Origin of the sequence: Protofrankia sp. Cas4, assembly GCF_963555915.1 — a bacterium.
GTDB lineage: Bacteria > Actinomycetota > Actinomycetes > Frankiales > Frankiaceae > Protofrankia.
The window spans coordinates 1-57,671 of record NZ_CAUVXL010000053.1 but is presented as its reverse complement, the minus strand read 5'-3'; the positions used below and the strand labels follow the sequence as shown (position 1 = coordinate 57,671).

The following is a 57,671-nucleotide window of genomic DNA, read 5'->3' as shown; positions in this document are numbered from 1 at the left end:
CTCGCCCAGAGGGCCAAAGGTGGCGCGATCATAGTTCTTTCGCGCCACCGGAGGCCCCGTCCCCCGGAGCAATACTGGCACGTCCAGCGCCAGGACCGCACGGGCATTGCTAACGGTCGCAAGAATCTTCCGCCGGTTGCGGACTATGCCCGCGTCCGCCATCAGCCGCTCGACATCAGCCGAATCGAATGACGCGACGACCGTCGGATCGAATCCCGCGAACGCGCGCCGGAAAGCCTCCCGCTTGCGCAGAATCGTCAGCCAGGAAAGACCGGACTGGAATGCTTCGAGGCTGAGGCGTTCAAACAGGCCGACGGTGTCGTGGACCGGACGCCCCCATTCCTCGTCGTGATAGGCGATGTACTCGGGCGCGGACAGTGCCCAGGGACAGCGCGGACGGCCGTCCGGCCCGGCCGCGACGCCGGTGCGCGCACGCTGCGGGCGCCCGGTGGCTGGAGCCGGGACGACGGGCACGGCATCGGCATCGGCATCCGCCGACCGGCTACCCACCGGAACGCAACCGTGCGAAACCAGGCTTGATCACATCGTTGATGATGGCGAGACGCTGATCGAACGGAATGAAGGCCGATTTCATGGCGTTCACGGTCAGCCACGAAATGTCCGACCAGCCGTAGCCGAAGGTGTCGACCAGAGTGGCGAACTCACTCGACAGCGTCACACCGCTCATCAACCGGTTGTCGGTGTTGACCGTCACCCGGAAGTGGAGCCTGCGCAGCAGACCGATGGGATGCTCGGCGATGCTGACGCACGCCCCCGTGTCCACGTTGGACGTGGGGCACATCTCCAGCGGCACCCGGACGTCACGGACGTAGTTGGCGAGCCGCCCGAGAATCACATCACCGTCCGGGTCGATGGCGATGTCATCCATGATCCGAACTCCGTGACCGAGACGGTCAGCGTTGCACCACTGCAGCGCCTCCCAGATCGACGGTAGCCCGAACGCCTCGCCGGCGTGGATCGTGTAGTGCCCGTTCGCCCGCTGCATGTACTGGAACGCATCCAGGTGGCGGGTGGGCGGGAAGCCGGCCTCGGCACCGGCGATGTCGAAACCGACGACACCCCTGTCCCGCCACCGGACGGCGGCCTCGGCGATCTCCAACGACCGGGCCGCGTGACGCATGGCGGTCACCAGGGCACGGATCTTCAGCCCGGTCCCGGCCGAACCGGCGCGGAAGCCGTCCAGAACCGCCTCGATCACCGCGTCGAGTGCGAGCCCGCCTTCGACGTGCAGCTCTGGAGCGAACCGGACCTCGGCGTAGACGACGCCGTCCGCAGCAAGATCTTCGGCGCATTCTCGGGCCACCCGAGCGAGCGCGTCCGCGGTCTGCATGACCCCGACGGTGTGGCTGAACGTCTCCAGATAACGCACCAGTGACCCGCTGTGGGCGCCACCGCGGAACCAGGTCGCAAGTTTGTCCACAGCCACGGTGGGTAGGGCGTCGTAGCCGACCTCGTCGGCGAGTTCGACGACGGTCGCGGGACGAAGGCCGCCATCGAGATGGTCGTGCAGCAGCACCTTGGGCGCCCGACGGATGGCGTCCAACGACGGTGACGGGGCGGGCGCGCTCATCGTCCGACCGTACGGGAGCCGCGGGTCGGTGCCCACAGCAGACTTCCCCGCGCCGCGGGGAATTATTGCGATCATGCACGGTAGGACACACGGTGCTCTTCCACGATCCGGTTCTGATCCGTTACCGTTCGAAACATGTGTTTTCCATCAAGCAAAGACGAAAACCGTCCATCACTGGATGAAACGGGCTCGGGCTCGGGCTCGGGCTCGGGCTCGGGCTCGGCGGTGAGCCTCCGCGACTTCGTCGACTACGTTGCCGAGTACCTTGATCGCGCCCGCTCCGGCGAGGCATTTCTGATCATCAGCGACGGGCAGGCGGTGGCCCGTCTGCTCCCGCCCGAGGATCTCGACCCGGTGGTCGCCGGTCGGCCAGGCGGTTGGCGCCACCCCGACCATCACCTTGCGCCACCAATTTCCCCGCGCGAGGTCACCACGACGGGAAACCTGAGAAAATCCATCCACAGACAGACCCCGGCGGCATACCGTCACGGTGTGAGCGAGCCTGGTGCCGCGCCGTTCTGTGACGACGAATACCCGGAAGCCGAGCAGGAAGCCGACCGGCAGGCGATCGACGCTGCCTGGGCCGAGCCCGGCGAAAACATTCCCTTCGAGGTCGTCCTTGCCGAGTTCGGTGACACCGACCTGCTCGCGTCCTGAATTACCCCGCTCACCGTCACCGCTGACCACCCTCGGTCCTACAGGTGGATGCGGTCACGGATCAGCGGTTCGACGACCGGGGGTGTGTCGCCGATCTCGACGGCGTTCGTGAGCGCTTCCAGTGCGGCCGGCAGTCGGGCGGGATCGTGGGTGTGGAGCTCCAGCAGCGGTGACCTGGCGCTGACCCTGTCCCCCACAGCCGCCAGCCACCGGACACCGGCGGTCGCCGACACCGGGTCCTCCTTGCGGGAACGGCCCGCCCCGAGCCGCCAGGCGGCAACCCCGACGGCCCTCGCCTCCAAGGTGCGCAGGAAACCGCCGGCGGGCGCGTACACGGTCTCGACATGCTCAGCGCTTGGCAGAGCGGCATCAGGGTCACCACCCTGCGCAGTGACCATCCGGCGCCACGTGTCGTACGCCGTCCCCGCCGCGAGGACGTCCGCGGGGTCCGCGCCGCCGTCCAGACCGACCAGCGCCAACATCCGCCGGGCCAACGCCACCGTGACCTCCACCAGGTCGACCGGTCCGCCGCCACACAGGGTCTCCACGGCCTCGGCAACCTCAAGGGCATGGCCGGCGGTCCGTCCAAGGGGGGTGTCCATGCCCGTGAGCAGCGCCTCGGTCGCCACGCCTTCGGCATTCCCCAGCTCGACCATGGTCTCGGCGAGCAGCCGCGCGTCCGCAGGTGAGGTCAGGAACGCCCCGGAGCCGACCTTGACGTCCAGCAACAGCGCGGACGTCCCCTCAGCGATCTTCTTGCTCATGATGGATGACGCGATCAGCGGAATCGATTCCACTGTCCCAGTCACGTCCCGAAGCGCATACAGCTTGCGGTCGGCGGGCGCGAGCCCGGCGCCGGCAGCGGCCATGAACCCGCCGACATCCCGCAGCACCGCACGCATCCGGTCGGGCGGGAGGGCCGCCTGCCAGCCGGGGATGGACTCCATCTTGTCCAGGGTCCCGCCGGTGTGGCCCAGCCCACGCCCGGCCAGTTGGGGCACTGCGGCGCCGCATGCCGCGACAAGGGGAACCACGACCAACGAGACCTTGTCACCGACCCCACCGGTGGAGTGTTTGTCCACGGTCGGACGACCCACCCCGGACAGGTCGAGGCGTTCACCGCTGGCAACCATCGCCGCGGTCCAGCGGGTCAGTTCCGCCGGCTCCATGCCCCGCCACACCACGGCCATCAGGAAAGCTGCCATCTGCTCGTCGGCCACAGCTCCGTCGGTGTAGGCGCGGACCAGCCAGTCCACGGCGTCGTCGGACAGCCGACCGCCGTCCCGCTTCGTCCTGATCAGGTCGATGACGTGGAAGGTCATGGACGGCCACCGCCGTTCGCCGGTCCGCCGATCGCGGCGGGTTCGGCACCGGGATCGGCGGGCGGTGGCAGCGCGGTGGACCCGAACGCCACTGGAAGAAGATCGCCGAGCAGACGCGGACCATCGGCCAGCGCTACCTGAAGATCCGGACCGCCGTGTTCGTGCAGCAGCTGGCGACACCGACCGCAGGGTGCGAGCGGGGTACCGGCAGCGTCCACGCAGGCGAACGCGACGAGCCGTCCGCCGCCGGACGCATACAAGGCGCCGAGCAGGTTGCATTCAGCACAGAGCGTGAGCCCGAAGGAGGCGTTCTCGACGTTGCAGCCAACAACCAGGCGGCCGTCGTCCACCACGGCTGCGGCGCCCACCCGGAGGCGGGAGTACGGAGCGTATGCACGGGCCGCAATGTCCCTCGCCATCCGCCGAAGGTGCTCCCAGTCGACAGCGCCCGCCGCCGGTGTCTCTTCGCCACCACTCGGCCTGCTCACCCGGAGACCTCCCTGTGCCCGTCCCTGTACCCGTCACATGCACCCCGCGCCCGCGATGCGGAGCTCAGCATCCCCCAGACGGGCATTGCGCAGGAAGCGGCATCAGCCGCCAGCACCAGCCGCCAGCACGGCATTGACCGGCAGAGGGCCGGACGCTGCCCGGTAGAGGCACCGCGTGTCGGGATGCTGACTCCGTGGGACATGCCACTGCCAGCCGATGTGACGATGATTACGAGTGCCCGGCAAGAGGGGCGTGGCGTCGCGGACACCGGTACCGACGGCAAGCAGGTACCGGCACGACCCAGGGACGGGCAGGACTCAGGGACGGGCAGGACAACTGTCGACACCTTCGTCCCGGGCACCGGCTCAGGCCGATGGTTGGACGACGGGCACCACTGTGATTTCCTGTTGGTAGCCAGTGGAGGATGCAATGGAGCAGCGGTCCGCCGACCTGGCCGCACCCGCACCCGCACTCGCACCCACGACCGGGGACAACGTCGAGCCGTCGACCGTCGGTCAGACCGTGCCTGCCACGCCGACACCTGCCACGCCGAGACGGCTGAGGCGGTTACGGCCGCAGGCGCTGATAGGATCAAGCTACCTGCTGCTGGCCTTTGCGCTCACCATCAGGGTCTGGTCCGAGCCCGCCCGGAACATCATCGCCGGTAATCCGAACGACACCGGCCTGTACTGTTGGTGGCTTGCCCACACCGCGCATGCGGTAACCAGCCTGTCGAACCCGTTCATCACACACCTGGCAAACGCGCCAGCAGGAATAAACGCCCTCTGGAACACATCCGTCCTGGTTCCAGGCCTGATACTGACCCCGCTGACCGTCGTCGCCGGCCCGGTGGCATCCTACAACGTGCTGGTCGTCCTGGCATTCTTGCTCTCGGCGTCGGGCGCCTACCTCTTTGCGCGCACGCTCGGCGTGCGGACGGCCCCAGCCTATGTCGGCGGCGCTGTGTACGGTTTTTCGCCGGCACTGGTGGCGGCCGGTACGGGGCATCTGAGCCTGGTTCTCGCACCGGCCATCCCGCTGTTACTCTGCCTGGTCACCGATATCGTCCGGCAGACTGGCCGGCCGCTACGAAAAGGCCTCCTGCTGGGCACGGGCGCCGGTCTCCAGCTGTTGACCGGTGAAGAGGTCCTGTTCATCACCGCGGTGACGGCCACGCTGGGACTTGCCCTGCTGATGGCGAGCCGGCCGGAATACGTCCGCCGCGCCGGCGGGTCCGCCCGCGCACTGCTGATCGCTTTCCTGTCCTGTCTCGCGCTGACCGGCATCCCCCTGGGAATTCAGTTCTTCGGATCTCCACGGAGCCACGGCAGCCCGTTTCTCACCAATTTCTTCAAAAGCGACCTGACGGGATTCTACGTTCCTTCCGCGCGGCAGTTACTGGCGTCGGCGGCACAGACCGAGCGGGCGGCCGCCTATCAGGGCGGCGCACCGGAGTACATGGCCTACCTCGGCTGGCCCCTTCTGATCATCTGTGTATCCGCGACCGTGATCGGCTTTCGTGACCTCAGGTTACGCATAGCCGGGCTCACCGGCGCGGCTCTGGCGGTCCTGACCCTGGGCAGCACGCTGCTCGTCAGGGGTATCGAGACGGGCCTGCCACTGCCATGGCACCTGGTTGCCCGCATTCCTGTCTTCGACGCGGCGCTACCCGACAGGTTTGCTCTCGGCACAGCATTGATGGCGGGACTCGTCCTCGCCATCGTTCTGGATCGGTTACCTTCTCAGCTCGACCTCGGCGGTCCGCTCACGGCAACCGTGGCCGTCGCTGTCGCCGCGGTATGCGTCCTGCCGCTGGTCCCGCGGCCATACTCCGTCGAACGATCACCTGATGTTCCGTCGTTCTTCACCACCAACGCCATTGAGATTCTCCCAGCGAATTCGAATGTACTGGTCCTGCCGTACCCGAGCGGGGTCCAGACCGCGCCACTTTTCTGGCAGGCAGCAGCCCGCTTCCATTTTTCGATGCCCGGCGGGTATTTCATCGGCCCGGCCGAAGACGGGCAGGCATTCATGGGTGGCCGAACGCCGACGGCGACGGCACGGTTCTTGACCGATGTCGGGAAGGGCATGTCCTTCGAACCCCTGACCCCGGCCCGGATCGCGCAGGCACGGGACGATTTCGCCCGCCTGCGGATACGTGCCGTCATACTCGGCCCAACCCCGCACGCGGCCGAGCTGCGCGACACGGTGACGTTTCTGGTGGGGAGCCAACCGACATTCACCGGCGGCGTGTACGTCTGGCTGCCAGCGTGACCCGAAAGCCGGATCGCGAGCACCGTGATCACGGCCATCGGACCGGTCGGTCCCGGTACGGCGGGCGGGACACACGGCCCAGGGCGCTGTCCGGTGCTGTCCCAACGCCCGACAGCGCCCGACAGCGCCCGACACAGCGCCCGACAACGCCCGACGGTTCGGCCGGAGCCGGGCATCCTCCCATCCGGTGGTGTGTGATGAAGTGGACCAACCGTCGACCACGCGGGCTTGGCGACCACAGGCACCGACACCGTGACCCACCGGGACGGTGGTACCCGCAAAGGTCGGCTACATCCGCGACGATGGGAACGAGGAGGTGAAACGGACGGATGCCGCTCTACCCTGACGCGACGCCCGAGGCTGAACAGCCCGAGGCTGGACGCAATTCACGCCCGCGCCGCCTCATCGGGGGTCGTTACCGGCTCGGTGACGAGCTCGGCCGCGGCGGCTTCGGCGTGGTCTATGCGGCCACCGACGAGCTGCTACAGCGCGAGGTCGCGGTCAAGGAGATCCGCCTTCCGCCGTCGATCTCCGCGGACGAACAGGCGGTCCTGCGCACGCGAGTCCTTCGCGAGGCGCGCTCAGCCGGCCGGCTACACCATCCGGGCCTCGTGTCGGTCTTCGACGTGCTCGATTCCGACGACCGCCCGTGGATCGTCATGGAACTGGTGGACGGTCCGTCGCTGGCGGACATCATCCGCAGCTCCGGGCCGCTGCCCCGCGAGCGGGTCGCCCGGATCGGCATCAGCCTCGGCTACGCCCTGGAAGCCGCGCACCGCAGCGGCATCGTGCACCGTGACGTGAAGCCCGCCAACGTACTGATCAGTGCCGACGGACGCGCGCGGCTGACCGACTTCGGCATCGCGCTGTCGGCCGGGGATCCGACGCTGACCCGGACCGGTGTTCTTCTCGGCTCGCCGTCCTACATCGCCCCGGAGCGGGCGCGCGGCGGAGCGGGCGGTCCAGGTAGCGATATCTGGGCACTCGGCGCGACCCTGTTCACCGCGGTGGAAGGAGGGCCGCCGTACGAGTCCGACAGCGCCATTGCAACGCTCACCGCGATCGTCGACGGACGGCGCCAGCCGTTCCGGCTCGCCGGCGCCCTCGCACCGATCATCGATGACCTCATGGCGGCGATGCCGTCGGCCCGCCCAGCCCTGCCGCGGGCGAGACAGCGGCTGCGGGAGGTCGCTGAGCGCGAGTCCGTGCGGCGTCCGGCCGGCATCGGCGCCCTCGACCCGGACCGGGAGGATGCCGGGCAGGCGGCCGCTCATCCCAGCCCGGCGTCGGCCACGGCACCGACCGCCGCACCAGCCGCCGCACCAGCCGCCGCACGAGCCGCCGCACCGGCCACGATCACCTCAATCCCGATCGAGGCCGGGACGGCTGTGGCTACCCCAACAACCGGTACAGCCGGTACAGCCGCGGCGAACACGGTCCTGCCGGCCGCACCCGGGTCGCTGCCAGGGGCGGCTTCCCGGTCGGGCACCAACCAGCGCCGGCGGCTGGTGGCCGTCATCGGCACGGCACTCGTCCTGGGCGTGGCCGGGGCTTCGGCGGCGGTACTGGGCTCGGGCGTGGACGGGTCGACCGGCAACCGCGCCGAGTCGGCTGCCGCGTCCAGCGGCACGGCAGGCCCATCCGGCACGGCAGGCCGATCCGGCAGCACCGGCCCATCCGCTACGACACGCCCATCGGGTACGGCGAGGACCTCGGCCCCGGGCGGCGCGGATGCGGCGTCACCCACTGGCACGGCGGCAGCCGATGATCCAGGCCTGCCACCGACGGACCAGACCCCGGTGGCACCGCCCGCGGGCTGGCAGTCGTATCGTGGCTCCTCCGGCTGGTCCATCGCCTACCCACAGGGGTGGGAACAGCACCCTGCCGGCGGCACCGAGCGAATCGATTTCCGCAATCCGGATACCGGGTCCTACCTGCGCATCGACACCTCAATGCAGGCGAATCCATCCGCGTTGGTGGACTGGCAGGCGCACGAACCCGGCCTGCGCGCGCAAGTACCGAACTACGAGCGGCTGCGGATTGCGCCGAGTGACGGTGGGGACGGCTCGATCCAGGCGGACTGGGAGTTTGTCTACACATCCGGAGGGAAGAAGGTGCGCGTCCTCAATCGCGGAGTTGTTCGTAACGGCCACGGCTACGCGTTGTACTGGTCGACAGCCGACGCCACCTGGTCAGCCGACCTGGCGTTGATGTGGCGGCTTTTCTCGACGTTCCGGCCAGGCCCGTGAACGGCGACCAACGGACCGCGCTGGGCAAGGGCGGCCGAAACAGCCAGCAACGCGTCTGCGAGACTTGAGACGATGGCCAGATCGACACGCCCGCCGGACGACTCCTCGCGTCACGGCACACCCCGATATGTATCTCAGCGCTACCGCCTGGATACTCCAATCGGTCGCGGTGGCGCTGGTGTCGTGTGGTGCGGCGAGGATGAGCTGCTCCAACGGCCAGTAGCGATCAAGGAGATCCTTGTTCCGCTCGCCGGCACCCAGGTCGAGCGCGATGCGATCCGAGCGCGGGTACTGCGTGAAGCCCGGGCGCTGGCCCGTCTACACAGCCCGGCGATTGTCTCCGTCTATGACGTGGCCGAAGAGGCCGAACGCCATTGGATCGTCATGGAGCTGGTGAACGCCGACAGTCTCGGAGAGGCCATCCGCACGCACGGTCCACTGCCGCCGGCACAGGTCGCGGCAATCGGGCTCACCCTCGTGGACGCGCTCGCCGCCGCGCACTCCGCAGGCGTGCTGCACCGCGACATCAAACCCGGCAACGTGCTACTCGGCCGGGACGGACATGTCCGCCTGACCGACTTCGGGATTGCGGCTACCGAGGGCGACTCTACCCTCACCGGCACGGGCGCGCTCGTCGGTTCGCCCGCCTACATCGCCCCCGAACGGGTGCGTGGTTCCTCCGGTAGTCCCGCGAGCGACATGTGGGGCCTGGGAGCCACGCTGTACGCGGCGGTGGAGGGGCAGCCCCCGTTCGAAGGACCGGAAACCTACGCGGTTCTCACTGCCGTGGTGGAGGGACGCAGGCGTCCGTTCGTGCTCGCCGGCCCGCTGCGCGACCTGCTCAGCGACCTGCTCGACCGACCCGCGCCCGAGCGTCCGGAGGCACCGGAGATCCGTCAGCGGCTGGCGCCGATCGCCCAGGGCGCCGCGGCCGTACCCGCCTCCGTCATCAACGGCCGGTCGAGACCAGGGATCAACACGCCGGACCACGGTGGCCACGCGCCGGTCGAGCCCGGTTCGGCCGGTCTTGAGGACGTCGGCGGCGATCTGCTGCCCACCGGGGACTCCGACGCCGACGCCGTGGCCCTGAGCCCGACCACGGCCGGCGGAACGACCGGCGGCCCATCCGCTGCCAACGCCGCTGGCAATCTGGCGGCCTACGCCGATGGCGATCTGGCAACCGATGGCGATGGCGATGACGACGGTCCGACCGACATCGGCGGCGTGGTCGGTACGAACGGAATCGCCGAGGTTGCGGTCGGTTCCGCTGTGCGCGAGAAGCCGCGGACCGCGCTGACCGTCGGGCTGCGCAAGGACTCCTCGCCGGCCGGCGCGGCGGGAGTCACGGGTACCACCGCTCTGACGAGTCGGCGGGGCACCGCCGGCCCGCCGGGCTCCGCCGGACTCGGCGTCGACAGACGTCCCGTGCCGGACGACGGTCTGGAACCCGTCTCGGGCGACATCGCGATCGGCCCGTCCGGAGTACTCCTTGATCGCTTCTCCCCGAATGGCAGGCCGGCGTCGAACATCAGCCACGGTGGTGAAGCTCCGGTCCGACGCGGTGTGATTATTGCCGTCGCCGCCGCGTCCGTGGCGGTTGGCGCGGCGATAGCGCTCGGCGGGATCCTCAGCCCCGGCACCGACTCCGGCCAACCACAGGAGCCCAGCGGGAACGGCACCCTGGCTGCGACCACCACGGCGGACGATCAGTACAACCTCAATCCTCGGGTACTCCCGACCGGCGTTGCACCGTCGCTCAGGTTTTCTTCTGGCCGCAGAGCGTCACCGACAACCTCCAGTAGCCCGACCGCGGCGCTACCGGTCGCCACCGAGGCGGTGACCCCCAGCCCGACCCCCACCAACGTCGCCCCGACCCCCACGACGCCGGTCGTCTCGCCCACCCCGACGGCACCCCCGACCATGTCGTCCACAGCTCCGGCGCCCACGACAGCAGCTCCGCCGCCGCCGCCTCCTCCTGCGTGACGCCCTGAAGGCCGCACGATCGGCGGGTTCGGCAGCCGTTATCGGGGAAGCACAATGAAGGCGATCACTTTCTGTGACATACCTCACCTAAGTGTCACGGGAGCTAGCATGCCCCCCCATGGGGTCGGCACTAACATCGAGTCCACACAAACCATCATCCACATGATGTCTCAAGGCGCCTTGGGGCCGCCCGAACCTGCCACGTCGGCTTCGCTCCGCCTGCCGACGCGAGAGGCTCGGGCCAGCTAAGTTACCGCGAGTCACCGGACGGAACGATCAGGACCAGCCTGTCGGAAGGCAGGTCCGGAGGAGCTTTCAGTGCCGAAGGCACCAGCGGGAACGCTCTACCGCGGCCGTGAGGGGATGTGGTCCTGGGTTGCCCACAGGATCACAGGCGTACTGATCTTTTTCTTCCTGTTCGCCCACGTCCTGGACACCGCACTCGTGCGGGTGTCACCGTCGTCCTATGACACTGTGATCGCGACCTACAAGAACCCGATCGTGAACCTGATGGAGGTAGGGCTGGTAGCCGCGGTCGTCTTCCACGCACTGAACGGGATCCGGATCACACTGATCGACTTCTGGGAGTCCGGTCCACGTTTCCAGCGTCAGATGCTCTACACGGAGATCGTCGTGTGGCTGATCCTCGTCGTCCCCGGCACGTTCTTCATGCTCAAGCACACGTTTGAGACCCTGTTCGGGAGCGCGTCCTGATGGCGACAACAATCGACGGCGCCACCGGCCCGGCCCTCGAGGCACCGCGCAGCCCGCGGCGCCGGCCGGGCAGCCCGAAGGCGCGGACGAACTTCGAGCTCTACGCGTGGCTGTTCATGCGGGTCTCCGGGATTCTGCTGCTCTTCCTGGTGCTCGGCCATCTGTTCATCATGAACATCCTCGATGGCGGTGTGCAGCGCATCGGCTTCGGTTTCGTCGCGGGCCGCTGGGCCTCGCCGTTCTGGCGGACCTGGGATCTGCTCATGCTCGTCCTCGCTGAACTGCATGGAACCAATGGCCTGCGAACAGTGATCAATGACTATGCCGATCGGCCGCAGTCCCGGTTCTGGCTCAAGATGTTGCTCTACGTGTCGGCAACCCTGGTCATCACGCTGGGATCGCTGGTCATCTTCACATTCGACCCGAACATCTCCTGATGGCGCCTGGGAAGGCGGAGGTCCAAGCGGTGCAGGTTCACAAGTACGACACGGTCATCGTGGGCGCCGGCGGCGCGGGGATGCGCGCGGCGCTCGAAGCCGGCAAGCGTTGTCGCACCGCGGTGCTGACCAAGCTGTATCCCACGCGCTCCCACACCGGCGCGGCCCAGGGCGGCATGTGCGCAGCTCTGGCCAACGTCGAGGAGGACAACTGGGAGTGGCACACCTTCGACACGATCAAGGGCGGTGACTACCTGGTCGACCAGGACGCCGCCGAGATCATGTGCAAGGAGGCCATCGACGCGGTCCTCGACCTGGAGAAGATGGGCCTGCCCTTCAACCGCACGCCCGAAGGCCGGATCGACCAGCGTCGCTTCGGTGGCCACACCCGTGACCACGGCAAGGCGCCCGTCCGACGCTCGTGCTATGCAGCCGACCGTACCGGTCACATGATCCTGCAGACGCTCTACCAGCAGTGCGTCAAGAACAACATCGAATTCTTCAACGAGTTCTACGTGCTGGACCTGCTGCTCACCGAGGGCGTCGTGGCCGGGGTGGTCGCCTACGAGCTGGCCAGCGGCGAGGTACACATCTTCCGAGCGAAGTCGGTGGTGTTCGCCAGCGGTGGGTTCGGCAAGGTGTTCAAGGTCACCTCGAACGCGCACACCCTGACCGGCGACGGGATGGGCATCATCTTCCGGCGCGGGCTGCCGCTGGAGGACATGGAGTTCTACCAGTTCCACCCGACGGGCATCTGGAAGATGGGCATTCTGCTCACGGAGGGTGCTCGCGGTGAAGGCGGCATCCTGCGAAACAAGGACGGCGAGCGCTTCATGGAGCGCTACGCGCCGACCATCAAGGACCTCGCACCCCGCGACATGGTGGCCCGGGCCATCTACACCGAGATCCGCGCCGGCCGCGGCTGCGGCGTGAACGGTGACCATGTCTATCTCGACCTGACCCACCTGCCACCCGAGCAGCTCGACGCCAAGCTCCCGGACATCACCGAGTTCGCCCGCACCTACCTGGGCATCGAGCCCTACACCGACCCGATTCCGATCCAGCCGACCGCCCACTACGCCATGGGCGGTGTCCCGACGACCATCGACGCCGAGGTGCTGGCGAACAACACCGACATCGTCGAGGGCCTGTATGCAGCCGGTGAGGTCGCATGCGTGTCCGTGCACGGTGCGAACCGGCTCGGGACGAACTCACTGCTGGATATCAACGTCTTCGGCCGCCGAGCGGGCATCGCCGCCGCCGAGCACGCAACCGCGACGCACAGTCACGCCGAGCTTCCCGAGGACCCGGCGGTCTTTGTCGACGGGCTCCTGACCAGGCTTCGCGACGGCGCGGGTACGCAGAACGTGGCGGCCATCCGCAGCGAGCTGCAGGAGACGATGGACGTCAACGCGTCGGTGTACCGGACCGAGGCGACGCTCAAGCAGGCGGTCACCGACATTGCCGGGCTGAAGGCCCGCTACCAGCAGGTCGGCGTCACCGACCGGGGCCGGCGCTACAACACCGAGCTGTTGGAGGCGGTCGAGCTGGGCTTCCTGCTCGACCTCGCCGAGTGCCTGGTCGTGAGCGCACTGGCCCGCAACGAGTCACGCGGCGGGCACTCGCGGGAGGACTATCCGAACCGGGACGACGTCAACTTCCTGCGCCACACGATGGCCTACCGCTCCGGGCCGCTCGCCGCCGGCTCGCCGGAGGCCGAGATCCGGCTGGACTACAAGCCCGTCGCCATGACCCGCTACGAACCGATGGAACGCAAGTACTGACAGGACACGTACTGACAACGCACGTACTGAAACAGAGATCGGATCCCGCTGGCCTGCCAGGCCGGGGCAGGGCTTTGATGTTCGGGTCATCCAGAGCGCGGCCTATGATGTGGTGGCCTGCACTGTGGGTCTGATGTGAGAAAGGTCCGGCGTGACTGTCACCGACGATCTATCAACCACCGCACCGGCCGATCCGGGGCCGACCACAACGGCCGGGCGGACTGTCACGCTGAAAATCCGGCGCTTCAACCCGGAGGTGAGTGCCGAGCCGCAGTGGAAGAGCTACACCGTTCCCTTCGACCCCAGCGACCGGCTGCTGGACGCCCTGCACTACGTCAAGTGGAACCTCGACGGATCGCTGTCGTTCCGGCGTTCCTGTGCCCACGGTGTGTGCGGTTCCGACGCCATGCGGATCAACGGTGCGAACCGGCTCGCCTGCAAGGTGCTGGTCAAGGACCTCGGCGCGGAGATCTCGATCGAACCGATCAAGGGACTTCCGGTCGAGAAGGACCTCATCGTCGACATGGAACCGTTCTTCGACGCTTTTCGGGCGGTCAAGCCATATCTCATACCCGAGGGCCACGAGCCGACCCGCGAGCGGTTGCAGTCCGCGGCGGACCGGGAACGCTTCGACGACACCACGAAGTGCATCATGTGCGCGGCCTGCACGACTTCGTGTCCGGTGTTCTGGAATGACGGGGAATACTTCGGTCCGGCCGCGATGGTGGCCGCGCACCGTTTCATCTTCGACAGCCGGGACGCAGGTGCCGACGAACGGCTGGAAATCCTCAACGAGCGGGAAGGAGTCTGGCGCTGCCGGACGACCTTCAACTGCTCGAACGCATGCCCTCGTGGAATTCAGGTGACCAAGGCAATTCAGGAGGTCAAGCGCGCGCTCATCTTCCGACGCTTCTGATCCGGCTGCGTCGGCCGGTGCGCACGATCGGGGGGACGGCGAATGGCTCGAATCGTTGGGCGCAACGCGCAGGTGACCACCGCCACCATCGTTGCGCTGGCGGCGAGCCTGCTACTGAACGCGGCGGCATGTTCGTCCCACTCCGCCGAACCCCCGCCGACTGTGATTGCTTCGACCAGCATTCCGAGCGCGACGCGGACCAGCGCGGTACCCACTCCGCTGGAATCCGCCTACACTACGACAATCGCGCGGAAGACGGCGAGAATTCACTTCACCTACGGGGCGACGCTCGTTTCCGTGTCCGGTCGCAAGCAGACAATCTCCACCACCGGCACGGGCACGGTCGACTTCGCCCACAGCACGAGCCAGACCGTGCGCGACGTCGAGGGCGGCGGCCGTAGCGAGGTGCGGATCATCGGCCCTGACTTCTACCAGCGCAGCGTCGCGGCCGGCGGCGCGCCGAGCTCGAGCCGGTGGACCCGGGTCGTCCCGGGTGGCGGAACCGGGGGTTCCGCCACCTCGCAGCCCTCGGCCAGCTCACCGCCCGCCGTGCAGCCCGGGGTCGGCGACGACGCGGCGCTGCGACTCGGCTTTCTCAGCGGTGCCGCGACTCCGGTGACCACCGTGGGCGAGGAATCCATCGACGGTGTCCAGACGATCCACTACAAGCTGCCGGTAAATCTGGAGACAGCCTCCCAGCGCGGAAACATCAGCACGGCCACCGTCGACTACTACAAGGGCATTCTCGGGACGGTGCTCCAGCCGACCGAGGCCTGGATCGACGCGGACGGGCTCATCCGCCAGCTCCGCATCACCGTCACCAGCGCACCGTCCGACGGCCCAGCCCCGCACACAGAGATCATCCGTACGGTGACCTACTCGGACTTCGGACTCCCCCTGAACATCACCGCTCCACCACCCAACGAGATCGCCCCAGACTGAGCTGAGCTGCCCGACCGGCAAACGCCCGAGCGGCGGGGTCCCGTACCGGATGCCCGTCAGTGCTCCGCAGACTGCGACCTCCGGGCGCGCGATCTGACGATCGTCGCGCGCCCTTTGGCCCGCTAGCCGGTCTCGACGGCGAGCGCGAACGGCAGTACTCCCACGGCCCCGGCGTGGCGCAGTGCCCTGGCGACGACGGTCATGGTCCAGCCGGTGACGATCAGGTCGTCCACCAGGAGAACCGGGCCGGGCAGCTTCCCCACGGCCACCCCGAGATCCTCAGGCACCGCGAACGCCTCCCAGAGACTGGCCAATCGGTGCGCACTGTTGTTCATCCGATACGCAGAGCGGTCATCGACAACCCGCTCGACCTGGCCGAGCAGGGGCAACCGCCCGATTGCGGCAATCTGCTCCCCCAGACTCGCGACAAGCTGTGGGCGACTGCGGGAGGCAACCGTGACCACCGCGGCCGGGCGTTGCCGCCACCCCCAGCCAGCCAGCACCCGCACCGCCGCGGCCACCAGATCGCCGCTCACCGGTGCATCCGGCGCGCCCTGCGCCACGAGCGGGCGCAGCCGGTTGCCCCAGCCGACACCGCCCAGGCGGGCGAGCGCCCGTCCCTGCTGCGCACCGGCCGCCTCCGGTATCCGGCCGGCGACGCCGATGCCCAGCGTGCGCATGCCCGTCGGCCACATCCGGCGTGGTTCGACCGCGGTGCCCGGGCGGTCCAGCTGCTCCTTCGCACTCACCCGGGCGGCTTCGGAGACCACGCCGGGCCACCGGCGGCCGGTGCAGGTGTCGCAGCGTCCGCACGGTGCCGCGGTGGGATCGTCCAGCTCACGACGAAGAAACTCCAGCCGGCAGCCGGTGGTGGCGATGTAGTCGAGCATCGCCTGCTGCTCGCGCGCACGGCTGGCGCCGACCCTGGCGAAACGTTCGGTGTCGTAGGCCCAGGGTGCCCCGGTGGCCTCCCAGCCACCGCGGACCCGCCGGACCGCACCGTCGACGTCGAGCACCTTCAGCATGGCCTCGAGCCGCCCATGCCCGACGTCCACGCGTGCCAGCAACGCCTGGGTGGACATCGAGGATGTCGCCCCCGCGAGTGTGCTCAGCACCCCCTCGACCACGCTCTGCGCGGGGAAGGAGGCGTCCGCGAAATACGCCCAGATGTCGCTGTCCTCCTGGGCCGGTAGCAATACGACCTCGGCCCGCTCAACCGCGCGGCCGGCCCGACCGATCTGCTGGTAGTAGGCGATCGGAGACGGCGGCGCTCCGACGTGGACGACGAACCCCAGATCGGGTTTGTCGAAACCCATGCCCAGCGCACTGGTCGCGACCAGGGCCTTCACCCGGTTGGCCAGCAGGTCCTCCTCGGCCGCGATCCGCTCGGCGGGTTCGGTGCCACCGTGGTAGGTCGCGACGGCGAAACCGGCAGTGGTGAGGAACGCGGTGAGCTCCTCGGCCGCGGGCTTGGTCAGCGTGTAGATGATCCCGGAGCCGGGCAGGCCCGGCAGCTGGTCGGCCAGCCAACCGAACCGCTGCTCGGCGCCTGGCAACGCCACCACCGCCAGGCGCAGGCTCTCCCGGTCGAGCGTCCCGCGCAGGACGAGCGTCTCGCCGCGCCAGCCCGGATTCATCCCCAGGTGCCCGTCGGAGCCTCCGGCCGCGCGAAGAGAATCATGATCGCGCGGCCGGAGGCCTGTCAGCTGTTCAGCGACATCGTCGGTGACCCTCGCGTTGGCGGTCGCCGTCGTCGCGAGAACCGGCACATCCGGGCGCAGCCCTGCCAGAAGCGTGCGCAACCGGCGGTAGTCCGGCCGGAAGTCGTGCCCCCAGTCGGAGATGCAGTGCGCCTCGTCCACGACGACCAGGCCGGTCGTGGCCGCGAGTTCGGGCAGGTAGGCGTCACGGAAGGTCGGGTTGTTCAACCGTTCGGGACCAACCAGGAGCACGTCGAGTTCGCCGGCGCGCAGCTGCGCGTAGACCGCGTCCCACTCCGTCACGTTGCCCGAATGGATCTCGCCGGCCCGAATGCCGGCCCGCGCCGCCGCGGCCACCTGGTTCCGGATGAGCGCGAGCAGCGGCGAGACGATCACGGTCGGGCCGGCACCGACCGATCGCAGCAGGGCTGTTGCGATGAAGTACACGGCGGACTTGCCCCAGCCGGTCCGCTGGACCAGCAGGACCCGGCGGCGCTCGGCGACCAGCGCACGGATTGCCTGCCACTGGTCCTCCCGCAGGCGCGCGGTCGGACCGGCGAGCGTGTGCAGCAGCGCCTCGGCCCGTGCCCGCAGGTCACCGTCGGCGTCAGCGGTCTGACCGGGGTCTGTCTGACCGGGATCTGTCTGACCGGGATCGGCTGGTGGGCGCTGTTCCACTGGCATACAACCTTCGTACCGCACGCCACCGACAAACCCGCCAGCCGCCGGGTCGCCCCGGGTCAACCCGCATCCTCGCCACCGCCCGCCGCATCCGGCACGACGCTGCGCGGCCCATCAGCGCCGGCTGGATCCGGTCCGCCTTCTGCCGCCGGATCCGGTCCGTCCCGGGTCTCATCCGTGCCAGGAGTAGGGATGACTCGTCCGAATGCGGGGCGTACCAGCCGAGGCTTGGCGATAGCCGGCTCCCCGAAGTCCGCCCGGCGAATCCGGCAGTACGCCGTCCGGGAATCGCCGGCCGCGCGGCCGATACCGAAGGCAGCCGCCGCGGACAGGTACGCGAACGCGTCGGCCCGGTCCATGCCGAGTCGGGTGGACAGAAAGAGCAGGGCCGAGCGCGTTGCCCGGCGCACGGCATCCGCGAGATCGGCGTGTGCCCCCATCGAAATCCAATGGGTGTCGGTCTCGACGAAAGGTTCGCGCAGCGCTCCGAGAGCGGACCGAGCGACGGATTCCTTTACCACGGTCAGCCGGAAGGTCGCGCGCAGCGGCCCTTCAAGCGCAACCATGGCGATCTTTCCTTCACCCGACGAATAATGCGGGTCACCAACGGCAAACAGCGCGCCGGGGACCCCCACCGGAAGAAACAACCGGGCACCGACACTCAGGTCCCCGCAGTCGAGAGCTCCGCCATGTGTTCCGACCGAGGTCGAACGAACCGGACCGGCACCGTCGATCGCCACCGACATGATGCCCATGAACGGCGACAGCGGAAAACGCACCTTCCGGTTCCCGGTTCCACCCAGCGCCCCGAAAAGCCTGCCCCGGCGCCGTTCGACGGTACAGAAGCTGCTCGTCGTCCGGAAAGCCGTCCAGTTACGGGCATTCGCGTCGGGACCGGGAGGGTCGCCTTCGGGGAACTCCCCGGCGAGCAACCCCGCGCCGTGCCGGGTCGACACAACGCCATACCTGGCTCGAGGATGCAGCGAAACCACATCCACCCGCAGCACGTCACCGCGCTCAGCACCGTGGACGAACACCGGGCCGGTCACCACGTGTGGACCGTCCACGCCGAACCGGTGCGGGATACCAGAAGAAGCGATCATGCGGGCGTCGTCGAGAACCTCGGAAGTCGCGACACCGAAGCCGGCGAAGAAGGCGTCCGGGTCGCGCCCCTGGTCGTCGAGGATCCCCTCCTGGCTGACCGTGTCGACCGTCACCGTGGCGCCCGACTCCACGCTCAGCACGGGCCGGGTCTCGGCAGTAGGCAGGTGCCCCCACCGGACCGTTTCCGGGGTGGACGGCAGGTAGTGCTTTCCGTCCACTTTTCCCTTGCCGGGCTGCAGCGCCACTACTGCGCTACCACCGAGGCATCCGGGGCCGCCGGCGGCGCCCGGGACGACAAATCCGGTCAAGGCCGCCAGCCGTCTCGGACACCGGGCCAGGACGGCTCCCCGGCAAGGAGCCCCGACCTGCGAACTGGTCATGACGCGGCACGGGCGTCAGATTCGCAGTGAAACATGACACATCTGTTTCTGCCGTGTTGCAGTCCCACTCATTCCCACTCGACCGACCTCGTCCACCACGGTCATGCGTCAGACACGGGTGAGGAGGAGGGAGCCGACCGCGTCCACCTCGGCGGTCCAGCCGGCACGCACCAGGCAGGTCGCCTCGGCGAACTCGACGATCGCCGGCCCTGCGACGCCGTCGCCCGGCCCCAACCCCGCGCGGGGCACGACAGCCACGTCCTGCCAGGAACCATCCAGGTACACAGAGCGCCGGCCGCGCACCGCCGCGGGATCGGCGGCCGGGGCGGCCAGCCGGGGGCGCCGACCCGGCACTGTCATGACCATCCGCACGGCCACCACCTCGACATCCCGGCCGGGGGCCACATGCCCGTACCTGCGCATGTGCTCGGCTTCGAAGGCCGCCCGCACCCGGCTGACGGAAACACCATCACCGGCTCCCGGCAGCCCGCGCCCGCGCCCGGACGCGGACGCGGACGCGGACGCGGCCACGATCGTCAGCTCGTGCGACTGGCCGGTATACCGGCAGTCGACCAGTAGTTCGACCGTGAGCGCGGGCAGGTCCGCGGGCGGGGCATCTCCGGCTGCGGTCCTGGCCAGCTCGGCGAAGGCCGCGGCCAGGTCGACGTCGGCGAGCAGGCCACGCACGGCGCGCAGGTAGTCCCGGCGGACGTCGCCGAGGGCAAGGCCCAGCGCGGACAGCACGCCGGCGGCCAACGGCACCAGCACCCGGTGCATCCCCAGCTCCTCGGCCAGCGCGCACGCATGCATCCCACCCGCACCGCCGAAGGCCACCAGGGTCAGGTCCCGCGGGTCAAGCCCACGTTCCACCGAGACCACCCGCAGCGCCCGGACCATCTCCGCGTCGGCAACGGCGACCACACCGGCCGCCGCGGCCACCGCGGCCACCGCGGCCAGGTCTCCCCCGCTCGTCCCCGATGCGCTCGTCCTCAATTCCATACCGAGGGCTGCCAACGCGTTGTGGGCGGACGCGCGCGACAGGCTGACCTCGCCACCGAGACTCGCGCCGTCGGCCAGAGCGCCGAGTACCAGGTCCGCGTCGGTCACCGTCGGCTCGGTCCCCCCGCGGCCGTAGCATGCCGGGCCGGGGTCGGCGCCGGCCGAGCGGGGCCCGACCCGCAGCGCCCCGCCGGAGTCCACCCATGCCACCGACCCACCGCCGGCGCTCACCGAGTGCACGTCCACCGTGGGCAACGTGATCGGTATGCCGGCCAGCATCGACTCGGCGGTGATCTGCACCCGTCCCCCCAGCACCGGCGCGACATCGGTGGATGTTCCGCCCATGTCGAAGGTGAGCAGATCGGCCACGCCCGACAGCCCCGCGACGTAGGCGGCACCGACCACTCCGCCGGCCGGCCCCGACAGCACGCATGCCGCGGCGTGAGCGGCTGCGGTCCCGAGATCCACCACCCCGCCGGAGGACTGCATGACCAGGGGCACCGGCAGCCCCGCGGCCACGCACCGGCGGGCGAGCGCCCGCAGGTAAGCCGACAGCGTCGGCGTCAGGTAGGCGTCGGCGACGGTGGTGGCGAACCGCTCGTACTCCCGGAACTGCGGCAGCACCTCGTGTGAGGCCACCACGGTGACCCCGGGCAGGCTGCTGCGCAGCACGTCGGCGACCTGGCGTTCGTGCTCGGGATGGACGAAGGAGAACAGCAGGCACACGGCCACGGCCTGAAGATCGTCAACAGTCGCGAGTGCCGCGGCGACCTCCCGCGGACTGTCCTCATCCAGCGCAATGATCACACCGGCCGGCCCGGTGCGCTCCACGACGGTGTAGCGGAGTTCGCGCGGCACCAGTGCCGGCGGGCGATCGCGGGTGAGGTCGTAAAGCGCCGGCCGGTTCTGCCGACCGATCTCGATGATGTCGGCGAACCCGTGGGTGGTCACCAGAGCGGTACGCGCCCCCCTCCGCTCCAGCAACGCGTTGGTGGCAACCGTGGTGCCGTGGGCGAAGCGCTCGACCGTTGCGGGCTCGAAAGCCCCGTGCCCGGGGTGCCCGGGCCCTGCGCTCCCGGAGCCGGTAGCGAAACCGGCACCACGGACGGCGGCCAAGACGCCGACCGACGGGTCGGCGGGCACCGACGGCACCTTTGCGAAAACCAGCTGCCCGTTGTCGTCAACCGCGACCAGGTCGGTGAAAGTGCCACCCACGTCAACCCCGAGCCACACCGCCACGCGTGGATCCTCGCATGTCCCAGATCCCGTCGCGGATCCCGTCGCGAATGCCCGGATCGGGACGGTCCCTGTCAGATACTGGCACACTTCCCATGCCCGTGGCCTGTCTCACGGGTCACAGCGTTCGGACAGATCAGATGAAGCCGACGAGTAGCCTGAGCACACAGCAACGGAAGGGCCCGCACAGCGGGCCATAACAAAGGGTAGATAGAGGGGAACGCCCCCGTGACAGCACCGACGGTACCCGAGTCCGGACCCGACTTCGGCCCCAACGAGTGGCTGGTATTCGAGATCTACCAGCAGTATCTCGCGGACCCTGAGAGTGTTTCGCCGGAGTGGCGCGAGTTCCTCTCCGACTATCAACCGGGCGAGGTGAACGGGCAGCCGAGTACGACCGGGCCCGTCCCCCCTGTTGTCACAGCTGGTTCGGTGCCGCAGCCGAGCCAGGTGGACGCGGCGCCCACCGGCGCACCGAGTGCCGCGGCGCCCAGCGCGCCTGCGCCTGCACCGGCCCGGACATCGGCGCCGACATCCAGGTACGTCGCACCAACCCCGACCAACGGCGTCCCGACCTCGCCACTGCGTGGTGCCGCCGCCCGGGTCGTCGCCAACATGGAGACGTCCCTGCACGTCCCGACGGCGACCTCCGTACGCGCGGTCCCGGCCAAGCTGATCGCGGATAACCGGATCGTCATCAACCGGCACCTGGCCCGTTCCCGTGGCGGCAAGGTCTCGTTCACCCATCTGATCGGGTATGCGATGGTCAAGGCCCTTGAGACGGCGCCGGCCATGAACTACTCGTATGGCGAGATCGACGGCAAGCCGACGCTGGTCGCACCGGAGTACGTCAACCTCGGTCTCGCCATCGACCTGGTCAAGGGGTCGTCCCGGCAGCTGGTGGTGGCCGCGGTCAAGCAGGCCCAGGCCATGGACTTCAGCCAGTTCTGGCTCACCTACGAAGATCTTGTACGGCGGGCCCGGACGAACAAGCTCACCGCCGACGACTTCGCCGATGTGACGATCACTCTGACCAACCCCGGGGGCATCGGCACCGTGCATTCGGTTCCGCGCCTCATGCAGGGCCAGGGGACGATCATCGGTGTCGGTGCCATGGAATACCCGGCCGAATTCCAGGGCGCCTCCACCGAGACGCTGGCGAAGCTGGCGGTCTCAAAGATCATCACGCTGACCAGCACCTACGACCACCGGATCATCCAGGGTGCGCAGTCCGGCGAGTACCTGCGTCGCATGCACCAGCTGTTGCTCGGCGAGGATGACTTCTACGAGGGAATCTTCCGCTCGCTGCGCATCCCGTACGAGCCGGTGCGGTGGGTCACCGACATCACCTCGTCCCACGAAGGTGACCTCGACCACGGCACCCGGGTCCTCGAACTGATCCACGCCTACCGGGTGCGCGGACACCTCATGGCCGACACGAACCCCCTCGAGTTCGCCATCCGCAGCCATCCCGACCTCGACATCATCAGCCACGGCCTGACCCTGTGGGACCTCGACCGCGAGTTCCCCGTCGACGGCTTTGCCAGCCACCGTAGGATGACGCTACGCGATATTCTCGGTGTCCTGCGGGACTCCTACTGTCGTCGGGTCGGCATCGAGTACATGCACATCCAGGAGCCCGACGAACGGGGCTGGATCCAGCAGCGGGTCGAGCGGGCCGCTGAGCGGCCAGACCCGGCCGAGCAGCTGCACGTCCTTGAGCGGCTCGGTGCGGCCGAGGCGTTCGAGTCGTTCCTGCAGACCAAGTACGTGGGGCAGCGGCGGTTCTCCCTCGAAGGCTCCGAATCGGCGATCCCGTTGCTCGACGAGGTACTCCAGCGGGCCGCCGAGGCGGAAATGGATGAGGTCACCTTCGGGATGGCCCACCGCGGCCGCCTGAACGTGCTGGCGAACATCGTCGGCAAGTCCTATCGACAGATCTTCGCCGAGTTCGAGGGCTACGTCGACCCGCAGACCGCACACGGTTCGGGCGATGTGAAGTACCACCTCGGCGCGGAGGGCCTCTACACCAGCCCGGACGGCCGTCAGGTGCGGATTTCGCTCGTGTCCAACCCGTCCCACCTGGAGGCGGTCGACCCGGTGCTCGAAGGTGTCACCCGGGCCAAGCAGGACATGCTCAACAAGGGTCCCGAGGGGTTCACCGTCCTGCCCGTGCTCGTCCACGGGGATGCAGCCTTCGCCGGCCAGGGTGTGGTCGCCGAAACGTTGAACCTTTCGCAGCTGCGCGGTTACCGCACCGGCGGGACTGTGCACGTCGTCATCAACAACCAGGTCGGGTTCACGACCTCGCCGATCGCCAGCCGCTCGTCGGTGTATGCGACCGACGTCGCCCGGATGGTGCAGGCCCCGATCTTCCACGTGAACGGGGACGACCCCGAGGCGTGTGTCCGGGTGGCCCGGTTGGCCTTCGAGTACCGGCAGGCGTTCCACAAGGACGTCGTCATCGACATGGTGTGCTACCGGCGGCGCGGGCACAACGAGATGGACGAGCCGTCGTTCACCCAGCCGCTGATGTACGACACGATCGCCACGAAGCGGTCGGTCCGCAAGCTCTACACCGAAGCGCTGATCGGCCGTGGTGACATCACGCTGGCCGAGGCCGAGCAGGCCATGAAGAACTACTCGGCGCAGCTGGAGAAGGCGTTCGCGGAGACCCGTGACACCACCCAGCGCCCGGCTCGCGGACCCCGGCTGGTGACGACACCGGCGGAGGCCGCAGCGGCCGCCGCCGTGTCCACCGCCGTGTCCCTGGACACCATCAAGATGATCATCGACACGCAGACCGCCCTGCCGGCCGGATTCACCGTCCACCCCCGGCTGCGCCCGCAGCTCGAACGCCGAGCCCAGATGATCGCGAACGGAACGATCGACTGGGCGTGCGCGGAGACCATCGCGTTCGGTTCAATCCTGCTCGACGGTCGGCCCATCCGCCTTGCCGGGCAGGACAGCCGGCGCGGCACCTTCGGCCAGCGGCACGCCGTTCTGGTCGACCGGCACACCGGTGAGGACTACTCCCCGCTGAAGTCGCTGGAGGCCGAGGACGGCGCCGGCACCTTCTACGTCCACGACTCGCTGCTGAGCGAGTTCGCGGCGATGGGTTTCGAGTACGGCTACTCGGTGGCCCGCCCAGAAGCGCTCGTGCTGTGGGAGGCACAGTTCGGCGACTTCGCGAACGGGGCGCAGTCGATCATCGATGAGTTCATCGCGGCGGGTGAAGCCAAGTGGGGCCAGCGCAACTCGGTCGGCCTCCTGCTCCCGCACGGCTATGAGGGTCAGGGCCCGGACCACTCCTCCGCCCGGATCGAGCGGTTCCTGTCGCTGTGCGCCGAGAACAACATGGTGGTCTCCGCCCCGTCGAGCCCGGCCAGTTACTTCCATCTGCTGCGTCGTCAGGCGCTCTCGCCGGTGCGGCGTCCGATGGTGGTGTTCACCCCCAAGTCGATGCTGCGACTGAAGGCCGCGACCTCGACGGTCGAGGAGCTGACGTCCGGGTCATGGCGGCCGGTGATCGACGATGCCGGGATCAGCGACCGGGCTGGCGTCCGGAAGGTACTGCTTTCAGGCGGGAAGGTCTACTACGACCTCCTGGCCGAGCAGACCGGCAAGAAAGTCCTCGACACCGCGCTCGTCCGGATCGAACAGCTCTACCCGACGCCGGTCACGGAGCTCGGTGACGTCCTGAAAAGCTACCCGAACCTGGCCGACGTGGTCTGGGTCCAGGAGGAGCCGGCCAACCAGGGTGCCTATCCGCACATGGCCATCCACCTGCCCGACGCCCTGCCAGCGGGGCTACGGTTGCGTCGGGTGTCACGCAAGGCGTCGGCCGCGCCCGCGTCCGGGTCCTCCTCGGTGCACGAGAAGGAGCAGAAGGCGCTGGTCGAGGCGGCGTTCACCGCATAGCGCTCCGGAGACTGCGGCCTCCGGGCGCGCGATCTGACGATCATCACATGCCCTTTGGCCCTCTGAGAGCGCCTGAAAGAGGGGCCGGGAAGCGGAGCGGACGGTGTACTTCACCGACAGGGGTATCGAGGAGCTGTCGACGCGTCGCGGTGGGGAGACCGTGACGCTCGACTGGCTCGCCGACGAGTTGCGCGCGTTCGTCGATCTGCATCCTCAATACGAGGATGCAGTCGAGGAACTGGCCACCTACCTGGCCCGGCTCGACGACCCGGACGGCTGAGACGGGCACGGCTGAGACGGGCACGGCTGAGACCGGCCGGAATCGGCGGCTGACGGCCACCTCAGATCGGCCTCGGACGGTGAGCATCAGACGGTGAGGACGAGTTTGCCGAAGACCTCGCCGCCGGCCAACTGCGCGAACGACGCGCGCGCATCCGCCAACGGCCGGACATCGGCGATGAGCGGCCGTAGGCCGACGCGATCGGCCAGGGTCGCGAGGTCGGCCAGCTCGTCGCGGGTGCCCATGGTCGAACCGATCACCGACAGTTGCAGGAAGAAGATCCGGTTCAACTCGGCCGGCGGGTTCGCGCCACTCGTCGCGCCGGCGCACACGATCCGGCCGCCTGGACGCAGCGCCCGCACCGAGTGCGCCCAGGTCGCCGCGCCAACAGTCTCGATGACCGCATCCACCTTGACCGGTAGCCGTGCCCCGGATTCGAACGCCCCGTCCGCACCGATCTTGATGGCCCGCTCACGTTTGGATGCCTCTCGCGAGGTGACGAAAACGGTATGGCCGGCAGCCTTCGCGATCATGATCGCGGCGGTGGACACACCACCACCCGCACCCTGCACCAGCACGGTGCCACCACCGGCGGGCGGCAGTCCGGCCCGGTTGACGACCATCCGGTAGGCGGTCAGCCAGGCCGTCGGCAGGCAGGCGGCCTCCTCGAAGGACAGCGACGCGGGCTTGGGCACGAGGTTGCGCCGCGGTACGGTCACCACCTCGGCAAGGGTTCCCTGATGCAGCTCCGAGAGCAGCGAACGTCGCGGGTCAAGCGTCTCGTCGCCGCCACCCGCGGCCGGGTCACCGACGACCGCGTGGACGATGACATCCTCGCCGTCCGCGCTCACGCCGGCCGCATCACACCCCAGGATCATCGGCAGCCGGTCCGCCGGTAGCCCAACCCCGTGCAGGCTGAAAAGATCATGATGGTTGAGCGCTGCCGCCCGGACGGCCACCGTCGTCCAGCCGTCGGGGACGGAGGGTTCTGGCCGCTGCGTGACAGCCAGACCAGACAGCGGATCGTCAGGGCTCTGCGAGACGGCGGAAACAGCGAGCATCGGTACACAGTAGAGCCGCTGCGGATGCAATGCGGCCCAGTGGATGCGCCCGCGGATGCGAAGGCGACTGCCACCGATCGGCACAGCGAGACACAGCGACACCAGCCCAAAACCCACCCGACAGACAATCGATATGATCACAATAAACGGGTGGGTAAGCTCACGAGCAGCGCGGCGCCCATCGCGTGGCCGTCCAAACTGTGCTCCACTCTTCGATGTGGTGTCACACAAACAGGTACCGGCGACCAGTATGGGCTCGTCCCGATGGTTCCGCCGCAGACAGCGCACGCCCGTTCTGGTAGCCGACCCTGCACCATCTGCACACGCCGGCAACGACACGATCGTCATCGTCTCGGCGACGGACTTCGTCTCCTGTAGCTACAAAGGATGCGGGACGCTCCGGCCCTTGGTGGACGCCTCCGAGAACCGCCCGTGCGCCGGCTGCGGACGTGTCTGAACCCGGGACGCCCGCCTGAGCTGGGATGCCGGCCTGGGCCCGGGGAACCTGGGCAGTGTGCCCAGGTTCCCCGGGGTCGGCATCCCCCGCAGGGAGCCGCCGTTACCGACGGGCGACACCTTCGGGTTACCGACGGGCGACACCTTCGGGTTACCGACGGGCGACACCGTCGACGCGGGCCTGCTGCGCCACGGCGGCGGCAACCGCCGGCGCCACCCGGTCGTCGAACACACTCGGGATGATGTGCCGCTCGGTCAACTCATCCGCGATCACCGAGGCGAGAGCGTTGGCCGCCGCCAACTTCATCGGCTCGGTGATCCGGCTCGCGCGAACATCCATTGCTCCACGGAACACGCCCGGGAAGGCCAACACGTTGTTGATCTGGTTCGGGTAGTCGCTTCGACCGGTCGCCACGACCCGGGCGTAGCGGTGCGCAACCTCCGGGTCGACTTCGGGATCGGGATTCGCCATGGCGAAGACGATCGACTCCGGCGCCATCGACGCCACCGCATCCTCGGGCACCTTGCCCGAAGACAGACCGATGAAGACGTCGGCTCCGGCGAGCGCATCGTTGATCGAACCCGACAGGCCGGCCCGGTTGGTCTCGGCCGCGACCATCGCCTTGATCGGAGTGAGGTCGGAACGCCCGGTGTGCAGCATGCCACGACTGTCACCGACCGCAATGTCCCCGATACCGGCCGCCAGTAGGATGCGGGTCACGGCCACACCCGCGGCACCCGCGCCGGACACGACCACACGCAGGTCGCCCAGACGTCGGCCGGTCAGGCGAGCGGCGTTCTCAAGGGCGGCCAGCGTCACGATGGCCGTCCCGTGCTGGTCGTCGTGGAACACCGGGATGTCCAGCCGGCTCTGCAACAGCTGCTCGATGGCAAAGCACCGCGGCGCGGAGATGTCCTCCAGGTTGATGCCGCCGAAACCGGGCGCCAACCGGACGACGGTCTCCACGATCTCCTCAACCTCGGTGCAGTCGAGGCAGATCGGCACCGCGTCCACGCCGGCAAAGTGTTTGAACAGCGCGGCCTTGCCCTCCATGACCGGTAGCGCCGCGGCCGGGCCGATGTCGCCGAGCCCCAGCACCGCCGTGCCGTCGGTCACCACGGCGACCGCGTTGGACCTCCACGTGAAGTCGTCGGCAAGCGCGGGCTCGGCCGCTATGGCCATGCAGACCCGCGCGACGCCGGGAGTATAGGCGAGCGACAGGTCCTCACGGTCGTTCAACGCAACGGTCACAGCTAGGCCGATCTTCCCGCCCTTGTGCAGGACAAAGACGGGGTCGGTGTCGCGGCCGACCGATCCGGGCACGTCCGTGAGCGCGGCCGGCGCGGCCGGCACCCGCATGGACGGATCTGGCCCGGCATGACCAACGGAATGGTCGGTTGTGGCAGTCATCACATACTCCCTCGGACGAGATGCCTCGACGGGTGGGAGGCCTGGACGGCGAAGCCGGGGGTTGCCCGGGGATGCTGCCCAATATGACACGCGGACCCGTCGGCCCGCCCGCGAACGCCTCTGGACTCCGACTGAAGCACGCCCATGTGCCCGGACGCACAAGGTGCGCGCCGACGAACAGGCGGCGCGTCGAAACGCCGATGGATCAGCACAGCAACCCCAATGGAGCCGCGCTGGCCGAACCGGACCGGCGGCGCCGCAATGATCGACAACAGCCAGCCGCCATGGTCGGCAAGCCGACAGCACGGGCTGTTCAGGGTGCCCGCTGACAGCCGCGGACAAGTTGGCCACCCAAAGGGCATCATTACCCGGTACGGTGCGCGTTCGTGGAGGTTCATGAACTTGCGATAGCCGGCGCCTGGGTGTTCACCCCCCGCCAGCACACCGATGACCGAGGCACGTTCCTGGAGTGGTTCCGCTCCGAGACCGTTACCAAGGTGATCGGTCACCCACTCGATCTCGCCCAGGCGAACCACAGCGTGAGTCGGCGCGGGACGCTGCGTGGCGTCCACTACGCCGATATCCCGCCCAGCCAGGCCAAATATGTCACCTGTGTGCACGGCCAGGTCCTCGACTGTGTGGTCGACATCCGAATCGGCTCGCCGACCTACGGCACGCATCAGGCGGTCGTGCTCGACGACGTTGACCGGCGGGGCCTCTACCTCGCCGAGGGGCTCGGTCACGCCTTCATGGCACTCACCGACAACGCGGCGATCTCCTACCTCTGTTCGACGCCCTACAACCCCTCACACGAGCACGGCATCGACCCGCTTGACCCTGAACTGGCATTGCCGTGGCCACCGGAGGTGCCGCCGCTGTTGTCCGAGAAAGACGCTGCTGCCCCGTCGCTGAGGGACGCCGAAGCCGCGGGCCTGCTCCCCTCCTACTCCGACTGCCTCGCCTTCTATGCAGCCCTGCGCAGCCAGCAGGGCCGCGGCCAATAGCGGGCGACGACCCTGCCCAGGACGTCCTGCGACGGCACAGAGCCGAAGGTCGCGCTGTCCGTGCCGAACATGACGTTGTCGGATCGCAGCCACCACGACCCGTCGGGTTCGACGAAGGCCGCACGCTTCACCCCGAGCCCGCGCCCGGGCAGCCGCGCCACGACCACATCTCCCACCTGTGGGGCCACCCCCCACAGCACCACACACGCATCACCGTCGCGCAGGGTCGGCAGCATGGACTCCCCACTGACCCAGACCGCCCGTACCGCAACACCTCGGCTCACCCGGGTAGGTTGCCAGAGGGTGGGGACAGAGCCCAGATGCCGTCCAGGATCGCTCCGGCCCGCCGCGCCTGACGGCCACCTTGCACCTTGCACTTTGCACCCACCTGATGTTCCTCATCGGTCCAGCGGACGAGATACGTCCAGCATGACGAGAAAGGACGGCGGCATGAGCCTCCTGCGTCCAAAGACAACGGTCAGCGCCCACTGCGACCTGCCCTGCGGGGTCTACGACCCGGCCCAGGCGAGGATCGAAGCGCAGTCGGTGAAGGCAATCCAGGAGAAGTACCAGGCGAACGAGGACCCGGCCTTCCGCGCCCGTGCGCTGGCCATCAAGGAGGAGCGCGCCGAGCTGGTCAAGCACCACCTGTGGGTGCTGTGGACCGACTACTTCAAGCCCAACCACGTCGAGAAGTACCCCGACCTGCATGATCTGTTCTGGCAGGCCACCAAGGCGGCGGGAGCGGCCGGCGCCAAGGGTTCGGTCGACCCGGCCGACGGGCAGCAGTTGCTTGAGCTCATTGACCGGATCTCCACGATCTTCTGGGAGACCAAGGCCGCATAGAAACAGCGTTCCTGACGGATCGGCTCCACCGATCCGTCAGGAACGGCTCCGCTCTGCCCGGCCCGGTCCGACCCGGCTGACTTGCCACATCGCGGGACACGGGAAGCGGGACGAATACCCTTATTCTTCCAGAAAGATCAGTTTTTTCGTCTCGGTAGGACCATCTCCATATCCAGGGCGATGGGACGTAGTCGGAATCACCGTCACAATCGCCAGAATTGATCACCCGACCTGCGATGACACCGCAGCGCTGGGTACGGTGGTCTTCACGTGGCACGAGCTGGGAACGGACGCCGGCGGCCGAGGACGGGGCGATCATGGATTTTCGCGCCGCCGGAGGCCCACAGCGACACGAGCGGCCGAGGGCGGCGCGATCATGATTTTTCACGCCGCCGGAGGCCCTGAGCGACAAGGGGGTACCGCGGTGGACACGACGCCGAAGACCGGAACCGCGAACGGTCAGGGCGGTGTCCCGGGTGGCGGGGCCCCCGGTACCGGGGCCTCCACCAGCACAGTTCCCAGCTCCGGAGTGCCTGGTGGCGGGCTGCGGGACATTGTGCAGCTCACGCTTCCCGCGGCAAGCGCCTACCTGTCGGTGCTTCGGACCGCAACGGCCTCGCTAGCGGCCCGTGCCGACTTCACCCTCGACGACATCGAGGACCTGCGGATCGCCGTGGACGAAGCATGTGCTCTGCTCCTGCTGTCGGCTGTGCCCGGGTCGAACCTGGAATGCACCTTCGAGCTCGCCCCCGGAGTCATCCAGGTCGCGGTGACGGTGCTCAGCCTGGACGGCGAACCCCCGTCCACCGACACGTTCGCCTGGACGGTGCTGACCGCCCTCGCCGATGAGGTCTCCAGCTCGGTGACCGCCGATCCCCGGGTCACCATCAGGCTGCGAAAGCGGCGCGGTGTGCCCGAAGACCGAGTGCCCGAGAACCGAGTGCCCGAGAACCGAGTGCCCGGCCCCACGACCGCCGAGACTCGGGCTACCACGACACCATGGACCGGGAACGCGGGCGCGCCGAGCAACGGACCGGTGGGCGCGCCGTGACCGCAGGGCGCACGCGACCGTTGCAGGACGCCGTGACCCCGGCCACGCAACGCTCGCGGCCTTTGCTTGACGACACCCACGGCCTCATCGCCCAGAACGCATCGGCCCCCGCCGCAGCAACCCCCGATGATGCCGCCGAGCACGAGTCGCCCGCAGGTGGGCCAGGTGGACCAGGCGGACCAGGCGGAGGCGACATCCCGCCGCCGGCGTCCGCCGCGCCCAGTGCGGCGGTCACGGCGCAGGCCAGGCCAGACAACGATCCACGCTACGGTTCGAGCCATCCAGGCGGGACCAACGACCGGGCGCGCGCCCGCGAACTGTTCGCCCAGCTGGTCGCGATGCCCGACCGCACCCCCGAACGGGCCGAGATCCGCGACCAGCTCGTCCGGATGCACCTGCCGCTGGTGGAGTACCTGGCCCGTCGCTTCCGTAACCGCGGCGAGCCGCTCGACGACCTGACCCAGGTCGCGACGATCGGATTGATCAAGTCTGTTGACCGCTTCGATCCCGAGCGCGGGGTGGAGTTCTCCACCTATGCGACGCCTACCATCGTCGGCGAGATCAAGCGGCACTTCCGGGACAAGGGCTGGGCGATCCGGGTTCCGCGACGGCTGCAGGAACTCAAGCTGTCGCTGACGAAGGCCACCTCGGAGCTGTCCCAGACGCTCGGCCGGTCGCCGACGGTGAGTGAGATCGCCGCCCATCTCCAGATGACCGAGGAGGAGGTACTGGAGGGCCTGGAGTCCGCCAACGCCTACTCGGCGGTGTCGCTGGATGCCCCGGACTCAGGCGACGACGAAGCCCCGGCGGTAGCCGACACCCTCGGGGTCCAGGACGAGTCCCTCGAAGGGGTCGAGTACCGGGAGTCGCTCAAGCCGCTGTTGGAAAAGCTGCCGCCGCGGGAGAAGCGAATCCTGCTGCTGCGGTTCTTCGGAAACATGACGCAGTCGCAGATCGCCGCGGAGCTCGGGATCTCGCAGATGCACGTCTCACGGCTGCTCGCACGCACCCTGGCCCAACTCCGTCGCGGCCTGCTGGAGGACGCCTGACGACCAAAGGCGGCGCGATCATGGTTCTTCGCGCCACCGGCCGGCCGAGCTCTCCGGGTCGCTTAGGCGGGATCCCGCGGTTCGCCGGGATCCCGCGGTTGGTAGCCGCCAGCCAGGCCGACGAGCGTCAGGATCGCGACGGGGACGGCGAGCAGCGGGATGCCCTCGCCATAGCGACCGCCCTGGAGCAGGCTGACCGCGACAGGCAGGCACAACAGCTGCACGACGACGACCGGCGAGCGTGCCCACCACCGCCTGGCCAGCAGTGCCCGTCCGAGCAGGCAGAGCCCCACGGCGGCGACGACGGCGAACAGACCACCAAGCTCCGCCCGGCCGCGGTCGTCGGTGTCCGCGCCGAATCCGCGGACGATCAGGAACACGCCGAGACCGCCGAGCAGGAGTCCTTCGCCACCGAGTAGCGCCACAGCGACGGGCAGGGCCGGTGGGGTATGCACGGCGTCCCGCAGACGATCGCGGCGCAGGTCGGTCCTCACAGGCACATCCCGACAGTACGTGGCCGCGCGGACCATGGTGAAGGTCACGTCCCACGAGGGGTCAAACCGGTCGCAAGGATTACGAGCGACCGTGCAAAGTCCCACCGGCTACCGTGGACATCATGCGCGCGCTGTTGGTCGTAAACCCCATTGCAACGGCGACGACCCAGCGTATTCGTGACGTTCTGGTCAGTGCACTTGCCGCCGACCTCAGCGTGGACGTCGTCATGACCAAGGGCCGCGGCCACGCCGCCGAGCTCGCTGAGCGCGCCGCCGACAACGGCCTCGACCTGGTTGTCGCGCTCGGCGGCGACGGAACGGTCAACGAGATCGCTAACGGCCTCCTGCGGTCGGGGCCGGCGCCCGGTGCTCCCGCCCTCGCGGTGGTGCCCGGCGGGAGCACCAACGTCTTCGCCCGTGCACTGGGCTACTCGCCGTCCCCGGTGGAAGCGACCGGAGAGCTTCTGGAGGCGCTCCGGGACGGTCGCAGCCGCCGAATCGGGCTCGGGCACGCAACCTTCACCAGTTCGTCGGGCATCAGCCAGTCACGCTGGTTCACCTTCTGCGCCGGCTTCGGTCTGGACGCGGCAGTCGTCGAGCAGGTCGAGCGCAAACGGGTACACGGCCGCCGCAACACCCCCGGGCTCTACCTCCGCTCCGCACTCGGCCGGTTCATCCGCAACACCGGACGACGCTGTCCCCCGATCACCGTCACCACGGGCGAGCTGGGCGAGCTGGTGACGGCAGAGACGGCACAGGCAGCGGCAGATGTCCGGAGCGCGAGCCTGCCGGACGATCCGGGCCACCCCGATCCGGTACCGGAACACGTGCTGGCGGCCGTGGTCTGCAACACGACGCCATGGACCTATCTCAACGCCCGCCCGGTGCGTGCCTGCCCGGACGCGTCCTTCGACAGCGGGCTGGACCTTGTCGGCCTGCGTCGACTGACGGTGATGACGACAACCCGTAGCATCCTGCAGATGCTGCACGGCTCCCGGGGACCTCAGGGCCGCGATGTTCTTGCCCTGCACGACCAGGCGCGGATCACGCTGACGGCCGCGCAGGCGATCCCCTTGCAGCTGGACGGCGAGTACCTCGGGCCGCACACGGAACTGACGGTCAGCTCCACGCCCAGGGCCCTGCGCGTCATCGTCTGAGTGTGCGGACAAGCTCCGCTGGATCGTCGCAGATCACCGCATCCACGCCGGCGTCGCGCAACTGCTCGGCGTCGGCCACCGAGGCAACCGTCCACGTCGCCAGACCCACTCCAGCCGCCCGGGCCCGTTCGGGCATCGCCGCCGAACCGAGCACGGACGAGACGTGAGCGTGCAGCTCCTGGTGTCCCGCCGACCGCACATAGGCGATGCCGCCGGCCACCGACATTCGCGGCATGGTCAGGAAGGCCGTGTTCACGGCGATCTCGGCGTCGCGTACCGCCTCGATCGCGAACCAGTCGAACGACGAGACGGTCACGGCCGCCGGGACCTGCGGGACGGCGCCGGAGACCCGGCCGAACCCACGAGCCCGCAAAAGGTCGATCAGGGTCCGGGCGGTCTCCTCCCGCGGGGCGTCGAAGTCCGGCTGACCCGGCTGGTTCTTGACCTCGAGGATGATCCGGCCGCGGCCGTCCCAGACGTCAAGGACGTCGGTCAGGGTGGGCACACCGAGATGGCTCAGTTCGCGGGTGGTTCGACGGATCACAGCACGGCCGGTCAGCCGGCCCGGTATCCGGGCGTCATGGACACACACCAGATCGCCGTCGACGCTGCGCCGTACATCCACTTCGATACCATCGGCACCGGCCCGCAACGCGGCGTCCACTGCTTCAACGGTGTTCTCCGGGCCGGGAGTCCGGCTACCGCGATGACCAAGAACCTGCATGAGCCAACGATGCCATCACGGCCATGACCGCCATCGGCAGGGACCTCCCGGTGGGATCCGCGTAAGCACAAAACCCGTGGACGGCGACAGCCAAGGCCAATCCGGCATGTTCTCCAGATCCCCCGGACATGTGCGTTCACTGGGTCGGCGGTGCTGGGAGAGTCTGTCTGTCAACGTCGTTCGACCAACCGCAAGGCGTGGTCCACCTGTGTCTCGACGGGACAGGTGCAGGCAGGAAGGGGTGCGAAGCCACTTCCAGGTTCTTGCGCGCATGGCAGTTGCGGTGGGAGGGTGGCGAATGTCCGAGGTGGATGGACCACGTACACCTCGGGCTCACGCGCGAGGGTGCAGGCGGTCGAAAGATCGAGAATCCGCACGGATCCGACATCCGAATGATTGTCGGGAAGTGCGGCGCAACCGTAGCGGCTCGCAAAGCGTCTCACGTGCAGTGTGGCCCGAGACGAGAGAGGGAGTTGTACGCATGGACTGGCGCCATAGAGCGCTCTGCCGTGACGAGGATCCCGAGCTCTTCTTCCCGATCGGTACAACCGGTCCGGCTGAACGCCAGGTCGAAGAAGCAAAGGCCGTCTGCAGGCGGTGTGCTGTAACAAGTGATTGCTTGAGCTGGGCACTTGACACCGGGCAAGATTCCGGGGTTTGGGGCGGTTTGAGCGAGGATGAACGCCGTGCACTCAAACGCACTGCGCGCACCCGAGTTCGCACCGCCTGATTACCCACCACCACCAACCCGGCACAAGCTAGACGACGACGTACCAGGTGGCCCGGAAGTGACGCATCGGCCCCAGGGATGTTGCCGCGTGCCTTGATGCCATTCCCGTCCGTATTCGTGCAGTCTGCGAACGGAACTATCGACACCCGCTGTACAGGGGTCGAGACAGCAGGACATGGGGGGCCAGAACGGGGTGGGACGGCGCCAGGCACGGTGGTGCTGTACCCACCTCGACGGTCCTCGTAACGTAGATCTTCAAAAAAATTTTCACGGTGGCAACGGGATGGACAACAGGGCCTCCGTACCACGCTCCGGTCCGGCCTGGAGCCGGATCGCTCCCTGCATCTCACCGAGCACGAGTTGGCGGACGATCTGGAGGCCCAACCTGGGCGAGTGCTCCAGCTGGAAATCGTCGGGCAACCCCGCGCCGTCATCGGCAACCACCACGTCCAGTCGGTCGACACCACGATGGACGCGGAGTTCGATCGTGCCGGCCGAACCATCGAACGCATGTTCGACAGCATTCTGCAGAAGCTCGGAAAGCACAAGCGCCAGCGGCGTGGCGAGTTCGCCGGGCAACCGGCCGAACGATCCCTTGCGGGTCGTGTTCGCGCGCGTTCCGGTCGAGGCAAGATCAACAGTGACCGACGTGATCTGATCGGCGATCTCGTCAAAGGGCACCGACTCACCGAGACTCTGCGACAGCGTCTCGTGGACCACGGCGATCGATGTCACCCGGCGCACCGACTCGCGCAACGCCAGCCGTGCCTCATCCGCCTTGGTCCGACGCATCTGCAGGCGTAGCAGAGCCGCGACCGTCTGCAGGTTGTTCTTCACCCGATGATGGATCTCCCGGATGGTCGCGTCCTTGCTGAGCAGTTGTGCCTCGCGACGCCGAAGATCGGAAACATCGCGGACCAGGACGAGCACCTCCCGGGTGGCCCCTGGGAACAGCGGGATCGCGCGCAACAGCACCACCGTGCTGGCGACCGCCAGTTCCACCTCAACCGGCCGGCGGCGACCGATCGCGTGCCACACGGCCGGGGTGGTCGCCGGCAGGCTCAGCGTCCGGTGTACCGACCGCAGGTCCTCACCGGTGACGTTGCCGGTGTATCCGAGGCGGCGGTAGGCCGACAGCGCGTTCGGGCTGGCGAAGATGACCTTTCCCGAACCATCCAGGCGGAGCATCCCGTCACCGACCCGGGGCGCTTCGGGCAGCTCGGCCGCACTTCCCCGGAACGGGAAGGCCCCTTGTGCGACCATCAGCGCCAGGTTGTTCGCGCACTGCAGGTAGGCTGATTCCAGGGCGCTGGGTGTGCGGGTGGTGGCCAGGTTCGTATCCCGCGCCAGTACCGCGATCACCCGGTCGGAGTGCAGAACCGGGATCGCCTCGGTCCGGACCGGCACGCCGCCGTCCCACTCCGGCTCGCCCTCGCGGGCGATCCGGCGTTCCCGCCACGAGTTCTGCACCACCCATCTGTTAATCACAACGCTGCCGACCTCGTCGTTGTGATACGCCGTCGGCCCGGTGGTCGGCCGCACCTGCGCGACCACCAGAAACTCAGCTCCTGGACCGGACCCGCCACGGGCCACCACGGCCCGACTGGGAACCAGCAGCAACAGGTCCGCGAAGGACAGATCGGCCAGTAGGGCCCAGTCCGCCACCAGGGCATGAAGATGATCGATGTCATCCGCGCCGAGATCGGTGCTCTCGCGCAGAAGGTCCGCCAGCGTTCCCACGCAAGGCAGACTGCCAGACGCGGTGCCACCGCCGGAGCCCCGGCCGTATATCGGTGCCACGTCGAACACCTGATCCCTCGTCAGCTCATGCCGGTCGACCATAGGCTTCCGTTGTGCATCCCCTCGCAGGTCACCCCGCACACGACCCGCTCGCATGGCTGGCCGGCCATGCCCGGCAGCGGGAGGAGGCCGGCCTGCGGCGCACTGTGAATCCGCGCACACCCGCCGCCTGGGCCGCCGGCGACCCACCCCGCCAGCTGGACCTGGCCGGCAACGACTACCTGGGGCTGTCGCGTCATCCCGACGTGGTCGACGGTGGGGTGCGGGCGCTTCGAACCTGGGGCGCGGGCTCCACCGGAAGCCGGCTGGTGACCGGAACGACGACCTTGCACGGTGACCTGGAGGACGCTCTCGCCGCCCATACCGGCTTCGCCGCCGCGCTGGTCTTCGCCACCGGATACGCGGCCAACCTGGGCGTTCTCACCGCGCTGACCGGTCCGGACGACCTGATCGTCTCCGATGAGCGCAATCATGCGTCGCTGGTGGACGCCTGCCGGCTCTCCCGGGCACGAGTAGTGATCGTCCCGCACACCGACGTCGATGCCGTCGACACGGCACTGGCCGGGCAGCCGTGGCGCAACGCCGTCGTCGTCACCGACTCGGTGTTCTCCGCCGATGGCGACCTTGCGCCGCTACCGGCGCTACACGCCGTCGCCCGGGCCCACGGCGCGCTGCTGCTCGTCGACGACGCGCACGGTCTCGGCGTCGTCGGCCCGGGCGGCCGGGGAGCGCTCGCGGACGTCGGACTGGCCGGCGAGCCGGATGTGGTGGCCACCGTGACGCTGTCCAAGGCCCTGGGCAGCCAGGGTGGAGCGGTGCTCGGCCCGGCAGCGGTCCGTGCGCATCTGATCGACACCGCCCGCACGTTTATTTTCGACACCGGACTCGCCCCGGCCTGCGCCGGCTCCGCGCTGGCGGCGCTCGAGCTGCTGGCCGCCACGCCCGCACTCGCCGACGACGTGCGACGGCGGGCCAGCCAGCTCGCCGCGCTCACGGCCGCGCCCCAGCCGGCCGGAGCGGTGGTATCGGTCATCCTGGGTGAACCCGCACGCGCGGTGGAGGCGGCGGCGGTCTGCCGGGCGCACGGTGTGGCGGTCGGCTGTTTTCGTCCCCCGACCGTGCCACCGGGGACGAGCCGGCTGCGGATCGCGGCCCGCGCCGACCTCACCGACTCCGACCTGGCCCACGCCGCGACCGCCTTCGCCACCGCTCTGGGCACACCGGCCCCGGGTGCGCTGACTCCGGGTGCGCTGACTCCAGGTGCGCTGACTCCAGGTGCGCCCGGGTGACGGTGCTCGTGGTGACCGGGACCGGAACCGGTGTCGGCAAGACCGTTGTCACGGCTGCGCTGGCCACGCTGGCCCGGGACCGGGACATCGACGTCGCCGTGGTGAAGGCCGCGCAGACCGGCGTCGGCCCAGGTGAGCCCGGCGACCTCGACCATGTGCGGCAGCTGTCCGGAGTCGAGGACCTGCACGAGTGCGCCCGTTTCCCGGCGCCGCTCTCGCCGGCCGCGGCGGCCCGGCTCACCCGACGCCCTCCGGTGGAACTCGCCGACGTCGCCCGACAGGTAACGGAGCTCGCCCGGGGTCGGCGGCTCGTCCTGGTGGAAGGCGCGGGCGGGCTGCTGGTCCGCTACGACGACGAAGGCGCCACCGTGGCCGATCTCGCCCGCGCGCTGGCTGCGCCGGTGTTGCTGGTCAGTGCGGCCGACCTCGGCACCCTCAACGCCACCGCACTGTCCCTGGAGGCGCTGGCCCACCGTGGCCTGGAGCTGGCTGGTCTGGTCATCGGTTCCTGGCCGTCCGATCCGGACCTCGCCTGCCGTTCGAACATCAGCGACCTGGAGATGCTGGCCGCCCGCCCGCTCGCCGGAGCGCTACCGGCCGGGTCTGGCGCCGCGGATGCGGCGTCCTTCCGTGACACCGCCCGAGCGTGCCTCGCACCTGCGTTGGGCGGTACCTTCAACGCCCAACAGTTCCGAGAGAGACACACTCCGTGACACGATGGGCAACAGCAGGTGTCGGGCAGTTGTTCACCGACCGGACCCGACTGAGAACTATCGCCGACGAGCGCGCGTGAACCTCCGCCGGTGTGCGAGCGTCCACCGTGGGAAACGAGCGTGGCCGAACGTGAAGCCGCCCGGCGCACCGCCACACCGCCATATCTCCGCACCGCCATATCTCCGCAGCTCCGCACCGTCAGACGAGTCGAGGTCCACGTCGGACCACAGGGAGACCACCGTGCCGCCATCGTCAGCGACCGCCCCGCCCGCCGCACGCCAATCAGGCGAAGACGTCAGTACCTCCACCGACATCCTGCAGGTAGCGCGTAGTCAGGTACTGGAGGATGGTAACGGCCTGTCGGCCGAGCAGACACTGGCTGTACTGCAGCTCGACGACGAGAGGATCAGCGAGGCGCTCGCACTCGCGCATGAGGTGCGGCTGCGCTGGTGTGGCCCGGAGGTCGAGGTCGAGGGAATCGTCAGTCTCAAGACCGGCGGCTGCCCCGAGGACTGCCACTTCTGTTCCCAGTCCGGGCAGTTCGACTCGCCGGTCCGCGCAGTCTGGCTGGACATCCCGTCGCTGGTCCAGGCCGCACAGGCGACCAGGGAGACCGGCGCCAGCGAGTTCTGCATCGTCGCGGCCGTACGCGGCCCGGATGAGCGGCTGATGAGCCAGGTCCGCGCGGGCATCGCCGCGATCCACGCCGCCGTGGACATCAACATCGCCTGTTCGCTCGGGATGCTCACCCAGGAACAGGTTGACGCCCTCGTCGACATGGGCGTGCACCGTTACAACCACAACCTGGAGACCGCACGTTCGCACTTCCCCCAGGTCGTGACCACCCACAGCTGGCAGGAACGGTGGGAGACCTGCGAGATGGTGCGAGCGGCCGGTATGGAACTGTGCTGCGGCGCGATCATCGGTGTCGGCGAGACGCTGGAGCAACGGGCGGAGCTCGCCGGGCAGCTCGCCGCGCTGGAGCCCGATGAGGTGCCGCTGAACTTCCTCAATCCGCGGCCCGGTACACCCTTCGCGGACCTACCTGTGATCAGCGCCACCGACGCGCTGCGGACGATCGCCGCGTTCCGGCTCGCGCTACCGCGCACCATCCTGCGTTACGCCGGCGGTCGTGAGATCACCCTCGGCGACCTGGCGGTCGACGGGATGCTCGGTGGCATCAACGCCGTCATCGTCGGCAACTACCTGACGACATTGGGACGCCCGGCCGAGGCGGACCTTGCGATGCTCGCCGACCTCAAAATGCCGATCAAGTCGATGCAGGCCACTTTCTGACCGGATCATCGACGACTGACCGCAACATCGACGACTCCGTCGGGCGCGCAATCATGGTCCCACCGCGCGCCCGGCGGCCCCGGGAAGCCAAAGAGCGCCCGGCAATAGGGACGCGGCGTCGCGGGGCCGGGCGCTCTAATCTCAGTGGCATGACTGTCAGCGGAACGGAAACGGCCTTCTGCGACCGGTGCGGACGGTTGCTCTCCGACGGAGAGCACGACGCCTGTCACCGGGCCCGGTTGCTGGAACCGCCACGCTTCTGCCAGAGCTGCCGTCGACGGCTGGTCGTGCAGGTCACACCGACCGGGTGGACGGCACGTTGCAGTGAACACGGCTCAACCGTCGGCTGAGCCCCTGTGCGGCTACGGTCAGGCCGCTGGCAGGCCGTCGAGGAGGGCTATCAGGTCGCCTTCCTGAACGACGTCCCCCTCCTGCACCGCGATCCGGGCGACCCGACCGCCGTCCTCGCTGAGCACCGGGATCTCCATCTTCATGGAGTCGAGGATCACGAGCGTGTCCCCGGCCGACACCGTGTCACCGACACCGACCACGACCTTCCACACGTTGGCGACCATCTCGGCTCGAACTTCCTCGGCCACGGTTCCCCTTCCCACTGCCGACCGGACAAACGCACACCGTGAGCGTAGTGCGCACCCGGACGCGACCGCTGCGCGCCACGGCGACAAAGAAAGTCCCGGTTCAACGGCCGATCCACCCAAAGCCGGCGGTGGCCAACCTCCGTTATGATCTTCCGGCAACGCTCCGGAGACTATGACCTCCGGGCGCGCGATCTGACGATCGTCGCGCGCCCTTTGGTCCTCCAGCCGATCGGGACCGCGACGCGCGGCAAATCAGACATGCCGGAATGTCGCCCCTGCGGTCCACCGCTGCGCGGACCAAGCACACTACGAGGGTGTTCGTTCTCCTTGTACTCGCCCTGATCGGTGGCGTCACGGTCGGGCTGATTCGTGGTGGGACGCCGGACGCCCTGGTTCGGATCTATGTGGCACGCCCGTGGATGTTCGCGACCGCGTTCGCGGCGCTGGTCCTCGGGCGGGTCATCCCCGGCGTCCAGGTCGCCGCCTGGGTCACGGCCATGGTGACCGTCGCGCTCTTCGCGGCGGCGAACTCCCGACTACCGGGCCTCGGTCTGCTGCTGGCCGGGATCACGCTCAACACGGTGGTGGTCCTCGCCAACGGCGGTCGGATGCCGGTGTCACTGTCGGGAGCCGAACGCGCCGGCATCGCGGTCAGCGAGGTGTGGGCGTCCTCCCAGTACACTCCGGGGGATACCGCCACGGTCCTGCGTCCGGCGACGGACGTGATACCGCTGGCATTCCCGAACGCGCCGGCCGTGGTCAGCATCGGCGACGTGCTGATCGCCGCCGGCGCAGGGCTGTTCGGAGCGGTCGCACCGGTGCGGGCGCGCCGCACCCTGGAGGCTCGCCGCGTCCGCGTGACGCGGTCCATAACCTCCGGTGCAGCTTCTCCCACTCTTCCAACGGATCCGGACCCGGTGGCGGCCGTCGCGGCGGCACGGCCGGCCGAGCGCCCGTGACAGGATGACCGGAGCGGAAAGGAGGTACCCGACGTGGCGAAGAAGAAGCGTAAGCGGCGCGCACGCGCCAAGCACAAGGCCAATCACGGCAAACGCCCCAACACCTGAGCCGGCGCCGGCGGGCCGCGGTCGAACGTCCGCCCCGGTGTGTGCCCCGCCCCCAAGCCGGGGCCGGGGCACACACCGGGGCCGGGGCACGCACCCCTGTTGCCGGGCACTCTCAGCCGGTGCCGACGCGGGGCCGCAGCCAGTCGACGGTGCGACCCAGGCCACCATCAAGATCAACCTGAGGTCGCCAACCGACCAGCCGTTGTGCCTTGCTGACATCGAGTTCGATCCGCGCCAGCTCCCCGGGGCGCGACGGCGCGAGTTCCGGGGTGTCGGCCACCCCGATGATCCCCGCAAGCCTGCTGTGCAGTTCCCGGACGGCGGTCTGGGTACCTGTCCCGATGTTGAGCCGTTCGCCGTTGGCCGCATCCACCGAGGCTGAGCGAGCGAAGGCGTCCGCGACATCGCCGACGAAGACATAGTCGCGAGTGGTGGCACCATCACCGAAAATCATGGTCGGACGTCCCTCGAGCATGGCCGTCCCGAAGATCGCTACCACACCGGCCTCGCCGTGCGGATCCTGGCGCGGCCCGTAGACGTTACCGAGCGCAAGCGCGGTCGTCGCCAGACCATATGTCGCTCGGTACACCGACAGGTACAGTTCGCCAGCCGCCTTCCCGGCCGCGTACTGGGACTCGGGAGCCACCGGCGCGGTCTCGTCGACCGGCAGATGCCGGGGCGTCCCGTAGATCGAACCACCGGACGACGTATGGACGAACTTCCCGACGCCGGCCTTTCGACTCGCCTCCAACATGTTGATCGTGCCAAGCACGTTCAACCGGGCATCAAGAAGTGGATCTCTGATGCTCACCCGCACATCGATCTGCGCAGCCAGGTGCAACACCGCATGCGGGCGAACCCGCCCCACCACATCATCAAGATCAGATGAGGTGACATCGACCTTCTCAAACGAGAACCGGGCGTCAAGGGAAGCCTGCGTCAGGTTCTCAAGCCGCCCAGTGGACAGGTCGTCGATCCCGACGACGTCGTGGCCGTCGGCGAGCATACGGTCAGTGACCGTGGAACCGATGAAACCGGCCGCGCCGGAGACGAGAATACGCACGGCTCCCGAGCTTAGTGGTCGGCGCTGAGCCACCGTAGGCTGACCATCCCCCGCCGGGCACTGCACTCACTCGGCGCGAAACTCGGCCCTGGCTGCGTCAGCCCGTGCCGCCCGCAAGCGTTCCAGAACACTCTTTCGAAGAGTGTCCGGAGCGCGCTCGCCCCCGCATCGGCGGGCGATCAGAAGCTTCACCTCGTGCTCCACGCCGAACTGCCGAAGACACGGGGAGCATTCGTCGAGATGCGTCCGAATAAGGTACTTATGGTCGAAGTCAATCTCGCCGTCGAGATACAGATAGACGGCCTCCAGCACCTTGCGGCAGTCGACGCCGTGCGGGTCACCACAGCTCACGATGCACCGCCATCGACCTCGGAACGACCGGCGCGAACCAGACCCCGCTCATGGGCATAGTGCTCAAGGGAGGTACGCAGGCCACGGCGACCGCGGTGCAACCGGGACATCACGGTACCTATCGGGGTACCCATGATCTCCGCGATCTCCTTGTAGGCGAAGCCCTCGACATCCGCGAGGTACACCGCCATCCGAAAATCCTCGGGCAGCGCCTGCAGAGCTTCCTTGACGTCGCTGTCTGGCAGGTGCTCCAACGCCTCGGTCTCAGCGCTCTTGAGCCCACTGGACGTGTGCGATTCCGCGTCGGCCAGCTGCCAGTCCTCGACCTGCTCGGTCGGGCTCTGCAGCGGCTGGCGTTGCCGCTTGCGGTAGGTGTTGATGAACGTGTTCGTCAGGATCCGGTAGAGCCAGGCCTTGAGGTTCGTACCTTCCTGAAACTGGTGAAAAGCCGCGAAGGCCTTGACGAAGGTCTCCTGCACCAGGTCCTCGGCATCGGCGGGGTTCCGCGTCATCCGCAGCGCCGCCGCATACAGCTGATCAAGGAAAGGCAGGGCGTCCTGCTCGAAACGGCTGGCGCGCTCTTCGGCAGTCTCGTCGACCAGGACCACTCCCTCGTACCTCGGACCGTCCGCGGGACGCCGGTTGACGGGCACGCCACCGACCACTGAAACGGACGATACCTCGCCGGGTGCAGCCGCGCGGGCAGAAAAGCGGCCGGCGGAACCAGCCACCGGTCCGGTGGGACAACGGCCCTGGGCATCCGTGCGGCCGTCGAGTGGCCGCATCTGCGCAACTGGCGTCGGCGCGGCGTCGCCGACGCTGGGCACCGGCCCGCTCGCGAACTGGGCAGTCATCAAACCTCCGAGTGGATGTCCCTGGCTAACCGGAGACGACGCAATCACCGGGACACGAAATGATCTGGGGGTAGTCCGGCCGCGTCGACGGTCCGAAGGACCCTTTCGGCTTGCATAACCGTTCGACCGGGTGTCGGGATTCCCGACCACCCGATGGTGTGCCGCCGGATCCACTCCGTCCCGACCGTGGCCGCTTCATTGATCACGTCAGCTTCGGTCCGGCCGTCCCGGCGACGCGTCCGCATGGCGTGATCAGCGCCCGCGAGGACATGCACCTCGATGTCGCGATCCGGAGCTGGGACCGGCATCCCGAACGCGTCCCGGTCGCCCTGCACCACGAGGACGGGGACGCCGGCGCCGAGTAGCTCCGGCAACCTCGACGGCCGGTCCGCGGCGGGTGGATCCAGCGGGAAGCCGAAGGCCACCACTCCCACGGCCGCTACCGAAGCGGCGCAGCGGCACGCCACCCGCGATCCCATCGACCGTCCCACCAGAACGACGGGACGCGGCTGGGGCAGCATGTCCAGGGTCGCCCGGAGCACTGCGTCCAGCCTTGCCGGACGATCCGGAGCACGGCGGCCGGCAACCCGGTACGGCATCTCCAGGCGGGCGACGCTCACCCCGATCCCCGGCAGTCGCACCGCAAGTTCGGACAACACACCAACATCGGTTCCACTGCCCGCGCCGTGCAGAAGCACAACAAGCCCACACGACCCGCGTGGCGCGGGAACCAGAAACACCCGCCCTCCGTCAACTTCCAGAGGAGGCATGTCGGGAAGGGACCCGCCAGCCACGGTCACCTCCGTGACAGATACGTCACCGTTGACCATCCAGATCTGTCAGACTTCCCGAGAACCTGTGTGACGTGTTTCGCATCTTCTCCCTTTGAAGGGTAGGAAAAGTCCATGCTGCCCCGTCTCGACGCCGAGCCAGATCAGTCGCGCGGACGAACCACGACCCTCGTCTACGAGACGCCCACGGACAGTGATGATCCGTACTGGGCGTTCTACGAGGATGTCGCCGCGACCCAGCTGGCCAGCTGGTTGCCGACGACACAGATCCGGGTCCTGGACGTCTCCGGCCCGCGGACGCGGTTCGCACGTCAAATGGTCGCAGCCGGGCACGACGTCGTGCGAGTCGTCCCCTCGGCGAAGGGTCTGGACCCCTCGTATCCCGGCGTGGTCGACATGCGCAGCCGGGCGCAGCTGGGCGACCCCACGTCCGGCCAGGGCAGGTTCCTGCACGTCGCGGGCGACTCCCGATCGCTGGACTGGTTCGCTCCGGCGAGCTTCGACGCCGTCCTCGCCGAGGGCCGGGCGCTGTCGTTCTGCCTGGCTACCGAGACGACGCTGGAGGAGATCTACCGCATGCTGCGCCCTGGTGGGCGACTGCTGCTGTGCGTCGACTCGCTCCTGCTCGGGCTCGCCCGTCTCGCCGAACAACACCGCTGGGCAGAGCTGTCGGACGTGCCCCGGGCCGATGTCGTGCTCGTCCCCGCCGAGGACGGCTCCATCACCCGCTGTTTCTGGCCGGAGGAACTGCACGCGCTACTGACCAGCGCGGGCCTCGACGTCGACTGGATCCGTCCACGGACGGTGCTGTCGGCCGAGGCGGTGACGCGCGCCGTCGCCTCCGATGTGTCCTGCTTCCCCACCCTCGTCCGGACCGAGGTCGAGCTTTCCGCCGAACGCGAGGGCGAGTCGATCGGCATCCACCTTGTGGCCAGCGCCCGCCGCCCCGGCTGACCGGGCCGGCTGACCGGGCCGGGCCTGGCCCGATCAAGGCGGTTTCCGGCATGCTGAGGTGGTGACCGTCACCACGGATGTGCCTATCGACCCCTGGCCGGCACCAACGGCGCAACGACCAGTCGACGCGACCGTGATGATGCCGGGCTCGAAGTCGGCGACCAACAGGGCGCTGATCCTGGCAGCGATCTCAGACGGCACGAGCCGGCTGAGTCGGCCCCTGCGATCACGCGACACGCTGCTCATGGCCGCCGCGCTGCGCGCGCTCGGGGTCGCCGTGCTCGACGACCGCGACGACTGGGTCGTCCACGGTGAATTCCCGCTGCGGGCTGCCCCGGGTGCTCTGATCGACTGCGGCAACGCCGGTACGGTCGCCCGGTTCACCCCGGCGCTGGCCACACTGGCCCACGGTGACCTGGTGTTCGATGGCGACCCGCGCATGCGTGAACGTCCGCTCCACCCTCTCCTGGATGCATTGCGGGCCCTGGGCGCACGCATCGACGGCAACCGGATGCCACTGACCGTGCATGGCCGCGGGCGCCTCACCGGGGGTGAGGTGACGGTGGACGCGTCCACGTCCAGCCAGCTCGTGTCCGGGCTTCTGCTCGCGGCACCCAGATATGATCATGGAGTAACCGTCCGACATGTGGGCTCGCGGCTGCCCTCATGGCCGTACCTGGAGATGACCGTTGCGGACCTGCGTGCCGCCGGCGCCTCGGTTGAGGTTGACGTCGACCGGACCCAGGCGGGGGTGGCGGCGCGCTGGTCGGTCGCACCCGGCAGGATCCTCGCCCACGACCGCATCATCGAGCCCGACATCAACAGCGCGACTGCCTTCCTTGCGGCGGCGGCGGCGACCGGCGGTCGCGTCGTCCTCGCCGACTGGCCGGCCGCAACCGTGCAGCCCGGCCGGCTGCTCCCGGAGTTGCTGACCGCGATGGGCTGCGCCGTCACACAGACATCGGTCGGTCTCGAGGTACGCGGCCCGCAACGCCTGCGTGGCATCGACGTGGACCTCACCGACTACGGCGAGGCCGCTCCCACGCTCGCGGCGCTCGCCGTCCTCGCCGATTCGCCCAGCCGCCTGCGGGGCATCGCACACCTGCGGTTGCAGGAAACCGACCGACTCGCGGCGCTCGCGGCGGAGCTGGGCCACCTGGGTGCGGCAGTCACCGTGACCGAGGACGGGCTGGCCATCTCCCCCGCACCGCTGTCCGGCGCCGCTCTCGACCCGCGGGCCGACCATCGCCTCGCCATGGCGTATGCCGTGGTGGGGCTCGTGGTACCGGGGGTGCTGGTCCACGACATCGGCACAACCGCCAAGACCGTGCCACACTTTGATCGACTGTGGGCACAGATGCTGGCCGGTACCGGGATGCCGGACGAGACCGTCCAGCAACGATGAAGTCCGGCAACGATGAAGTCCGCCACCGCGGGCTGGAACGGCGCAGGTGAATGCCGCGGGAGCTTGACGAGGACGACGTGCGGGTCCGGGCCGGGCGCGGGTCACGGCCCCGAACCCGGGAACGTCCCGACCATGCCGACGCGGTGACGGCCACGGTCGTCGCCGTTGATCGGGGTCGCTACACCTGCCATGTCACCGGGCACCTGGCTGCGAAGGCACCGGCGGCCGGGACGCCGGCCGGCCCATCGACATCCACCGGCGTGCTGGTCGCCGGTGTCCGCGGCGGTTCGTTGCGCCGGACCAGCGTGATCGTCGGCGACGAGGTCGCCCTGGTCGGTGACGTCTCGGGTTCGCCCGGCAGCCTTGCCCGGATCGTCGGGCGGAGCGAACGCCGAAGCGTGCTGCGTCGCACCCCCGACGACACCGATCCCCTGGAACGCCCGATCGTCGCCAACGCCGACCGGCTCGTCATTGTCTGTGCCCTCACCGACCCACCACCGCGCACCGGGCTGATCGACCGATGCCTGGTCGCGGCCTACGACGGTGGCCTGGAGCCGGTGCTCTGCCTCACCAAAGCCGATCTCGCCGACGACACGCCGCTGCGGGAGCTCTACGGGCCGCTCGGCCTGCCGGTGGTGACCACCCGGCCGGATGCGGGCATCGACGCGCTGACGGCGCTGCTCGCCGGCTGCGTCTGCGTCATGTTCGGTCACTCCGGCGTCGGCAAGTCAACGCTGGTCAACCGGGTGGTACCGGATGCCGCCCGGACAATCGGCGCGGTCAACGCGGTCACCGGACGAGGCAGGCACACCTCGTCCGCCGCCATCGCCCTGCCGATGCCCGGTGGGGGCTGGGTCGTCGACACTCCGGGGGTGCGCTCATTCGGGCTGGGCGCGGTCTGTGCGGACCGGGTGCTGGCCGCATTTCCCGATCTTGCACCGGCCGCGGCTGCCTGCCCGGGTGGCTGCACTCACCAGGCGGGCCTCGCCGACTGCGCGCTGGACCAGGCTGTCGATGACGGACAGGCAGACCCAGGCCGGCTCGCGAGCCTGCGCCGGCTGCTTGCCGCCCGGTCCGCGGCCGACCCGACATAGCCGACCCGACGACATAGCGGGAAATCCGCCCATGCCGGCCACCGCCCGGCCACCCCCGCCCCGGTACGCTCGCCGCGTGACCCATGCCGCACAGACAGAATCGGATCCCCTTCACGGCGGCGTGCCGGCCGGTATCGCCGAAAACCCGGCGAACCCTGCTGCCGACGACCATCCGGTGACCGACGATCTCGCCCTGGCCCTGGCCCTCGCGGATGCCGCCGACGCCATCACGGTGGCCCGTTTCCAGGCTGTGGACCTGCTGGTCGAGGCCAAGCCCGACGCCACCCCGGTGACCGACGCCGACACCGCGGTGGAGGCGATGATCCGCGAACGGCTGGCGCAGGCCCGCCCCGGCGACGCGGTCCTGGGTGAGGAACAGGGCCTTATCGGCGACGCCAGGCGTCGCTGGGTGGTCGACCCGGTGGACGGCACCAAGAACTTTGTTCGCGGCGTGCCGGTCTGGGGGACCCTGCTCGCTCTTGAGGTCGACGGGACGGTCGTGGTCGGCGTCGCCAGCGCGCCTGCGATGGGCCGGCGCTGGTGGGCTGCGCGTGGTCACGGGGCGCACACCCGAACGGTGGCCGGCGAGATCCGTTCGCTGAGCGTGTCAGCGGTGGCGGACCTGGCCGATGCCTACATGTCGTTCGCCTCCATCGAGAGCTGGTCGGCGGCCGGTCGGTTGGAATCCTTCATGAACCTGGTGGCGACGGTGTGGCGGACCCGCGCCTTCGGCGACTTCTGGTCGCACATGATGGTCGCCGAGGGAGCTGTCGACCTGGCCTGTGAGCCCGACGTGTCGCTGTGGGACATGGCAGCCCTGCAAGTGATCGTCGAGGAGGCCGGGGGCACCTTCACCGATCTCACGGGACGCCCCGACCCGGCCGGCGGCTCGGTTCTGACAAGCAACAGCCGGCTGCACACCCGGGCGCTGGAGATCCTGAACCAGCCGTCCATGAGCGCTCCGGGGACCGAGGCCTGCGGGCGCGCGATCTGACGATCCGTAGCGCACGGCGTCCGATCGGCTTTGCCCACCGGGGGGCGCCCGCGGTGTTCCAGCGGGAGAACACCCTGGCGGCATTCCACCGGGCGCTGACGGGCGGTGCGCGCGGCCTGGAGTCGGACGTGTGGCTGACGGCTGACGGTGTTCCGGTGTTGCATCACGACGGCGTATTCGGACCACCTGGACGGCGCCGCCGGATCAGCCAGACGCCGGCGGCCAGGCTCCCTCGGTGGCTCCCGCGCCTGGCTGACCTCTACGCGGCCTGTGGCAACGACTTTGAACTCAGCCTGGATCTGAAAGACCCGCCCGCCGCCACGGGTCGGGCCGCACGGGCTGTGGTCGAAAGCGCCCGTGCGGTGAACGCGGCGGGACGGCTGTGGCTGTGCGGGAACCTTGACGCAATCCGCGTGTGGCGGCCGATCATCGAACTCGACAATCGTGGCGACCCCGACGCGACGGTAATGCTGGTGAACTCCGCATCCATCCGGGAGATCCGTACTTACCAGGACGCGCGCCCGAGCGCCGCAGTCCCTGCGGCGCTGGAAGTTTACACCCGTGGTGCGATCACAGCCGGGGCCACCGTGCTGAATCTACGTGCCAACGACTGGTCCGCCGCGATGGTGCGACTGGTTCACGCTCGCGGACTTCTTGCGTTCGGCTGGCATGCCCAGTCGTCCCGTACCCTGAAGCGCCTTCTTGGATTCGGCTTGGACGGGGTCTACTCCGACCACCTCGGCCGCCTTGTACACGCCACCGACAGCGAGACAACAATCACGCGTACACATCACGTCCAGTGATCAAAAAACAACACTCAATCATCGCCGGCCGGCAATGGCCGACACAAAACACCAATCGCTCAATTAGACCTGGATGCGATTGCCAACACTATCCCCAACACTGCACAGAGTAACCGGCTCGACGCATTGACGTGACGCCGACCGGACCCGTGGCTCACCTCGGTGAACCGAGCCGGATCCCGCCCACATTTGCATCGCCGAGAGTGCATATTTCATGACTGGCACCGCTTCGCCGAACGGCTCACTCCTCGGCAGCCACTTTCAGCATCTGCGCCGGAAATCCTGTCCGTTCCGCTACATGTTCGACAGAGTAACCCTGCTGCACCAGATCACGAGCCTGCTCAAGGGTCCAGCCACGGCCGGGGTCAACCCGGCGGACGACGACCTCACCTGCTTGGCGACGCTCTTCCGGCCAGCTCAGACGCGCACGACGTGCCAACGGTCGACCTCCGATATATCTCTGACTTCAGTTACTACAACGAGGATAGGCCACATTGGCATGACCGCGCCCGACGAACTCCACGATAGCGGGCCGCGGTGTCCCAATGCGATAGCGGGTTGGAACAAAGAAGTGGCATCTGTCTCGACGATCTGGCGCGGTAGCCGGTTGAGCCGGCTGAAGCGGGTCCGGATGAAGCGGGTAGCGGCACGGCCGGCCAGGTGCGCACAGCCAACCGACCGCGGTTGTTCAGTCCAGAGAACACCCCATGGCTCCTGCTCAGTATGAACCTCGGCGGGAGACTGCGAACTGGACCCCACCCAGGACGGCACCCACGATCATGGCTCTCCCCGCACGACCGGTCCTTCCCCGCCACGGGTGTCGCCCGGGGTACTCGAAGCGGCTGCAAGCGCGGTTTCCCCACCGGCGGCCGGACTCATCCGCCGGCTCCGACTCCGGCTTCCGGCGGGCCGCTGGTCGGGATGACGTCCCTTCGAACGCATAAGATCCCGCCACTGCCGGGCCGAGTACGTTGCCGGACGGGTCGAGGACAGAAAATCCTCCAGGACCGCCCGAAAACGCTCCGGATCGCTGCGGTGCGGGAAATGCCCGGCGTCGGCGAAGATCTCCAGGCGGCTACCCGGCATCGCCGCCTGCAGGATCCGCGCGTGTTCCGGCGGAATCACCGCGTCATGCCCACCCCAGATGATCAAAGAGGGCATTCCGGCGGCGAGGTAACAGCGGTCCAACATCGTGATTGCCTGCCCGTGTCCGTCCACGGACGCTCGCAGCGTCCGGAGGAATGCCGCCCGAGCGGTGTCCACATGCAGGTCTTCCAGGGTGCGCATCAGGTCGTCGACATCCCGGCCCAGATCGGTGCGCAGCCAACGCAACGCCCGGGTCACCGTCCAGCCGATGTGGCGCACGGATGCCGTGGTGAGCAGTGAGAGCACTGGTCCTGAACCCGGAAGCGCCGCGAGGCGTAGCAGTGGATGGATGTCGGAGCGCACCCCGCCGGTGCCTACCAGCACCACCCGCTCACACCGTTCGGGAAACTGATAGGCGAACTGCATGGCCACCCCACCCCCCAGGGAGTGGCCGACCACCGTCACCCGATCGATGCCGAGTACCGTCAAAAGATCACGCATTCCGCAGGCGTATCCGCCAATGGAATAGTCACCGCGGGGCTTGTCCGACCGACCATGGCCGAGGAGATCCGGAGCGATCACCGTTCGGCCACGGGCAAGCAACGGAATGAGGTCGGCCCAGGTCTGCGAGCTGTCGCCGATCCCGTGGATGAGCAGCAACGCCGGGCCGCGCCCAGCGCGGATGTAGGCCCGACGATATCCGTGCACGGTCACGTACCGGGTGGCATAGCGGGAAGTGCCCGGCGGGTGGGCCCGGTCGATCTCCCCGCGATCCGCGGCGCCAGTCATGCCATCCTGACGGTCCGCGGGCATGCCTGCCAGATCATGTGCAACGCGGATACGATTTTCGCGCATAGCCGCCTCCGACCACTCAACCAGGCCGGCCGGCGGACAAAGCAGACAACAAAGCCACTGGTCAGGTCCTGGAACCTCGTCTGCGGCCGGCTGGGACTTTTCATACCTTGACGGTGCGGTTAGCCGGTCAGAACTCGATGTTGCTCATCACGTGCTTGATCCGGGTGTAGTCCTCAAGGCCGTAGACCGATAGATCCTTCCCGTATCCGCTCTTCTTGAAGCCTCCATGCGGCATCTCGGCCACCAACGGAATGTGGGTATTGATCCATACGCAGCCGAAGTCCAGCCGGCGGGCAACCCGCATCGCCCGAGAATGATCTCGCGTCCACACACTGGACGCGAGCCCGTATTCGACCCCGTTCGCCCAGGCAACAGCCTCGTCCTCGGAGCTGAACCGCTGGACCGTCACAACCGGTCCGAAGATCTCATGCTGGATCAGCTCGTCATCCTGGCGCAGGCCCGCGACAACCGTCGCCGGGTAGAAGAACCCCGAGCGGTTCAACGGTGCCCCGCCGGTGAGCACCTGCGCATGCTTCGGCGTGCGATCCACCATCGCGTGGACGCGGCCGAGCTGACCGACGTTGTTCAACGGACCGTAGGCTGCGTCCAGCTCGTCCGGAGCGCCCGTTCTGGTCGCCTGTGCCTGTTCAGTCAGGGCTGCGACAAGATCGTCGTGGACGCCGGGCGCGGTCAGAATCCGGGTGGCGGCGGTGCAGTCCTGACCGGCGTTGAAATAGGCGGCACCCGCGATCCCCGCTGCGGCCGCAGCGACATCGACGTCGTCGAAGACGATGACCGGCGCTTTGCCCCCAAGCTCCAGGTGGACCCGTTTGAGGGTGTCAGCGGCTGCCCGGGCAACGTCCATCCCAGCCCGGACGCTGCCGGTGATCGACGCCATCGCCGGCACCGGGTGAGCGATCAGGGCCCGGCCGGTGTCCCGATCCCCGCATACCACGTTGAGGACGCCCGCGGGAAGGAACTCGGCTGCGATCTCGGCCAACAGCAACGTGCTGACCGGGGTCGTCTCCGACGGCTTGAGCACAACGGTGTTGCCCGCGGCGATCGCCGGCGCGAACTTCCACACCGCCATCATCAGCGGGTAGTTCCAGGGGGTCACCTGCGCGCAGACGCCGACCGGCTCACGACGCACGAAACTTGTGTGCCCGGCCAGATACTCGCCGGCCGAACGTCCGTCAAGCAGCCGAGCGGCACCGGCGAAGAAACGGATCTGGTCCACCGTCGGCGCAATCTCCTCAGCCAGGGTGAGCGCGATCGGTTTCCCGGTGTTCTCACACTCTGCCCGGACGAGATCGTCTGCGCGTTCCTCAATGGCGTCGGCGAGCTTGAGCAGGGCTCTGGCCCGCTCGCTCGGTGTGGTGTCACGCCAGGATTCGAACGCGTCCGACGCCGCGCGCACCGCCACGTCCACATCGGCCGGTCCGGACACGGGTGCCTCGGCGAAGACCGCTGCCGTGGCCGGGTTGACCAGGGGCATCGTTCGTCCGTCGAGAGCGACGACACCGGCGCCGCCGATGAAATTTGTGAGGATCCTGTCCATACACACTCCGCTGACCAGCACGGATGGAACGGGGCTACGCCGCAAGAGGCTGTCTGCTCCTAGGCCCTAGCCGTCGTCGGCGACCACCGGGGCCTGTCTCACTGAAAAGGCCACCAACAAGCAGACTAGACCATCGATTGCGTGCCCGGCAGACGGATCTACCGCGGAAACCACACCGAACCACGCATTCCACGTCATGCCCGCACCCGGCTCACCCGGCTCACCCGGCTCACCCGCTGACCGTCGCGTCCGCGAGGTCGTGGGCCATGGCCGCAAAGGCGGCCAGGTAGCGGTCGACATCGGCGTCGGAGTGCTGCACCGACAGCGTCCACTCCTCCTCCCGGCCTGGCGCCATCAGGACGCCGCGATTAGCGTTGTAGAGCCAGGCGAGCTCCGGCAGAGCCGGGTTCTGGTGCGCCATGAACGACGTATAGTCCCGGATCGGGGCATCGGCGAAGTGCACGCAGCCCTTGGAGCCGATACCGACCGTGTAGCCGGGCAGCTCGTGGCGCCGGAGAATCTCCTCGCAACCGGCGATAAGCCGATCGCCCAAGCGGTCAAGATGGACATACGCGTCCGCAGTGAGGACCTCGAACAGGCTGGCCCGTGCGGCGGCCATGGTCAGCGGGTTGCCGTTGAACGTCCCCACCTGTTTGACCCGGTCGGCGGCGACGACCTCCATGATGTCGGCCGTGGCACCGATGGCCCCGGACGGCAGCCCGCCGCCGAGCGCCTTGGCCAGGGTGACCATGTCCGGGCGCACACCGAACCGTTCGGTCGCTCCCCCGGGCGCCACGCAGAGGCCGGTCTTGACCTCATCAAAAATCAACACCATTCCGTGCCGGCGGGTGATGTCCCGGACGGCCTCCAGATAGCCGGGCTCGGGCAGGATCACACCGAGGTTCATCATGGCCGCTTCCATGATCACACAAGCCGGCGGACGCCCCTGGGCCACCAACGCCTCGATCCGGCGCTCCATGGCCGGGGCATCGTTGAACGGCACCGGCACGGTCAGGTCGACCACCGCCGACGGGATACCTTCGCCATAGGCAAGCGACGCCATGTGATCGGCAGGCCCGATGTCGTCGTAGGGAGTTCCGATCGAGACCATCACATAGTCGTGATGACCGTGGTAGGAGCCGAAGATCTTAATGATCGTCTCACGTCCGGTCACCGCCCGGGCGATCCGGATCGCGTCCATGGTCGCTTCCGACCCCGAGTTGACATAGCGCCACTGCGGGAGCCCGAAACGCCGGGCCAGCTCCTCGCTGACGATCACCGAGTCCTCGGTCGGCATCGCGAAGTGGCTACCCAGCCCGATCCGCTCACGCACGGCGTGAACGATCGCCGGGTGCGCGTGCCCCTGCACCATCGAGCCGAAACCGTTGTGGAAGTCGCAGTACTCGGTTCCGTCCACGTCCCACACCAGCGAACCCCGCCCGTGCGTCAGGTAGATCGGCCAGGGGTCGCGAGCCTGGTAGGACGACGGCACCCCACCGGTCATCGATTGACGTGCCCGGGAGTGCATCGCCCGGGAGCCTGGTGTGCGTTCAGCCAGGCGGCGCTCCTCCCGCTCGGTGAGGGCGCTCGTCCGCTCGGCAGAGCCGGCGGAGCCGACGGGGTCGGCGTGGTCCGCCTGGTCGGCGGGTGAAGCGCCCGCCCTCGACTCAGCTGTCGTTCCGCTCATACTCCCCGCGTCCCTTCCGGTAGCGCTACCGGGACTGCGGCCTGCGGGCGCGCGATCTGACGATCGTCGCGCGCCCTTTGGCCCTCTGGTCAGGTACGGAAAGCGTAGCCCGATCACCTCGTCGCCAAGGGAATCCAAGGAACACGCCAGGACGAGAAATGTCGGCTCCATGCCGACTGTTCCCATTCGCGCAGCCCGAGGCGGACGCATATCCAGCCGCTCTTGGAGTGAGAATGGTTGCGCCACGAGTCAGCGTGGAACGTCCATGAGGGGGGCGGATCACCGTGCACATCACGCCGTCAGAAACCGACGATTCCACCACCGGTGTCGATCGGACCACGGCGCTGCCGCCGCTACTGCACCCGTTCGCGCGCCCGGCTGCGACGCCGGACTCGTTCATCCGCATCGTCTCCGGCAAGGGTGCGCACGTTGTGGACGACTCCGGTCGGCGCTACGTCGACGCCATGGCGAGTCTGTGGTACTGCGCAGCCGGACACGGTCGCGAAGAAATCATCGAAGCGGTGGCGGCGCAACTGCGGCGACTCGACGCCTTCCACCTGTTCGAGCGGTTCACCAACCCGGCGGCCGACGCGCTCGCCGAGCGACTCGCCGCGTTGGCACCCATGCCGGGCGCCCGGGTGTTTCTGACCTGCGGCGGATCGGAAGCGGTGGACACGGCCATGAAGATCGCCCGCCTGGCACACGCAGTCGCCGGCGAACCGGAGCGGTCGATCATCATCAGCCGGTCTCCGAGCTACCACGGCGTCACCTACGGCGGCATGAGCCTGACCGGCCTGCCCGCGAACCGGGCCGGCTTCGGCCCGGGTGTCGGCGACATCATCCGGGTGGACAAGGACGACCTGGATGCCGTGGCAGCGATCATGACGGACAAGCCCCGTCGAGTGGCCGCGGTCATCGCAGAGCCCGTGATCGGGGCGGGCGGTGTGTATCCGCCGCGCCCCGGGTATCTCACGGGCCTGCGGGACCTGTGCGACGCCCACGGCGCGTTCCTGATCCTCGACGAGGTGATCACTGGGTTCGGTCGGCTGGGCAGCTGGTTCGGTGCCCGGCACTTCGGCGTCCGGCCTGACCTCGTGACCTTCGCGAAGGCCGTGACCAGCGGCTACCAGCCCCTCGGCGGAGTACTCATCGGCCCCGCGGTGCACGAGCCGCTACGCCGTCCGGACGTGGTGCTGCGCCACGGCGGCACCTACTCCGGGCATCCGGCGGCATGCGCGGCCGCGCTGGCCAACATCGCCATACTCGAATCCGAAGGGCTGGCAGGCCGGGCGTCGGTGATCGGCGAGCGCCTCGAGACGGGACTACGCGCGGTCGCGACCACGCACGGTCTCCCCGACGTCCGCGGCCACGGCGCGATGTGGGCGGTGGACCTGCCGGGCGGTCTGGCCGCCGCGGAGATCCGCGACCGCATGCTCACCCATGGCGTCATCGTCCGGCCACTCGGTTCCTCGACGTTGGCCTTCTGCCCGCCGCTGGTCATCGACCTCGCCGACGTGGACCTGCTTTCAACCGCTCTCGACGCGGCACTTGTACGGCGGTGAACGCCGCGGCGGGCGACATACCCGATAATGATCAGGTCTGGTAAATCGGCTGGAACAGGGCATTCCACTCGGCGGCCTCCGCCCTGTCCAGAACCCGGTAGCGGTGCAGGCGGGCAAGATCTGCACGGGTGGGAAAGACCAGCGAGCTGTTGGCCGTGGCGGTCAGCTGCGCCCGCTGGTCACCAGTGGCCGCGACCGCGCCCCGCC

The 57,671-nt window shown here is 68.6% G+C and carries 49 protein-coding genes (1 of these 49 running past the window's edge); 28 read left to right on the top strand and 21 right to left on the bottom strand.

The genetic code is table 11. The features are described 5' to 3' along the window. On the bottom strand, positions 1-474 hold the 5' portion of the coding sequence (locus U9979_RS05840; protein WP_416219529.1) for a DNA-3-methyladenine glycosylase I. Its footprint begins 210 nt before the window's first position; only the first 474 of its 684 coding nucleotides appear in the window; it begins with the start codon at positions 472-474; its stop codon lies off the left edge, out of view. Positions 475-502: 28 nt separating this feature from the next. Further along, positions 503-1,591: an adenosine deaminase gene (locus U9979_RS05835; RefSeq protein WP_322754469.1), complete on the bottom strand. Its 1,089-nt coding sequence runs from the start codon at positions 1,589-1,591 to the stop codon at positions 503-505. A gap of 225 nt (positions 1,592-1,816) precedes the next feature. Between U9979_RS05835 and U9979_RS05830 the strand changes: the two genes are divergently transcribed. Then, positions 1,817-2,248, top strand: coding sequence for a hypothetical protein (locus U9979_RS05830; protein WP_322778556.1), 432 nt, complete (start codon positions 1,817-1,819; stop codon positions 2,246-2,248). A 38-nt stretch (positions 2,249-2,286) separates the two neighbouring features. Here the strand turns inward: U9979_RS05830 and U9979_RS05825 are convergent, their stop codons facing one another. Together U9979_RS05825 and U9979_RS05820 are read right to left on the bottom strand one after the other, a co-directional pair. After that, positions 2,287-3,570, bottom strand: coding sequence for a thymidine phosphorylase (locus tag U9979_RS05825; protein ID WP_322778555.1), 1,284 nt, complete (start codon positions 3,568-3,570; stop codon positions 2,287-2,289). Then, a complete protein-coding gene (locus tag U9979_RS05820) occupies positions 3,567-4,058 on the bottom strand; it encodes a cytidine deaminase (protein WP_322778554.1) in 492 nt (163 codons plus the stop codon). Before U9979_RS05820 ends, U9979_RS05825 begins: the two co-directional genes overlap by 4 nt. 430 nt (positions 4,059-4,488) lie before the next feature. Between U9979_RS05820 and U9979_RS05815 the strand changes: the two genes are divergently transcribed. The 8 genes from U9979_RS05815 to U9979_RS05780 all read left to right on the top strand — a co-directional run bounded on the left by U9979_RS05815 (position 4,489) and on the right by U9979_RS05780 (position 15,358). Beyond that, a complete protein-coding gene (locus tag U9979_RS05815; RefSeq protein ID WP_322778553.1) occupies positions 4,489-6,333 on the top strand; it encodes a hypothetical protein in 1,845 nt (614 codons plus the stop codon). 329 nt (positions 6,334-6,662) lie between these two features. Further along, positions 6,663-8,582 carry a serine/threonine-protein kinase gene (locus tag U9979_RS05810; RefSeq protein ID WP_322778552.1) on the top strand — a complete coding sequence of 640 codons (1,920 nt, stop codon included), beginning with the start codon at positions 6,663-6,665 and terminating at the stop codon, positions 8,580-8,582. Between the two features lie 183 nt (positions 8,583-8,765). Then, positions 8,766-10,565, top strand: coding sequence for a protein kinase domain-containing protein (locus U9979_RS05805; protein WP_416219519.1), 1,800 nt, complete (start codon positions 8,766-8,768; stop codon positions 10,563-10,565). 318 nt (positions 10,566-10,883) lie between these two features. Continuing rightward, complete coding sequence (sdhC, locus tag U9979_RS05800; protein WP_322749131.1) at positions 10,884-11,279, top strand: succinate dehydrogenase, cytochrome b556 subunit; 396 nt, start codon at positions 10,884-10,886, stop codon at positions 11,277-11,279. Further along, complete coding sequence (locus tag U9979_RS05795; protein ID WP_322749130.1) at positions 11,279-11,716, top strand: succinate dehydrogenase hydrophobic membrane anchor subunit; 438 nt, start codon at positions 11,279-11,281, stop codon at positions 11,714-11,716. The genes sdhC and U9979_RS05795 overlap by 1 nt, the downstream gene beginning before the upstream one ends. Positions 11,717-11,745: 29 nt before the next feature. Further along, positions 11,746-13,500 (top strand): succinate dehydrogenase flavoprotein subunit, encoded by a 1,755-nt coding sequence (gene sdhA, locus U9979_RS05790; RefSeq protein ID WP_322778550.1) that lies wholly within the window; start codon positions 11,746-11,748, stop codon positions 13,498-13,500. A gap of 151 nt (positions 13,501-13,651) precedes the next feature. Continuing rightward, positions 13,652-14,416 (top strand): succinate dehydrogenase iron-sulfur subunit, encoded by a 765-nt coding sequence (locus tag U9979_RS05785; RefSeq protein WP_322749129.1) that lies wholly within the window; start codon positions 13,652-13,654, stop codon positions 14,414-14,416. A 42-nt stretch (positions 14,417-14,458) separates the two neighbouring features. After that, positions 14,459-15,358 (top strand): hypothetical protein, encoded by a 900-nt coding sequence (locus U9979_RS05780; protein ID WP_322778549.1) that lies wholly within the window; start codon positions 14,459-14,461, stop codon positions 15,356-15,358. 122 nt (positions 15,359-15,480) lie between these two features. On the opposite strand, the gene U9979_RS05775 is transcribed toward U9979_RS05780, so the two are convergent. The 3 genes from U9979_RS05775 to U9979_RS05765 all read right to left on the bottom strand — a co-directional run bounded on the left by U9979_RS05775 (position 15,481) and on the right by U9979_RS05765 (position 21,461). Continuing rightward, entirely contained in the window at positions 15,481-17,742 is a 2,262-nt protein-coding gene (locus tag U9979_RS05775) for a RecQ family ATP-dependent DNA helicase (RefSeq protein ID WP_322778548.1), read from the bottom strand. Positions 17,743-17,798: 56 nt separating this feature from the next. Further along, positions 17,799-19,151 (bottom strand): acetamidase/formamidase family protein, encoded by a 1,353-nt coding sequence (locus U9979_RS05770; protein ID WP_322778547.1) that lies wholly within the window; start codon positions 19,149-19,151, stop codon positions 17,799-17,801. A gap of 180 nt (positions 19,152-19,331) precedes the next feature. After that, positions 19,332-21,461 carry a hydantoinase/oxoprolinase family protein gene (locus U9979_RS05765; protein WP_322778546.1) on the bottom strand — a complete coding sequence of 710 codons (2,130 nt, stop codon included), beginning with the start codon at positions 21,459-21,461 and terminating at the stop codon, positions 19,332-19,334. 225 nt (positions 21,462-21,686) lie between these two features. On the opposite strand from U9979_RS05765, the gene U9979_RS05760 reads away from it, so the two are divergent. Both U9979_RS05760 and U9979_RS05755 read left to right on the top strand, forming a co-directional pair. After that, positions 21,687-25,379: a multifunctional oxoglutarate decarboxylase/oxoglutarate dehydrogenase thiamine pyrophosphate-binding subunit/dihydrolipoyllysine-residue succinyltransferase subunit gene (locus tag U9979_RS05760; protein ID WP_322778545.1), complete on the top strand. Its 3,693-nt coding sequence runs from the start codon at positions 21,687-21,689 to the stop codon at positions 25,377-25,379. 103 nt (positions 25,380-25,482) lie between these two features. Further along, on the top strand, positions 25,483-25,659 hold the full coding sequence (locus U9979_RS05755; RefSeq protein WP_322749123.1) for a DUF6104 family protein: 177 nt from the start codon (positions 25,483-25,485) through the stop codon (positions 25,657-25,659). A gap of 86 nt (positions 25,660-25,745) precedes the next feature. Here the strand turns inward: U9979_RS05755 and U9979_RS05750 are convergent, their stop codons facing one another. Together U9979_RS05750 and U9979_RS05745 are read right to left on the bottom strand one after the other, a co-directional pair. Next, positions 25,746-26,720: a zinc-binding dehydrogenase gene (locus U9979_RS05750; protein ID WP_322778562.1), complete on the bottom strand. Its 975-nt coding sequence runs from the start codon at positions 26,718-26,720 to the stop codon at positions 25,746-25,748. 607 nt (positions 26,721-27,327) lie between these two features. After that, entirely contained in the window at positions 27,328-28,536 is a 1,209-nt protein-coding gene (locus U9979_RS05745) for an NADP-dependent malic enzyme (protein WP_322749135.1), read from the bottom strand. A 437-nt stretch (positions 28,537-28,973) separates the two neighbouring features. Between U9979_RS05745 and rfbC the strand changes: the two genes are divergently transcribed. After that, positions 28,974-29,591 carry a dTDP-4-dehydrorhamnose 3,5-epimerase gene (gene rfbC / locus U9979_RS05740; RefSeq protein WP_322749122.1) on the top strand — a complete coding sequence of 206 codons (618 nt, stop codon included), beginning with the start codon at positions 28,974-28,976 and terminating at the stop codon, positions 29,589-29,591. On the opposite strand, the gene U9979_RS05735 is transcribed toward rfbC, so the two are convergent. Beyond that, entirely contained in the window at positions 29,552-29,875 is a 324-nt protein-coding gene (locus tag U9979_RS05735) for a S24/S26 family peptidase (protein WP_322749121.1), read from the bottom strand. The genes rfbC and U9979_RS05735 overlap by 40 nt on opposite strands. A gap of 166 nt (positions 29,876-30,041) precedes the next feature. On the opposite strand from U9979_RS05735, the gene sodN reads away from it, so the two are divergent. The 3 genes from sodN (at position 30,042) to U9979_RS05720 (ending at position 32,537) form a co-directional block, all read left to right on the top strand. Beyond that, positions 30,042-30,437 (top strand): superoxide dismutase, Ni, encoded by a 396-nt coding sequence (gene sodN / locus U9979_RS05730; RefSeq protein WP_322749120.1) that lies wholly within the window; start codon positions 30,042-30,044, stop codon positions 30,435-30,437. Positions 30,438-30,861: 424 nt separating this feature from the next. Then, on the top strand, positions 30,862-31,488 hold the full coding sequence (locus U9979_RS05725) for an anti-sigma factor (protein ID WP_416219514.1): 627 nt from the start codon (positions 30,862-30,864) through the stop codon (positions 31,486-31,488). After that, positions 31,485-32,537 carry an RNA polymerase sigma factor SigF gene (locus tag U9979_RS05720; RefSeq protein WP_322766647.1) on the top strand — a complete coding sequence of 351 codons (1,053 nt, stop codon included), beginning with the start codon at positions 31,485-31,487 and terminating at the stop codon, positions 32,535-32,537. Before U9979_RS05725 ends, U9979_RS05720 begins: the two co-directional genes overlap by 4 nt. A gap of 62 nt (positions 32,538-32,599) precedes the next feature. Here the strand turns inward: U9979_RS05720 and U9979_RS05715 are convergent, their stop codons facing one another. Further along, on the bottom strand, positions 32,600-33,031 hold the full coding sequence (locus U9979_RS05715; RefSeq protein ID WP_322778544.1) for a hypothetical protein: 432 nt from the start codon (positions 33,029-33,031) through the stop codon (positions 32,600-32,602). A 122-nt stretch (positions 33,032-33,153) separates the two neighbouring features. Here U9979_RS05715 and U9979_RS05710 point away from each other — a divergent pair, with 122 nt between their 5' ends. Further along, the gene (locus tag U9979_RS05710; RefSeq protein WP_322778543.1) at positions 33,154-34,188 is read left to right on the top strand and encodes a diacylglycerol/lipid kinase family protein; all 1,035 of its coding nucleotides are present in this window, start codon (positions 33,154-33,156) and stop codon (positions 34,186-34,188) included. Here U9979_RS05710 and U9979_RS05705 read toward each other — a convergent pair. Further along, positions 34,178-34,912, bottom strand: coding sequence for a glycerophosphodiester phosphodiesterase (locus U9979_RS05705; RefSeq protein ID WP_322778542.1), 735 nt, complete (start codon positions 34,910-34,912; stop codon positions 34,178-34,180). The two genes, U9979_RS05710 and U9979_RS05705, sit on opposite strands and share 11 nt — an antisense overlap. A 481-nt stretch (positions 34,913-35,393) precedes the next feature. Here U9979_RS05705 and U9979_RS05700 point away from each other — a divergent pair, with 481 nt between their 5' ends. After that, a complete protein-coding gene (locus U9979_RS05700; RefSeq protein WP_239310115.1) occupies positions 35,394-35,642 on the top strand; it encodes a WhiB family transcriptional regulator in 249 nt (82 codons plus the stop codon). A 267-nt stretch (positions 35,643-35,909) separates the two neighbouring features. On the opposite strand, the gene U9979_RS05695 is transcribed toward U9979_RS05700, so the two are convergent. Beyond that, on the bottom strand, positions 35,910-37,382 hold the full coding sequence (locus tag U9979_RS05695; protein WP_322748953.1) for a sensor histidine kinase: 1,473 nt from the start codon (positions 37,380-37,382) through the stop codon (positions 35,910-35,912). Positions 37,383-37,495: 113 nt separating this feature from the next. Between U9979_RS05695 and U9979_RS05690 the strand changes: the two genes are divergently transcribed. The 3 genes from U9979_RS05690 to bioB all read left to right on the top strand — a co-directional run bounded on the left by U9979_RS05690 (position 37,496) and on the right by bioB (position 40,741). Then, positions 37,496-38,731, top strand: coding sequence for an 8-amino-7-oxononanoate synthase (locus U9979_RS05690; protein WP_322778541.1), 1,236 nt, complete (start codon positions 37,496-37,498; stop codon positions 38,729-38,731). Continuing rightward, complete coding sequence (gene bioD / locus U9979_RS05685) at positions 38,728-39,444, top strand: dethiobiotin synthase (RefSeq protein WP_322748955.1); 717 nt, start codon at positions 38,728-38,730, stop codon at positions 39,442-39,444. Before U9979_RS05690 ends, bioD begins: the two co-directional genes overlap by 4 nt. 241 nt (positions 39,445-39,685) lie before the next feature. Continuing rightward, a complete protein-coding gene (gene bioB / locus U9979_RS05680; protein WP_416210137.1) occupies positions 39,686-40,741 on the top strand; it encodes a biotin synthase BioB in 1,056 nt (351 codons plus the stop codon). Positions 40,742-41,109: 368 nt separating this feature from the next. On the opposite strand, the gene U9979_RS05675 is transcribed toward bioB, so the two are convergent. Continuing rightward, the gene (locus tag U9979_RS05675) at positions 41,110-41,340 is read right to left on the bottom strand and encodes a biotin/lipoyl-binding carrier protein (RefSeq protein WP_322754132.1); all 231 of its coding nucleotides are present in this window, start codon (positions 41,338-41,340) and stop codon (positions 41,110-41,112) included. A 314-nt stretch (positions 41,341-41,654) separates the two neighbouring features. On the opposite strand from U9979_RS05675, the gene U9979_RS05670 reads away from it, so the two are divergent. Continuing rightward, positions 41,655-42,299 (top strand): DUF5317 family protein, encoded by a 645-nt coding sequence (locus U9979_RS05670; RefSeq protein ID WP_322748957.1) that lies wholly within the window; start codon positions 41,655-41,657, stop codon positions 42,297-42,299. A gap of 33 nt (positions 42,300-42,332) precedes the next feature. Further along, positions 42,333-42,407 (top strand): 50S ribosomal protein bL37, encoded by a 75-nt coding sequence (locus tag U9979_RS25080; RefSeq protein WP_369809780.1) that lies wholly within the window; start codon positions 42,333-42,335, stop codon positions 42,405-42,407. Between the two features lie 112 nt (positions 42,408-42,519). Here U9979_RS25080 and U9979_RS05665 read toward each other — a convergent pair whose 3' ends face one another. From U9979_RS05665 to U9979_RS05650, 4 genes are all read right to left on the bottom strand, one after another. After that, a complete protein-coding gene (locus U9979_RS05665; RefSeq protein ID WP_322778540.1) occupies positions 42,520-43,470 on the bottom strand; it encodes a GDP-mannose 4,6-dehydratase in 951 nt (316 codons plus the stop codon). 66 nt (positions 43,471-43,536) lie between these two features. Then, positions 43,537-43,821 carry a mycothiol system anti-sigma-R factor gene (gene rsrA / locus U9979_RS05660; protein WP_322748959.1) on the bottom strand — a complete coding sequence of 95 codons (285 nt, stop codon included), beginning with the start codon at positions 43,819-43,821 and terminating at the stop codon, positions 43,537-43,539. Then, on the bottom strand, positions 43,818-44,675 hold the full coding sequence (locus U9979_RS05655; RefSeq protein WP_322778539.1) for a sigma-70 family RNA polymerase sigma factor: 858 nt from the start codon (positions 44,673-44,675) through the stop codon (positions 43,818-43,820). Before U9979_RS05655 ends, rsrA begins: the two co-directional genes overlap by 4 nt. 44 nt (positions 44,676-44,719) lie before the next feature. Beyond that, positions 44,720-45,415 carry an alpha/beta family hydrolase gene (locus U9979_RS05650; protein WP_322778538.1) on the bottom strand — a complete coding sequence of 232 codons (696 nt, stop codon included), beginning with the start codon at positions 45,413-45,415 and terminating at the stop codon, positions 44,720-44,722. Between the two features lie 165 nt (positions 45,416-45,580). On the opposite strand from U9979_RS05650, the gene U9979_RS05645 reads away from it, so the two are divergent. The 5 genes from U9979_RS05645 (at position 45,581) to U9979_RS05625 (ending at position 50,716) form a co-directional block, all read left to right on the top strand. Further along, on the top strand, positions 45,581-46,420 hold the full coding sequence (locus U9979_RS05645) for a class I SAM-dependent methyltransferase (RefSeq protein ID WP_322778537.1): 840 nt from the start codon (positions 45,581-45,583) through the stop codon (positions 46,418-46,420). A 61-nt stretch (positions 46,421-46,481) separates the two neighbouring features. After that, entirely contained in the window at positions 46,482-47,825 is a 1,344-nt protein-coding gene (gene aroA, locus U9979_RS05640; protein ID WP_322748963.1) for a 3-phosphoshikimate 1-carboxyvinyltransferase, read from the top strand. 50 nt (positions 47,826-47,875) lie between these two features. After that, positions 47,876-48,919: a ribosome small subunit-dependent GTPase A gene (gene rsgA / locus U9979_RS05635; RefSeq protein ID WP_322778536.1), complete on the top strand. Its 1,044-nt coding sequence runs from the start codon at positions 47,876-47,878 to the stop codon at positions 48,917-48,919. 31 nt (positions 48,920-48,950) lie between these two features. After that, positions 48,951-49,913, top strand: coding sequence for a histidinol-phosphatase (hisN, locus tag U9979_RS05630; protein ID WP_322778535.1), 963 nt, complete (start codon positions 48,951-48,953; stop codon positions 49,911-49,913). Next, entirely contained in the window at positions 49,895-50,716 is an 822-nt protein-coding gene (locus U9979_RS05625) for a glycerophosphodiester phosphodiesterase (protein ID WP_322778561.1), read from the top strand. The genes hisN and U9979_RS05625 overlap by 19 nt, the downstream gene beginning before the upstream one ends. Positions 50,717-51,493: 777 nt before the next feature. On the opposite strand, the gene U9979_RS05620 is transcribed toward U9979_RS05625, so the two are convergent. From U9979_RS05620 to U9979_RS05610, 3 genes are all read right to left on the bottom strand, one after another. Next, positions 51,494-52,591 carry an alpha/beta hydrolase gene (locus U9979_RS05620; RefSeq protein ID WP_322748967.1) on the bottom strand — a complete coding sequence of 366 codons (1,098 nt, stop codon included), beginning with the start codon at positions 52,589-52,591 and terminating at the stop codon, positions 51,494-51,496. 193 nt (positions 52,592-52,784) lie between these two features. Continuing rightward, the gene (locus tag U9979_RS05615) at positions 52,785-54,215 is read right to left on the bottom strand and encodes a gamma-aminobutyraldehyde dehydrogenase (protein ID WP_322748968.1); all 1,431 of its coding nucleotides are present in this window, start codon (positions 54,213-54,215) and stop codon (positions 52,785-52,787) included. A 229-nt stretch (positions 54,216-54,444) separates the two neighbouring features. Then, positions 54,445-55,902 carry an aspartate aminotransferase family protein gene (locus U9979_RS05610; RefSeq protein WP_322778534.1) on the bottom strand — a complete coding sequence of 486 codons (1,458 nt, stop codon included), beginning with the start codon at positions 55,900-55,902 and terminating at the stop codon, positions 54,445-54,447. Between the two features lie 284 nt (positions 55,903-56,186). Between U9979_RS05610 and U9979_RS05605 the strand changes: the two genes are divergently transcribed. After that, entirely contained in the window at positions 56,187-57,464 is a 1,278-nt protein-coding gene (locus U9979_RS05605) for an aspartate aminotransferase family protein (protein WP_322778533.1), read from the top strand. Positions 57,465-57,671 lie beyond the last annotated feature (207 nt).

Coding starts and splice junctions, on each gene's coding strand:
- U9979_RS05655 (WP_322778539.1), bottom strand. CDS start 44,675: ATGACTGCCCAGTTCGCGAGCGGGCCGGTGCCCAGCGTCGGCGACGCC.
- U9979_RS05835 (WP_322754469.1), bottom strand. CDS start 1,591: ATGAGCGCGCCCGCCCCGTCACCGTCGTTGGACGCCATCCGTCGGGCG.
- U9979_RS05710 (WP_322778543.1), top strand. CDS start 33,154: ATGCGCGCGCTGTTGGTCGTAAACCCCATTGCAACGGCGACGACCCAG.
- U9979_RS05780 (WP_322778549.1), top strand. CDS start 14,459: ATGGCTCGAATCGTTGGGCGCAACGCGCAGGTGACCACCGCCACCATC.
- U9979_RS05795 (WP_322749130.1), top strand. CDS start 11,279: ATGGCGACAACAATCGACGGCGCCACCGGCCCGGCCCTCGAGGCACCG.
- U9979_RS05750 (WP_322778562.1), bottom strand. CDS start 26,720: ATGCTCGCTGTTTCCGCCGTCTCGCAGAGCCCTGACGATCCGCTGTCT.
- U9979_RS05745 (WP_322749135.1), bottom strand. CDS start 28,536: ATGCGGGTGCCGGCCGCGCCGGCCGCGCTCACGGACGTGCCCGGATCG.
- U9979_RS05620 (WP_322748967.1), bottom strand. CDS start 52,591: ATGACTGGCGCCGCGGATCGCGGGGAGATCGACCGGGCCCACCCGCCG.
- U9979_RS05815 (WP_322778553.1), top strand. CDS start 4,489: ATGGAGCAGCGGTCCGCCGACCTGGCCGCACCCGCACCCGCACTCGCA.
- hisN (WP_322778535.1), top strand. CDS start 48,951: ATGCCGGCCACCGCCCGGCCACCCCCGCCCCGGTACGCTCGCCGCGTG.
- U9979_RS05825 (WP_322778555.1), bottom strand. CDS start 3,570: ATGACCTTCCACGTCATCGACCTGATCAGGACGAAGCGGGACGGCGGT.
- U9979_RS05645 (WP_322778537.1), top strand. CDS start 45,581: ATGCTGCCCCGTCTCGACGCCGAGCCAGATCAGTCGCGCGGACGAACC.
- U9979_RS05775 (WP_322778548.1), bottom strand. CDS start 17,742: ATGCCAGTGGAACAGCGCCCACCAGCCGATCCCGGTCAGACAGATCCC.
- U9979_RS05700 (WP_239310115.1), top strand. CDS start 35,394: ATGGACTGGCGCCATAGAGCGCTCTGCCGTGACGAGGATCCCGAGCTC.
- sodN (WP_322749120.1), top strand. CDS start 30,042: ATGAGCCTCCTGCGTCCAAAGACAACGGTCAGCGCCCACTGCGACCTG.
- U9979_RS05610 (WP_322778534.1), bottom strand. CDS start 55,902: ATGAGCGGAACGACAGCTGAGTCGAGGGCGGGCGCTTCACCCGCCGAC.
- U9979_RS05615 (WP_322748968.1), bottom strand. CDS start 54,215: ATGGACAGGATCCTCACAAATTTCATCGGCGGCGCCGGTGTCGTCGCT.
- U9979_RS05705 (WP_322778542.1), bottom strand. CDS start 34,912: ATGCAGGTTCTTGGTCATCGCGGTAGCCGGACTCCCGGCCCGGAGAAC.
- rsgA (WP_322778536.1), top strand. CDS start 47,876: ATGCCGCGGGAGCTTGACGAGGACGACGTGCGGGTCCGGGCCGGGCGC.
- U9979_RS05810 (WP_322778552.1), top strand. CDS start 6,663: ATGCCGCTCTACCCTGACGCGACGCCCGAGGCTGAACAGCCCGAGGCT.